55 protein-coding genes and 1 riboswitch (1 of these 56 running past the window's edge) are annotated in these 57,671 nt (G+C 40.5%); of the genes, 40 read left to right on the forward strand and 15 right to left on the reverse strand.

Going from position 1 to position 57,671, the window contains the following annotated elements; all coding sequences use genetic code 11:
* Positions 1-416 precede the first annotated feature (416 nt).
* The 4 genes from JWQ54_RS12350 (at position 417) to JWQ54_RS12365 (ending at position 5,121) form a co-directional block, all read left to right on the forward strand.
* Complete coding sequence (locus JWQ54_RS12350; RefSeq protein WP_299585089.1) at positions 417-782, forward strand: methionine-R-sulfoxide reductase; 366 nt, start codon at positions 417-419, stop codon at positions 780-782.
* A 441-nt stretch (positions 783-1,223) separates the two neighbouring features.
* Positions 1,224-2,195 carry a ribonucleoside-diphosphate reductase small subunit gene (locus JWQ54_RS12355; RefSeq protein WP_299585091.1) on the forward strand — a complete coding sequence of 324 codons (972 nt, stop codon included), beginning with the start codon at positions 1,224-1,226 and terminating at the stop codon, positions 2,193-2,195.
* Between the two features lie 178 nt (positions 2,196-2,373).
* Complete coding sequence (locus JWQ54_RS12360) at positions 2,374-4,746, forward strand: ribonucleoside-diphosphate reductase subunit alpha (RefSeq protein ID WP_299585093.1); 2,373 nt, start codon at positions 2,374-2,376, stop codon at positions 4,744-4,746.
* A gap of 165 nt (positions 4,747-4,911) precedes the next feature.
* Positions 4,912-5,121 carry a cysteine-rich CWC family protein gene (locus tag JWQ54_RS12365; RefSeq protein ID WP_299585094.1) on the forward strand — a complete coding sequence of 70 codons (210 nt, stop codon included), beginning with the start codon at positions 4,912-4,914 and terminating at the stop codon, positions 5,119-5,121.
* Positions 5,122-5,125: 4 nt separating this feature from the next.
* On the opposite strand, the gene JWQ54_RS12370 is transcribed toward JWQ54_RS12365, so the two are convergent.
* The 3 genes from JWQ54_RS12370 to JWQ54_RS12380 form a co-directional block, all read right to left on the reverse strand.
* Positions 5,126-5,512: an acyl-CoA thioesterase gene (locus tag JWQ54_RS12370; protein WP_299585245.1), complete on the reverse strand. Its 387-nt coding sequence runs from the start codon at positions 5,510-5,512 to the stop codon at positions 5,126-5,128.
* A 50-nt stretch (positions 5,513-5,562) separates the two neighbouring features.
* Positions 5,563-7,869, reverse strand: coding sequence for a 5-methyltetrahydropteroyltriglutamate--homocysteine S-methyltransferase (gene metE, locus JWQ54_RS12375; protein WP_367187096.1), 2,307 nt, complete (start codon positions 7,867-7,869; stop codon positions 5,563-5,565).
* Positions 7,870-8,029: 160 nt separating this feature from the next.
* Positions 8,030-8,230: riboswitch (cobalamin riboswitch) on the reverse strand.
* Between the two features lie 289 nt (positions 8,231-8,519).
* A complete protein-coding gene (locus JWQ54_RS12380; protein WP_299585096.1) occupies positions 8,520-8,684 on the reverse strand; it encodes a hypothetical protein in 165 nt (54 codons plus the stop codon).
* Between the two features lie 1,113 nt (positions 8,685-9,797).
* On the opposite strand from JWQ54_RS12380, the gene fabG reads away from it, so the two are divergent.
* The 3 genes from fabG (at position 9,798) to JWQ54_RS12395 (ending at position 13,432) form a co-directional block, all read left to right on the forward strand.
* Positions 9,798-10,541, forward strand: coding sequence for a 3-oxoacyl-[acyl-carrier-protein] reductase (fabG, locus tag JWQ54_RS12385; protein ID WP_299585098.1), 744 nt, complete (start codon positions 9,798-9,800; stop codon positions 10,539-10,541).
* Positions 10,542-10,816: 275 nt separating this feature from the next.
* On the forward strand, positions 10,817-12,910 hold the full coding sequence (locus JWQ54_RS12390) for a hypothetical protein (protein WP_299585100.1): 2,094 nt from the start codon (positions 10,817-10,819) through the stop codon (positions 12,908-12,910).
* 99 nt (positions 12,911-13,009) lie between these two features.
* Complete coding sequence (locus JWQ54_RS12395) at positions 13,010-13,432, forward strand: endonuclease domain-containing protein (RefSeq protein ID WP_299585102.1); 423 nt, start codon at positions 13,010-13,012, stop codon at positions 13,430-13,432.
* Between the two features lie 93 nt (positions 13,433-13,525).
* On the opposite strand, the gene JWQ54_RS12400 is transcribed toward JWQ54_RS12395, so the two are convergent.
* From JWQ54_RS12400 to JWQ54_RS12425, 6 genes are all read right to left on the reverse strand, one after another.
* Positions 13,526-13,831 carry a septum formation initiator family protein gene (locus JWQ54_RS12400; protein ID WP_299585104.1) on the reverse strand — a complete coding sequence of 102 codons (306 nt, stop codon included), beginning with the start codon at positions 13,829-13,831 and terminating at the stop codon, positions 13,526-13,528.
* A 243-nt stretch (positions 13,832-14,074) separates the two neighbouring features.
* Positions 14,075-15,409 (reverse strand): DEAD/DEAH box helicase, encoded by a 1,335-nt coding sequence (locus JWQ54_RS12405; protein ID WP_299585106.1) that lies wholly within the window; start codon positions 15,407-15,409, stop codon positions 14,075-14,077.
* Between the two features lie 250 nt (positions 15,410-15,659).
* Positions 15,660-16,187 (reverse strand): signal peptidase II, encoded by a 528-nt coding sequence (lspA, locus tag JWQ54_RS12410; protein ID WP_299585109.1) that lies wholly within the window; start codon positions 16,185-16,187, stop codon positions 15,660-15,662.
* 305 nt (positions 16,188-16,492) lie between these two features.
* Complete coding sequence (eno, locus tag JWQ54_RS12415; protein WP_299585111.1) at positions 16,493-17,788, reverse strand: phosphopyruvate hydratase; 1,296 nt, start codon at positions 17,786-17,788, stop codon at positions 16,493-16,495.
* A gap of 281 nt (positions 17,789-18,069) precedes the next feature.
* Entirely contained in the window at positions 18,070-18,789 is a 720-nt protein-coding gene (locus JWQ54_RS12420) for a DUF1080 domain-containing protein (protein ID WP_299585113.1), read from the reverse strand.
* 137 nt (positions 18,790-18,926) lie between these two features.
* A complete protein-coding gene (locus tag JWQ54_RS12425; protein WP_299585115.1) occupies positions 18,927-20,294 on the reverse strand; it encodes a Gfo/Idh/MocA family oxidoreductase in 1,368 nt (455 codons plus the stop codon).
* A gap of 569 nt (positions 20,295-20,863) precedes the next feature.
* Here JWQ54_RS12425 and JWQ54_RS12430 point away from each other — a divergent pair.
* From JWQ54_RS12430 to JWQ54_RS12510, 17 genes are all read left to right on the forward strand, one after another.
* A complete protein-coding gene (locus JWQ54_RS12430) occupies positions 20,864-21,925 on the forward strand; it encodes a GNAT family N-acetyltransferase (RefSeq protein WP_299585117.1) in 1,062 nt (353 codons plus the stop codon).
* A gap of 261 nt (positions 21,926-22,186) precedes the next feature.
* The gene (gene ubiE / locus JWQ54_RS12435; RefSeq protein ID WP_299585119.1) at positions 22,187-22,918 is read left to right on the forward strand and encodes a bifunctional demethylmenaquinone methyltransferase/2-methoxy-6-polyprenyl-1,4-benzoquinol methylase UbiE; all 732 of its coding nucleotides are present in this window, start codon (positions 22,187-22,189) and stop codon (positions 22,916-22,918) included.
* Positions 22,915-23,649: an outer membrane beta-barrel protein gene (locus JWQ54_RS12440; RefSeq protein ID WP_299585120.1), complete on the forward strand. Its 735-nt coding sequence runs from the start codon at positions 22,915-22,917 to the stop codon at positions 23,647-23,649. The genes ubiE and JWQ54_RS12440 overlap by 4 nt, the downstream gene beginning before the upstream one ends.
* Before the next feature lie 305 nt (positions 23,650-23,954).
* On the forward strand, positions 23,955-24,713 hold the full coding sequence (locus JWQ54_RS12445; protein ID WP_299585122.1) for an SDR family oxidoreductase: 759 nt from the start codon (positions 23,955-23,957) through the stop codon (positions 24,711-24,713).
* A 151-nt stretch (positions 24,714-24,864) separates the two neighbouring features.
* Positions 24,865-25,314 carry a GatB/YqeY domain-containing protein gene (locus tag JWQ54_RS12450; RefSeq protein ID WP_299585124.1) on the forward strand — a complete coding sequence of 150 codons (450 nt, stop codon included), beginning with the start codon at positions 24,865-24,867 and terminating at the stop codon, positions 25,312-25,314.
* A gap of 220 nt (positions 25,315-25,534) precedes the next feature.
* Complete coding sequence (locus JWQ54_RS12455) at positions 25,535-26,302, forward strand: alpha/beta hydrolase (protein WP_299585126.1); 768 nt, start codon at positions 25,535-25,537, stop codon at positions 26,300-26,302.
* Position 26,303: 1 nt separating this feature from the next.
* Positions 26,304-26,966, forward strand: coding sequence for a CBS domain-containing protein (locus JWQ54_RS12460; RefSeq protein WP_299585129.1), 663 nt, complete (start codon positions 26,304-26,306; stop codon positions 26,964-26,966).
* Between the two features lie 109 nt (positions 26,967-27,075).
* The gene (locus JWQ54_RS12465) at positions 27,076-27,954 is read left to right on the forward strand and encodes an NAD kinase (protein ID WP_299585131.1); all 879 of its coding nucleotides are present in this window, start codon (positions 27,076-27,078) and stop codon (positions 27,952-27,954) included.
* 9 nt (positions 27,955-27,963) lie between these two features.
* Positions 27,964-28,752: a DUF6089 family protein gene (locus tag JWQ54_RS12470; protein WP_299585133.1), complete on the forward strand. Its 789-nt coding sequence runs from the start codon at positions 27,964-27,966 to the stop codon at positions 28,750-28,752.
* 252 nt (positions 28,753-29,004) lie between these two features.
* On the forward strand, positions 29,005-29,217 hold the full coding sequence (locus JWQ54_RS12475) for a biopolymer transporter ExbD (RefSeq protein ID WP_299585135.1): 213 nt from the start codon (positions 29,005-29,007) through the stop codon (positions 29,215-29,217).
* Positions 29,169-29,522 carry a hypothetical protein gene (locus tag JWQ54_RS12480; RefSeq protein WP_299585137.1) on the forward strand — a complete coding sequence of 118 codons (354 nt, stop codon included), beginning with the start codon at positions 29,169-29,171 and terminating at the stop codon, positions 29,520-29,522. Before JWQ54_RS12475 ends, JWQ54_RS12480 begins: the two co-directional genes overlap by 49 nt.
* Positions 29,523-29,876: 354 nt before the next feature.
* Entirely contained in the window at positions 29,877-30,617 is a 741-nt protein-coding gene (locus JWQ54_RS12485) for an isoprenyl transferase (protein WP_299585139.1), read from the forward strand.
* Positions 30,618-30,680: 63 nt separating this feature from the next.
* Positions 30,681-33,239 carry an outer membrane protein assembly factor BamA gene (gene bamA / locus JWQ54_RS12490; RefSeq protein WP_299585141.1) on the forward strand — a complete coding sequence of 853 codons (2,559 nt, stop codon included), beginning with the start codon at positions 30,681-30,683 and terminating at the stop codon, positions 33,237-33,239.
* Between the two features lie 17 nt (positions 33,240-33,256).
* Positions 33,257-33,787 carry an OmpH family outer membrane protein gene (locus JWQ54_RS12495; RefSeq protein WP_299585143.1) on the forward strand — a complete coding sequence of 177 codons (531 nt, stop codon included), beginning with the start codon at positions 33,257-33,259 and terminating at the stop codon, positions 33,785-33,787.
* Between the two features lie 47 nt (positions 33,788-33,834).
* The gene (locus tag JWQ54_RS12500; RefSeq protein WP_299585145.1) at positions 33,835-34,347 is read left to right on the forward strand and encodes an OmpH family outer membrane protein; all 513 of its coding nucleotides are present in this window, start codon (positions 33,835-33,837) and stop codon (positions 34,345-34,347) included.
* A gap of 66 nt (positions 34,348-34,413) precedes the next feature.
* Positions 34,414-35,247: a glutamate racemase gene (gene murI / locus JWQ54_RS12505; RefSeq protein WP_299585147.1), complete on the forward strand. Its 834-nt coding sequence runs from the start codon at positions 34,414-34,416 to the stop codon at positions 35,245-35,247.
* Positions 35,248-35,301: 54 nt separating this feature from the next.
* Positions 35,302-35,460: a hypothetical protein gene (locus JWQ54_RS12510; protein ID WP_299585149.1), complete on the forward strand. Its 159-nt coding sequence runs from the start codon at positions 35,302-35,304 to the stop codon at positions 35,458-35,460.
* A gap of 40 nt (positions 35,461-35,500) precedes the next feature.
* Here the strand turns inward: JWQ54_RS12510 and JWQ54_RS12515 are convergent, their stop codons facing one another.
* Positions 35,501-36,610 carry a hypothetical protein gene (locus tag JWQ54_RS12515; protein ID WP_299585151.1) on the reverse strand — a complete coding sequence of 370 codons (1,110 nt, stop codon included), beginning with the start codon at positions 36,608-36,610 and terminating at the stop codon, positions 35,501-35,503.
* Between the two features lie 336 nt (positions 36,611-36,946).
* Here JWQ54_RS12515 and nuoH point away from each other — a divergent pair, with 336 nt between their 5' ends.
* From nuoH to JWQ54_RS12565, 10 genes are all read left to right on the forward strand, one after another.
* On the forward strand, positions 36,947-38,017 hold the full coding sequence (nuoH, locus tag JWQ54_RS12520) for an NADH-quinone oxidoreductase subunit NuoH (protein ID WP_299585153.1): 1,071 nt from the start codon (positions 36,947-36,949) through the stop codon (positions 38,015-38,017).
* Between the two features lie 75 nt (positions 38,018-38,092).
* The gene (locus tag JWQ54_RS12525) at positions 38,093-38,677 is read left to right on the forward strand and encodes an NADH-quinone oxidoreductase subunit I (RefSeq protein WP_299585155.1); all 585 of its coding nucleotides are present in this window, start codon (positions 38,093-38,095) and stop codon (positions 38,675-38,677) included.
* On the forward strand, positions 38,674-39,222 hold the full coding sequence (locus tag JWQ54_RS12530) for an NADH-quinone oxidoreductase subunit J (RefSeq protein WP_299585157.1): 549 nt from the start codon (positions 38,674-38,676) through the stop codon (positions 39,220-39,222). Before JWQ54_RS12525 ends, JWQ54_RS12530 begins: the two co-directional genes overlap by 4 nt.
* Positions 39,219-39,524, forward strand: a complete 306-nt coding sequence (gene nuoK, locus JWQ54_RS12535) for an NADH-quinone oxidoreductase subunit NuoK (protein WP_299585159.1) — start codon at positions 39,219-39,221, stop codon at positions 39,522-39,524. Before JWQ54_RS12530 ends, nuoK begins: the two co-directional genes overlap by 4 nt.
* Positions 39,525-39,667: 143 nt before the next feature.
* Entirely contained in the window at positions 39,668-41,731 is a 2,064-nt protein-coding gene (gene nuoL, locus JWQ54_RS12540; protein WP_299585161.1) for an NADH-quinone oxidoreductase subunit L, read from the forward strand.
* A 121-nt stretch (positions 41,732-41,852) separates the two neighbouring features.
* Positions 41,853-43,457, forward strand: coding sequence for a NuoM family protein (locus JWQ54_RS12545; RefSeq protein WP_299585163.1), 1,605 nt, complete (start codon positions 41,853-41,855; stop codon positions 43,455-43,457).
* Between the two features lie 13 nt (positions 43,458-43,470).
* The gene (locus JWQ54_RS12550; protein ID WP_299585165.1) at positions 43,471-44,982 is read left to right on the forward strand and encodes an NADH-quinone oxidoreductase subunit N; all 1,512 of its coding nucleotides are present in this window, start codon (positions 43,471-43,473) and stop codon (positions 44,980-44,982) included.
* Between the two features lie 488 nt (positions 44,983-45,470).
* Positions 45,471-46,778, forward strand: coding sequence for an ammonium transporter (locus tag JWQ54_RS12555; RefSeq protein ID WP_299585167.1), 1,308 nt, complete (start codon positions 45,471-45,473; stop codon positions 46,776-46,778).
* 204 nt (positions 46,779-46,982) lie between these two features.
* Entirely contained in the window at positions 46,983-48,314 is a 1,332-nt protein-coding gene (gene lat / locus JWQ54_RS12560; RefSeq protein WP_299585169.1) for an L-lysine 6-transaminase, read from the forward strand.
* 210 nt (positions 48,315-48,524) lie between these two features.
* A complete protein-coding gene (locus JWQ54_RS12565) occupies positions 48,525-48,968 on the forward strand; it encodes a hypothetical protein (RefSeq protein WP_299585171.1) in 444 nt (147 codons plus the stop codon).
* Positions 48,969-49,048: 80 nt separating this feature from the next.
* On the opposite strand, the gene bshB1 is transcribed toward JWQ54_RS12565, so the two are convergent.
* From bshB1 to JWQ54_RS12580, 3 genes are read right to left on the reverse strand one after another with little or no spacing between them, the layout of a single operon-like run.
* A complete protein-coding gene (gene bshB1, locus JWQ54_RS12570; protein ID WP_299585173.1) occupies positions 49,049-49,774 on the reverse strand; it encodes a bacillithiol biosynthesis deacetylase BshB1 in 726 nt (241 codons plus the stop codon).
* A gap of 12 nt (positions 49,775-49,786) precedes the next feature.
* Positions 49,787-50,287 carry a glutathione peroxidase gene (locus JWQ54_RS12575; RefSeq protein WP_299585175.1) on the reverse strand — a complete coding sequence of 167 codons (501 nt, stop codon included), beginning with the start codon at positions 50,285-50,287 and terminating at the stop codon, positions 49,787-49,789.
* 2 nt (positions 50,288-50,289) lie between these two features.
* Positions 50,290-50,904 (reverse strand): DUF4294 domain-containing protein, encoded by a 615-nt coding sequence (locus tag JWQ54_RS12580; RefSeq protein WP_299585177.1) that lies wholly within the window; start codon positions 50,902-50,904, stop codon positions 50,290-50,292.
* A gap of 114 nt (positions 50,905-51,018) precedes the next feature.
* Between JWQ54_RS12580 and JWQ54_RS12585 the strand changes: the two genes are divergently transcribed.
* The 6 genes from JWQ54_RS12585 to JWQ54_RS12610 all read left to right on the forward strand — a co-directional run bounded on the left by JWQ54_RS12585 (position 51,019) and on the right by JWQ54_RS12610 (position 57,242).
* A complete protein-coding gene (locus JWQ54_RS12585; protein ID WP_299585179.1) occupies positions 51,019-53,241 on the forward strand; it encodes a bifunctional (p)ppGpp synthetase/guanosine-3',5'-bis(diphosphate) 3'-pyrophosphohydrolase in 2,223 nt (740 codons plus the stop codon).
* A 118-nt stretch (positions 53,242-53,359) separates the two neighbouring features.
* Positions 53,360-53,830 (forward strand): Fur family transcriptional regulator, encoded by a 471-nt coding sequence (locus JWQ54_RS12590; RefSeq protein WP_299585181.1) that lies wholly within the window; start codon positions 53,360-53,362, stop codon positions 53,828-53,830.
* 109 nt (positions 53,831-53,939) lie between these two features.
* Positions 53,940-55,217 carry an adenylosuccinate synthase gene (locus JWQ54_RS12595; RefSeq protein WP_299585183.1) on the forward strand — a complete coding sequence of 426 codons (1,278 nt, stop codon included), beginning with the start codon at positions 53,940-53,942 and terminating at the stop codon, positions 55,215-55,217.
* 74 nt (positions 55,218-55,291) lie between these two features.
* Positions 55,292-56,566 (forward strand): anthranilate synthase component I family protein, encoded by a 1,275-nt coding sequence (locus tag JWQ54_RS12600; protein WP_299585185.1) that lies wholly within the window; start codon positions 55,292-55,294, stop codon positions 56,564-56,566.
* Between the two features lie 74 nt (positions 56,567-56,640).
* Positions 56,641-56,880: a hypothetical protein gene (locus JWQ54_RS12605; RefSeq protein WP_299585187.1), complete on the forward strand. Its 240-nt coding sequence runs from the start codon at positions 56,641-56,643 to the stop codon at positions 56,878-56,880.
* The gene (locus JWQ54_RS12610) at positions 56,862-57,242 is read left to right on the forward strand and encodes a type II toxin-antitoxin system VapC family toxin (RefSeq protein ID WP_299585189.1); all 381 of its coding nucleotides are present in this window, start codon (positions 56,862-56,864) and stop codon (positions 57,240-57,242) included. The genes JWQ54_RS12605 and JWQ54_RS12610 overlap by 19 nt, the downstream gene beginning before the upstream one ends.
* A gap of 24 nt (positions 57,243-57,266) precedes the next feature.
* On the opposite strand, the gene JWQ54_RS12615 is transcribed toward JWQ54_RS12610, so the two are convergent.
* On the reverse strand, positions 57,267-57,620 hold the full coding sequence (locus JWQ54_RS12615) for a DUF2071 domain-containing protein (RefSeq protein WP_299585191.1): 354 nt from the start codon (positions 57,618-57,620) through the stop codon (positions 57,267-57,269).
* Positions 57,568-57,671 carry the final stretch of a DUF2071 domain-containing protein gene (locus JWQ54_RS12620; protein ID WP_299585193.1) on the reverse strand. The gene runs 325 nt beyond the window's last position, so 104 of the gene's 429 nt are visible here — the last part of the coding sequence; its start codon lies off the right edge, out of view; its stop codon occupies positions 57,568-57,570. The genes JWQ54_RS12615 and JWQ54_RS12620 overlap by 53 nt, the downstream gene beginning before the upstream one ends.

Raw genomic sequence — 57,671 nt, forward strand, 5'->3', positions numbered from 1 at the left:
ATAAACTTGTACAGCGCATTTTCTCCTGCGTGAACCAAAATAGAATGTATGAAAAAAATTATCTTATTTTAGTTGCGTAAATCATAGAAATCGAGGTACGAAGCAATCGCATGCTATACAGAGCGAACAGAAGGGTGTAGAACTTGCACTGGCGGTTGTGTGCGGCGTGCGGTTGACACGCTATCAAAGGCAATGACAAGGGTTTTTAATTGTCCTTCTGCAAGAAATTAATACAGTCAAACCAGTGTCAATTCCACCTTTTAAATCAAATTAACCCAGCAATTTGTCGTATATTTATATAACGAGTCCGAAAGTCAGTAAAGACAGGAAGCCTGAAAAAAGAGGATTGCAATCGGCAAAATCAAACCAAAATCGGTGCAATCAATCCTACAATCAGTGAAATCATAAATAAAAAAATGAACTACAACACATTAACGCCCGATGAAGAAAGGGTAATACTACATAAAGGAACAGAAAGACCGTTTACAGGGGCGTTGCTTGATAATAAAGCACAGGGTTTATATGTATGTAAACGATGCGATACGCCGCTATACACATCCGAATCAAAATTTGAATCGCACTGCGGCTGGCCAAGCTTTGACGATGAAATACCAGGCGCAGTAAAACGCGTACCTGATGCCGACGGACGGCGTGTTGAAATTGAATGTGCCAATTGCGGTGCACACTTGGGGCACGTTTTTGAAGGGGAGTACATGACTCCCAAAAATGTTCGTCACTGCGTAAATTCAGTATCGATGAAATTTGTTCCGAATGCCGGGTGAGCAATTTAAGGGGTGTTAATTTTAGGTGCCGAATTTTTTTTTAACACCCGATTTTAACATCTTTCATGCGGGGCATTTCGTTCATTGTTAATGTTACCTGGTGTTTTGTTTATAACTTACAGGGGATGTTAAAAACTTAAATTATCATCATAAAATCGCATACGCTATATTTGATTATAAGTTATTCAACACTATCTATTATTACCGGAATTTCTAAACGGTAGTAAAAAAAAGAAACCATGTTAAAGCATGGTTTGACGTATAAATGTTAAAGTAGTTTGGCAGCGATTAGCGAGACTGATATTTAAGTAGTTAGGCATGATAAAGATCAATTATCACGTGACAATAAACTAACGCTATGGTATTATTATCTGCTAACAGTTCGTTATATAAAACCTTAAAAAGGGGCAGAAAAAGAGTTGCAATAAAACAAAGGAGTGCATGGAACAGGAAACAGAATTATTACTAAAAGAGAACAAAGACCGCTTTGTTATTCTCCCCATTAAGTATCCCGAAATTTGGGAAATGTATAAGAAATGTGAAGCGAGCTTTTGGACAGCGGAGGAGATAGATCTTAGTGATGATATGAAACACTGGGAGAACATGAATGATGGCGAACGTTTCTTCGTATCACACGTGCTGGCTTTTTTTGCCGCAAGCGATGGGATAGTGAATGAGAACCTTGCCGTTAACTTTATGAGCGAAGTGCAGTTACCGGAAGCACGCTGTTTTTATGGGTTCCAGATAATGATGGAGAATATCCACTCCGAAACTTACGCGCTGCTGATAGATACTTATATTAAAGATCCTGCGGAAAAAGACAGATTGTTTCACGCTATTGACACTATCCCATGCGTGGGTAAAAAAGCAGAGTGGGCTTTACGCTGGATCAACAATGGAACATTTGCTGAACGCTTAATAGCTTTTGCGGCTGTTGAAGGCATCTTCTTCTCAGGCAGCTTTTGCTCAATCTTTTGGTTAAAGAAACGTGGCCTTATGCCGGGTTTAACCTTTAGCAATGAATTGATATCCCGCGATGAAGGCATGCACTGCGAGTTTGCCTGCCTGCTATACAAAATGCTGGATAACAAACTTTCCAAAGAAGCGGCTACCGCAATTATTACCGATGCGGTAGAAATTGAAAAAGAATTTATAACTGATGCATTGCCGGTTAACCTTATTGGCATGAACGCCAAAATGATGAGCCAGTATATTGAATTTGTGGCTGACAGGTGGTTGGGCGAATTAGGATATGATAAAGTTTATGGCGCATCAAATCCATTTGATTTTATGGAAATGATCTCGCTGCAGGGAAAAACAAATTTCTTTGAAAAAAGGGTAGGAGATTACCAAAAAAGCGGGGTGCTAAACTCCCAGGAAAGTAAGTCGTTCTCATTAGATGAGGATTTCTAGGATAGAGATTAGAGATCAGAGGTTGTTGAAAAGTATGCTCAACTCTGCCAATCTTTTAATAATACAGATCACAATAAAAAAAATTAATGGGTCAGCCTAATCCATTAAGCGAATAAATCAGCGGTTAATTAATTAAAACAGTAACTCTGCCACCGGGCAGAGAGTTAAGGGGGTCAACATGTTTGTAATAAAAAGAGACGGAAAAAAAGAATCGGTAAAATTTGACAAGATTACGGCGCGTATTGAAAAGTTGTGTTATGGGTTTCAATTGGTTGACCCGATTGATGTGGCGAAAAAAGTTATTGAGGGCTTATTTGATGGGGTAACCACATCCGAGCTGGATAACCTGGCTGCAGAAACTGCGGCATCATTAACAACCAAGCATCCTGATTATGCTTTGCTTGCTTCACGTATTGCAGTATCGAACCTGCACAAAAACACGATCAAGTCGTTTTCAGAAACCATGCGCCTGCTGCATACCTATATCGACCCCAAAACCGGTAAAGATGCATCCCTGCTGGCTGACGATGTATGGGAAGTAATTGAAAAGAACGCTGAGCTTTTAGATAGCAGCATTATTTACGACCGCGACTTCGGCTTTGATTACTTTGGTTTTAAAACCCTCGAAAAATCATACCTGTTAAAGCTTGATGGTAAAATAGCGGAACGCCCGCAGCACTTGTTTATGCGTGTATCAGTAGGTATCCATAAAGAAGATGTGGAAAGTGCTATCAAAACATACCACTTAATGAGTGAGCGCTGGTTCACTCATGCTACACCAACGCTGTTTAATGCCGGTACACCAAAACCTCAAATGTCATCATGCTTTTTATTAACCATGAAGGACGACAGTATTGATGGTATTTACGATACACTGAAACAAACTGCAAAAATTTCACAAAGTGCAGGTGGAATAGGTTTAAGCATCCACAATGTAAGGGCAACGGGCTCATACATCAGCGGAACTAATGGTACAAGTAACGGTATTATCCCAATGCTGCGTGTGTTTAATGATACTGCCCGTTATGTTGACCAGGGCGGTGGCAAGCGTAAAGGCGCTTTCGCTATTTATCTTGAGCCATGGCATGCTGATATATTCGAATTCTTAGACCTGCGTAAAAATCATGGTAAAGAAGAAATGCGTGCCCGTGATTTATTTTATGCCCTTTGGGTATCAGATCTGTTTATGCAGCGTGTTGAAGCAAATGAGGAATGGAGCTTGTTCTGCCCGCATGAAGCACCAGGATTAGCTGATTGCTGGGGAAAAGACTTTGAGAAACTATACAAAAGATACGAAAAAGAAGGCCGTGCCCGTAAGGTTGTAAAAGCACAGGAACTTTGGTTTGCTGTATTGGATGCCCAGGTAGAAACAGGAACCCCTTACCTGTTATATAAGGATGCCGCCAACGGTAAATCAAACCAGCAAAACCTTGGTACTATAAAAAGTTCAAACCTTTGTACCGAAATTATTGAATATACATCGCCTGATGAAATAGCCGTTTGTAACCTGGCTTCACTTGCGTTGCCGCGCTTTGTAAAGGATGGTATTTTTGACCACGATAAATTATACGAGGTAACTTACCAGGCTACTTTAAATCTTAACAAGATAATTGACGGTAATTACTATCCTGTTAAAGAAGCTGAATACTCAAACTTAAGGCACCGCCCTATTGGTTTAGGTGTACAGGGGTTGGCTGATGCATTTATTATGCTACGTTTGCCATTTGAAAGCGAAGGCGCTAAGAAACTGAACAAAGAGATCTTTGAAACTATCTACTTTGCTTCAATGACCGCGTCAAAAGATCTGGCTATTAAAGATGGTCCTTACGAAACATTTAAAGGCTCGCCGTTATCAAAGGGCAAGTTCCAGTTTGATTTGTGGAATGTAAAACCCGAAAGCGGTCGTTGGGATTGGGAAAACCTTCGTTTGGATGTAATGAACCATGGTGTACGTAACTCATTATTAGTTGCGCCAATGCCTACTGCTTCAACATCACAGATCTTAGGTAATAACGAATGTTTTGAACCATATACTTCAAACATATACACCCGCAGGGTACTGAGCGGAGAGTTTGTTATTGTAAACAAACACTTACTGCGCGATTTAGTTAACCTTGGTTTATGGACTGGTAGCATGAAAGACAAGATCATCACTGCAAACGGATCTATCCAGGATATTGCCGAGATCCCTGCTGAGATCAAGGAACTGTACAAAACAGTTTGGGAAATAAAGATGCGTACCATTATTGATATGGCTGCCGACAGGGGCGCTTATATCTGCCAGTCGCAATCGTTAAACCTGTTCATTAACTCGCCGAATGCATCCAAGCTTACTTCAATGCACTTTTACGCATGGAAGAAAGGATTGAAAACAGGTATGTACTACCTGCGTACACAGGCTGCATCGCAAGCGGTTAAATTTACAGTTGAAAACCAGGGCGGTAAAAACATGGACGCTGTTATACCAGATGTAGTTGCTGATGTAACTAACGATGTACCTGCCGGCCCGTCATGCTCGATGGAAGAAGGCTGTGTTACTTGTTCTGCATAAATAAGAATTAGTCCATAGTCCATGGACGATAGACCATAGTTAAATTTGGAAGAGAAATCTTTTGAATTCAACTATGGTCTTTTTACCATAAGGTGATATTATAATCCTTAAATTCGAATCATAATAATACTATCGTCCATGGTCCATCGACTATGGTCTAAAAACATGATCAAGCACGAGATCATCCCATGCGAACGTTGCGGATGCAGCATTGAATGTAAAGCAAACGCTTACACCAAGTGCCAGTGCAGTGTGGTGCAGCTTAATTTAAACGAGGTACAGTACATCGCCGAAAACTATGAAGGCTGTATGTGTGCGGCTTGTTTACTGGAGTTGCAGGAGGAGTACAGGCTGATGATAGGTGTAAGTAAGTAATTTGTCAATCAATAACCTTTACCGGTTTTTTATCCTTATCAATAGCTACAAAAGTAAATGTTCCGGTAATGGCTTTTTCCCTTTCAAAAGAGTACATTTCTTCCACATAAATTTCTACCAATACTTTCAGGCTGCTGTTGCCGATGTGCTGTATTTTGCCCACCAGCTCAATTATAGTGCCTGCCGGGATGGGCTTGTTAAAATCTATCCTGTCGGATGATACAGTTACCATTGTTTTTCGTGTAAAGCGTGTTGCTGTGATAAAAGCCACTTCGTCCATCAGGTGCATGGCAGTACCGCCAAACAGCGTGTCGTAATGATTGGTGGTATTTGGGAATACCGCTTTGAAAATTCTTGTTTCGGCTGATTTTGTTCTTTGCTCCAGGTCCATTATAATAATATAAAAGCCGTTCAGCATGAACCGAACGGCTTTGTTTGATTTTAATTAACAGGTTGTTTGCTGAATATCTCCCTGGCTGCTTTTGCTGCCTGCACCATATTTTTAAGCGCTGCCTGTGTTTCGGGCCATTTGCGGGTTTTTAGGCCACAATCCGGGTTTACCCAAATGTTTCCAACTGGTAATAAAACAGCCGCCTTTTCAAGCAAGCTAACCATTTCGTCAACAGACGGGATGCGTGGCGAATGGATATCATACACACCCGGGCCTATTTCTGCCGGGTATTTGAAGTCGGAAAATGCTTCAAGCAATTCCATTTGCGAGCGTGAGGTTTCAATGGTGATCACATCCGCATCCATCATGGCAATATGCTCAATAATATCATTAAACTCGCTATAGCACATGTGCGTGTGGATCTGTGTTTCATCCTGCACCCCGCTTGCTGAAATGCGGAAAGCTTTTACAGCCCAATCAAGGTATGCGGCACGGTCGGCCTTGCGTAAAGGCAGACCTTCGCGGATGGCGGGCTCATCTATCTGGATAACTTTAATACCGGCTTTTTCCAGCGCAACCACCTCATCCCGGATAGCTAAAGCGATCTGGAAAGTAGTTTCTGAGCGCGGCTGGTCATCCCGCACAAACGACCATTGCAGGATGGTTACCGGGCCGGTTAACATGCCCTTCATCAGCTTATCTGTATTTGCCTGTGCAAAGCTGCTCCAGCGAACGGTCATGTCCTTTGGCCGGCTTACATCGCCATAAATAACCGGTGGCTTTACACAGCGGCTCCCGTAACTTTGCACCCAGCCGTTTTTGGTGAATAAAAAGCCGTCAAGCTGTTCGCCAAAGTATTCCACCATATCGTTGCGTTCAAACTCTCCGTGCACCAAAACATCTATCCCTATTTCTTCCTGCCAGCGGATGGCATCAATGGTAGCTTTCTCAATTTCGGTATCGTATTGCTCAAGTGTAAGTTCTCCCTTTTTTAGCCTTGCCCTTAACTGGCGGATCTCGTCTGTTTGAGGGAATGAGCCTATAGTAGTAGTAGGAAATAAAGGTAAATGGAAGTTTCCCTGTTGTGTTTTTTGCCGGGAGGGAAATTTGCCGGTCCTGGTCGCATCTGCGTCGGTAATGGCCTCCACACGCTGCTTGATTGCCTGTTTGTGAATTAATTTAGAGATATTGCGGGTAGAGATAGCCTGAATGTTGGCCCTTAGCAGCTCATTACTACCTTCAATAATTTCACTTAATTCATTTACCTCGTTTAATTTTTGTTTGGCAAAGGCCATCCAATTTTTTATTTCGGGGTTGATGCCTGTCTCCAGGTCAAGGTCAAACGGGCTGTGCAATAAGGAGCAGCTTGGCGCTATCATCAGCCTGTGTTTACCAACTACCGCAATTGCCTTTTTGATGTGTGCTAATGACCGGATGTAGTCATTTTTCCAGATATTGCGCCCGTCAACCACGCCAAGCGATAGGCTTAATGTTTCGGGCATTAGGGTTAACACTTCATCCAATTGTTTCGGCGCTCTTACCAGGTCGATGTGTAAAGCAGATACCAGCAGGTTAACAGCAAGAGATGTATTTTCATTAAGGCCTTCAAAATAGGTAGTAAGCAGGGTCTTTAATTCGGGGCATTGTTTTTTGATCTCTTTGTAAGCAAAAACAAATGCATCTTTTTCTTTTTGCGACAGATCCATTGCAAGGAATGGCTCATCCAATTGCACCCAAACGGCGCCCAGGCTTTGTAATCTTTTTAAGATCCAGATATAAACGGGAACAAGCTTTTTTACCAGGTCGATCTTGTCAAAACCAGGCTCTTTTTCCTTACCCAATAATAAGTAGGATACAGGGCCAATTAACACCGGTTTTGGAATGGTGCCGGTAACCTGTTTTGCAAGGTTAAATTCATCAAATACTTTTTCAGAAAACAGCCTGAACTGCTGGTTTGCGGTAAATTCGGGAACGATGTAATGGTAATTGGTGTCAAACCATTTGGTCATTTCCATGGCGGTAATGTCCAGACCATCTTTTTGATAGCCCCTTGCCATTGCAAAATAAAGATCGATCTCTTTATTCTTTGCATTTTCAGTTAAAACGGCATTGTACCGCTGCGGGATAACGCCAAGCATCAGGGAGGTATCCAAAACCTGGTCGTAAAAGCTGAAATCGTTACAAGGGATCAGGTCGATACCCGCATCCTGCTGCAATTTCCAGTTTTGTTCACGGATCTTCCTGGCTACAGCGAAGAGTTCTTCGCAGCCTGTTTTGCCGACCCAGTATTGTTCACTGGCCTTTTTGAGTTCACGATGGGCGCCTACACGCGGGTACCCGGGATTGTTTTTGAGCATACGCATAAAACTTTTTTGGTTAAACATTAATTTAGTTAATGCTCCTTACGGTTTTCGGTATGCTTTCGGAGGAAATGGTAATAAAAGATAAAGACAAGATCCAGGCTACAAATGCCCGTAAAAATGCTTTATTCTCTGACTACTGCTTCAAAACGCGAAAGCATTGTCTTAAACAGAGGGCAAGTATCCTGGCTTGTAACATTGTTGCCGTCCTTCTCGCCCCGTTTTGGCGGGACAATGGACATTGATTAAAGGCAACAACCTTTTGTGTTACTTACAGTTGCGCGACAGCCCGTGATTTACACACGGTTCCTTTTTCATCCCGGATTATAAACCCGGGAACCTCACTGTTGAAATAAAGTAAAGAACTTGAAGCAAATATAGGGAATAAGTCGGGAAGTCCGAAAGTCGGGAAAGTCAGAAAGTAAAAGCGGCATGTTATTCCTCACTTTTTACCTGGCTCCCAATCTCAATCATAATGGTTTGAAAGTGAAAGTAAAAACCAAAGATACTTCTTATTTTTTGAGGTTGCTGCTAAAGGTGTACCCCGCTGGTCTTTAGTTTATGAAACAAGGCAATTACTTTGTCCTGGTTATCAAGAAAAAAACCGATGTGGAAGGCGTCGGGATAAGTGTTATTGCCTTCCTCATTTAGGCGTCGTTCATCAGCACCAAAACAAGACCATTAATGCTGGTTAGCACGGATATTGTATCACTAGGTTTGCTGTCCTCACGTTTAAAATAGAAGTAAGTTTCAAAAAAAATACGTGGAGCAGGAACATCCTGTACGCTAAGGTTAAGATGATTTGAGTTCATAATTGTATAATTTAATTTTTAGCATTGGATACGGACTTTCTAAAATGTTACAAATATAAATGAATATTCATTTATTTATTTATAAAAAATATCTTCCTAGTTGCTGGATACTTTGAATAATGCTATATATCAACTAAATTAAGTTGAATAATTATTTATGGGTGAAAGCAGATGTATTTTTGGTTAGTCATCTTGCTGCCATTGACGGAAATACCATAGTCAATGCTTTAAATAGAAGAAAAAATATAACTATAAAAAGCAAAAGCAGATTTGTTCGTTTTGTTTTTAATTGAAAAGCTATTAAGAACGACAATATAGCCCCAAATATAGTAGTGAATGTCACACCTGATATAAAGTAGCGTAGTTTATCGGAAGTTAATGTAAATGATTGTGTAAACTGAAATAATAACTCCATAATAAAGCAAATAGCGCTTCCGATAAATACTAACCTCGCAATAGTTAAGCTCGGGATTTTCCTCAAAGCTTCCTTGTGCGACAGAATTAAGATAGTAACAGTAAAAGCAGTAAAAGCTAACCCGTAAATCTTGATCGGTGTGTGTGGAATATATTCCGGCACGTCAAATGGAGATAAAAATAGTGCCCACCATAGTAAGAGAACCCATATAAATAATATTGCGCTATATTTTGCGATTATAATGGTTGTAGGTTTCATGAATCCTAAGATAGCGTTTGTGCCTCAAAATCCAAGAATACGAAATAACTTTACCCACAAATATTGACCGGATTCACCTTACCTCAATTGTCTTTTCCGCTTTAATACCGCCTATCGGGCTCTCAATCATCGGCTTCGCAACTGATTAAAATCCGTTGTTACAATATTGGCCGAAGCTTTGCCTCTGATTTCTATGTGAATCAATTGTGATGGAATAAGGAACGGGTACCTGGATACCTTTTGAGAGCCATTGGCTCAGCATATTTTGTAACGATGGGTTTTTTAACCCATCGCAGATGAGTCTGCCGGATAGAGAGCCATAGGCCCGGCCAGCTTAATCTACAAATGCAAATTTTTTTTATCTTCCGGACTTTCCGGACTTTTCCGACTTTCGGACTAAATAAGTATCTTCGCCCCTCGTAAATCATTTTCTATACTTCATGAAACTATTAGAAGGAAAAACCGCACTTATCACGGGAGCATCAAAAGGGATAGGGCGTAAAATTGCCGAAAAGTTTGCAGAGCATGGCGCTAATGTAGCTTTCACTTATTTATCATCTGTTGAAAAAGGACAGGCCCTTGAACAAGAGCTACAAAGCTTTGGTACGCAGGTAAAAGGCTATCGCTCAGATGCGTCAAAGTTTGATGAAGCAGAAAAACTGATCAATGATATTATCGCCGATTTCGGCACATTACATATAGTGGTTAACAATGCAGGTATAACCAAAGATGGTTTGCTGATGCGTATGACCGAAGCGCAGTGGGATGAGGTTTTAGATGTGAACCTGAAATCGATATTTAACGTTACCAAGGCGGCATCAAAAATAATGATGAAGAACCGTAATGGTGTGTTCATTAACATGAGCTCGGTTGTGGGTGTGCAGGGTAATGCCGGTCAGGCTAACTATGCTGCGTCAAAAGCGGGTATCATTGGTTTCTCAAAATCAATTGCAAAAGAACTTGGCTCGCGTAACATCCGTGCCAACGTAGTAGCTCCCGGATTCATAAAAACTGAAATGACCGAAGTGCTTGACCCGAAAGTTGTTGAAGGCTGGGCACAGGCTATCCCGCTTAAACGCGGCGGAGAAACCGAAGATGTGGCAAACTGCTGCGTTTTCCTGGCATCAGATATGGCGTCATACATTACCGGACAGGTAATTCCTGTTGACGGAGGAATGCTATAGTTTGATTTCGGATTTCGGAATTTCGATTTCGGAATTAATTTGTCTGAATCAGAATTTTTCACTCGTTGATTGTTTTTCATAGGCGTTCAAGAGGGCGTTGCCGTTTACAGAATTTTAAGATTTACAAGATGTTTGTTGTCGAGTTAATATTTCCGGGTTTGGAACGATCCATTCTGCAAATTCTATAATTCTGTAAATTCTGATTCAGACAATTTAATTTTCAAATCCTCAAATTAAATTCTTCAAATTAAAAACAGCATATTTGGCTTACAGATATGCTGTTTTTATTTTCAATCACTTGGGGGACGGTTTCGGGATGGTGGGTGCCTGCCTGCCTGATGTTAGGTTTGCTGTATGCATGGGTATTTTACCGGCAGCCGGTAAACCTGTCCAATAAATTCAGGTACGCTCTTTTTGCAATTCGTGCAATAGTGGTAACTATTATAGCTTTGTTATTGGTTTCACCACTAGTTAAATCAGTAAGCTACAATCCTCAAAAACCGCTGGTTTTGGTTTTACAGGATAATTCCCAGTCAATAAATCTGTTTAAATTACCATCGCCCCAAAATGACCCGGCTAAGATTGTTGATGCGCTTTCGGGATTAAAATCGGAATTAGGCGATACTTACGACGTTCAGGAATTTCATTTCGATAACGACTTAAGCAATGGCTTAAGTAAAAGTTTTAATGGCAAACAAACCAATATATCAAACGCGTTGCATCAATTAAATGACAGGTTTGTAAATCAAAATATTGGCGCATTGGTAATTGCTACCGATGGTTTGTATAACCAGGGCAGCGATCCGCAATATGAGGCAAAGAATTTTAAAAACAGTATTTACACCATTGCCCTTGGTGACACTATTGCCAAACGCGACCTGCTGATAGGCAATATCAACTATAATAAAACGGCCTTTTTAGGGAATGATTTTGAGGTAGAGATTTTAGCAGAAGCCTACCAAAGCAAAGGTGAAAATATCCGTTTAAACATTACTGAGGACGGCAAACAGGTTAATTCGCAAAATATTACGGTAACATCAAACAGCTTTCAAAAACAGGTTACTATAAAGCTTAATGCCGATAAAAAAGGTTTACGCAGGTTTAACATAAGTATAGCGCCCGTTAAAAATGAGATCTCCACCCAAAATAACTCTGAAACTATTTATGTAGATGTGCTGGACGCCAAACAAAGGGTATTGCTGCTTTATGAAGCGCCGCACCCGGATATCAGCGTGATCCGCCAGGCTATCGAGAATAATAAAAACTATGAGGTAAAAGCAAGTTTAGTATCTGACCTGGCAACAATTAAGCCTGCTGATTATAACCTGGTGATCCTTTACCAGCTATCAGCCGCCAGTAATGGTGCAATTCAAAATATTCTAAAAAGCAAAGTGCCGCTTTGGTATGTTGTAGGCGCGCAAACAGATCTGAATAACTTTAACAGCAATCAAAAGGTCATCCGGATCAGCTCGGGCAGACTGGAGATGCAGGAGGTATTTGCACAGCCTGCAACAGATTTTACAGCATTTACTTTATCAGATTCGTCACGAAAAAAAATAATCGGGTTCCCGCCTTTGCTGGCGCCTTATGGTAGCTACGGCTCACCACCGGCGGGCGGTACAGTTTTAAAACAGCGCATAGGGGCTGTTGAAACAACATATCCATTATTATCTTTTGGGGATGATGCCGGGAAGCGGATAAGCATATTAAACGGCGAGGGCTTATGGCGCTGGCAGCTGGCAGAATACCAGGCATACGGAAATCACCATGCAGTAGAAGAGCTGTTTAGCCAGGGCGTGCAATACCTTACCGCCAATGCAAACCGTCAGCGGTTTATAGTTTACACGGCAAAACATGTTTTTGATGAAGGAGAAAATGTGATCATCAATGCCGAGCTATACAACGATGCCCTTGAACTGGTAAATACCCCTGATGTACGGATTGAACTGAAAAGCGAAGCCGCGAAGAACTACAGCTTCCTGTTTAGTCGGAATGATAAAAGCTATCAGCTGGACGCGGGTACATTGCCTGTAGGTGAATACAGTTATACGGCCACCACAAAGAATGGCACCAAACAATTTACAGCAACAGGTCAATTAACGGTGAAGCCATTAAATCTTGAATCGCGCCAGAGCGCTGCAAATCACCAGCTGTTAAACACTATAGCCAAACAAAGCGGCGGACAAATGCTGCAGCCTTCCCAAATCAGCCAGCTTGCCAATCTTATCCGTAAAAATGAAAATATAAAAACGGTAGTGTATGAGGATAAACACTACAGCGATATAATTGATGTGAAATGGGTGTTTGTAGTGATATTGATCTTGCTGAGTTTGGAGTGGTTTTTGCGGAAACGGGAAGGGGAGGTATAATATTAAAATACGTCATGCTTGTAAAAAAGTAGTGGCCCTGTGCGATTCCCTCTCCCGGGAGGGTAGGGAGGGGTTTACCAAGCGACAAACTAACCAGATATGGCAAAAATTATTCCTTACAACAAAAACTTAAAAGCGTTAGCACGAAAACTTCGGAAGGACATGACCTTCGGAGAAGTTCTTTTATGGAATGAGTTGAAAGGGGATCAGTTTTATGGATTTGATTTTGACCGCCAACGCTGTATAGATAATTACATAGTTGATTTTTATTGTAAAGATTTAATGCTGGCAATTGAGATTGATGGCATGTCACACAACCACGAAGAAGCCTTTCTTAAGGATGAGATCAGGCAAAACAACCTCGAAAATTCAGGAGTTAAGTTTTTACGTTTTTCAGAAGCTGAAACAAAGTATGATATGCAGAATGTTGTTCGTGCTATTGAGGGAGAGATTATTAAAATTTTGAAGCAGGATAAAACCATTAAGTTACCAAAAGGCTTTGACCTTGCATGGTTGGAATGAATAGTTCAAGAAACCCCTCCCTACCCTCCCAGGGGAGGGAATCGCACGGGGCCACTGCTTTTTTGCATTATTAAGACCACTAACCTCTAGCCCCTATTCCTCTTTCTTCTCTTTCACTATCACAAACACGTCCTCATTATCCTTCTTCATCAAGTATTTTTCGCGGGCGAATTTTTCGAGTTTTTGGGGATTTGAGGTTAGCTCATCAAGATCTTTGGCCACCTTTTCGGTTTCTTTCTGGTAGAAATCGCGTTCCTGCTTTAGCTTGTTTACTTCCTGGTGGTATTGATATTGGGAGAACAGGTCGTTCTTGTCGAAGAATATCATCCATACCAAAAAAGCAAAAGAAATCAAAAAGTATTTGTTTCTAAACAGGTTGATCAGGCGACGAAGTGGCATACTGTTGAATTTTTATTTAAAGCTATTTAAAAAGTCGGGCGAAAGCAAATATCGTTATAAACTTTTCAACAGTGGTTGTAAATGTTGTAGTGGTTGTAATATTATCTTTAATGTCTTCGCAGGGTCTCTCGCAGAGGACCCTGCGCTGTAAATGCTTTCGCAGCGCAGGATCCCTTTCAGGAGATCCTGCGGAGACACAAACCTTTACAACTCTTACAACATCTACAACTATTTCAACTGAAACTAATCCCTTCTTCCACCGCGATCGCGATTACCGCCACGGCTTGCGCCGCTCATGCCGCTGCCGCCTGCTGTTTTACCGGCTGCTCCACGGCCACGATCGGCTCTTCCAAAACTCCGGCCCCTGTTTTGACCTGAACCGCCACCATGGCCTGAACCTTTCTTTTTGCCCTCGGCATGTTTTGCAACTATGCTTTGCGGGCTCATAGGGTAGGGATGTGCTTCCTCAATTGGGATTTCTTTAGAAATAAGCTTATGAATATCCTTTAAGAATTCGATCTCTTCCTGGTCACAAAATGAAAGGGCGATACCACTCGCACCGGCGCGGCCTGTACGGCCTATACGGTGTACGTAAGTTTCGGGGATATTTGGCAGTTCGTAGTTAATAACATGTGTAAGCTCGTCAATATCAATGCCGCGGGCTGCAATATCTGTAGCTATCAAAACACGGGTAGTACGGTTTTTAAAGTTTGTTAAAGCACGTTGACGTGCATTTTGTGACTTATTACCATGAATAGCCTCCGCAGTGATACCTACACGGATCAGATCTTTTACAACCTTGTCAGCGCCATGCTTGGTGCGGGTAAATACCAGGGCCGTTTTAATCTCTTTATCTTTTAATATGTATGTTAGTAATGACCTTTTATCATTCTTTTCTACATAATAAAGCAGCTGTTGTATGGTATCGGCTGTTGATGAAACCGGGGTTACTTCAACTTTTTCGGGTTTGTTCAGTATCGTATCTGCAAGCTGCTGAATTTCTTTTGGCATAGTAGCCGAGAAGAACAGCGTTTGCCTTTTGGCAGGTACTTTGGCTATGATCTTTTTAACATCATGCACAAAGCCCATATCCAGCATGCGGTCAGCTTCATCAAGCACCAGCATTTTAATATGTTCAAGGTTCACATAGCGCTGGTTCATCAGGTCCAATAAACGACCGGGAGTAGCTACCAAAATATCAACCCCTCTTCTTAAAGCATCAGTTTGCGGGTTTTGGTTAACACCGCCAAATATAACGAGGTGTTTTAGACCGGTATGCTTACCATAAGCTGCAAAACTCTCGTCAATCTGAATAGCCAGCTCGCGGGTTGGAGTTAATATAAGGGCCTTTATTGTTTTTTGCTCTTTATGCTGCAGCCTGTCCTGGTACAGCAACTGTAAAATAGGAATAGCAAAGGCAGCGGTTTTACCGGTCCCGGTTTGCGCGCAGCCAAGCAAGTCTTTATGTTGTAATAAAATAGGTATGGCTTGTTCCTGTATGGGGGTGGGGGTTGTATAACCCTCGGTTTTTAAAGCCCGTAAAATAGGCTCAATTAAATTTAAATCTTGAAATAACATGTAATATTTTTAATATATGTGCTAACGCGATTGCATAAGCGGATCTGAAGAGTCGTCTGATAAATCAAAACCGTAAGCTAACGGGTAATTGCTGCAAAGATACGTATTTAAACTAAGATTTGTAGGATTTGAAGATTATAGAAGTTTTGGGTGACGATTTAAGGTTTGGCACCCTTTTAAAATCAGTCAAATATTAGCTAAGCATTTTAATTATATCTTCGCTAAGCCCTGCATTTGATTATTATCTTATTTAATTTATCTGTTCTGGTTGTTCTTCCGTAGTTTCCACCACATCCGGCTTCTTAAAAAAGGCATGTAACAAAAGGATGATCATCCCCACCATTATAGATACATCGGCCACATTAAAAATGCCAGTTTGTAACGAGCCAAATTTGATGTGCATAAAATCGGTTACCGAGCCATACCTCATCCTGTCGTAAATATTGCCAAAGCCACCGCCGACTATCAGGATCACGCTAATTAAAGTAGTGCGGCTAAGCTCCCTGGTTAAAATGAAGCCAAGCCCAACGGCAACGGCCAAAAGCGGTAATAAATTTAGCAGAATAAGCCTTAGCGGACCTGAAAGCGTATTGCCCACACTTAAAAAAGCGCCCGTGTTTTCAACCTTCATTAAAGTGAAATGATTGTTCAAAAGCTTTACCTCGTCGTAATATTCCAGCTTGTGCCGTACGATGGATTTTGAAACCTGGTCGCAGCCAATATTGATGCCGAGAAGCAGCAGGATGAAAATGATTCTTAATATGCCTCTTGTGTTCATGAATGTGTTTCAGCTACTTATTAGTACAACTAATAGATTACAGAATGCAAATTTAATATTTAAAAGAATTAAAGTTGGGAAAAAATAATGGCAGCTCATCGTTGAAATTAAAACAAATTGTGTCTTTGCACAGGGCACTGCGCTGTATGATGCGGAAAGGAGAAATGCACAGTTAAATACTTAGCAGCGGCGCAGGGGGCCTCCTTTTAATACATTTGCCATTGATACCCAACAAAAAAGCCGGCGCTTAGCCGGCTTCTAAAATTCGTGAAATTCGAATAAATTCGAGAGAATTCGTGAATCTATTATTTTTTAAAATACTTAAAGTTCTTGCCGATAAATTTTGCACTATCGCCTAATTCTTCTTCTATACGTAATAACTGGTTGTATTTAGCGATCCTGTCTGAACGCGACAATGAACCGGTTTTTATCTGACCGCAGTTTAATGCTACAGCTAAATCAGCAATGGTTGAATCTTCAGTCTCGCCGGAACGGTGGCTCATTACCGAAGTATAGCCATTGGTTTGCGCTAAAGTTACCGCGTTGATAGTTTCGGTTAAAGTGCCTATCTGGTTAACTTTTACCAGGATAGAGTTTGCAATATCTTCGGTGATGCCTCTTTGTAAACGTTTTACGTTGGTTACAAATAAATCATCACCTACCAACTGTACTTTACTGCCAATTCTGTCGGTCAATAATTTCCAGCCTTCCCAATCATCTTCAGCCATACCGTCTTCAATGGAAATAACCGGGTATTTTTCTGTTAGTTGGGCCAAATATTCTGCCTGCTCGGCGCTGGTACGGATGGCACCTTTTTCGCCTTCAAATTTGGTATAATCATATTTGCCGTTCACGTAAAATTCAGATGCGGCACAGTCAAACGCTAAACAGATCTGCTCACCAGGTTTGAATCCCGCTTTTTCAATAGCTTTCAAAATGGTTTCAACGCCATCTTCAGTGCTGTCGAATGTTGGAGCAAAACCACCTTCATCACCAACGGTGGTTGTAAGGCCTCTGTCATGCAGGATCTTTTTTAAGTTATGGAATACTTCGGTACCCCACTGTAATGCTTCTGAAAAAGAAGAAGCGCCAACCGGCATGATCATAAATTCCTGGAATGCGATAGGTGCATCAGAATGAGAGCCACCGTTAACGATGTTCATCATAGGGATAGGCAGCGTGTTAGCATTTACACCACCAATATAGCGGTATAAAGGCTGACGGCTTTCCTGTGCAGCTGCTTTAGCAACAGCTAAAGAAACACCCAAAATAGCATTAGCACCTAATTTGCCTTTGTTTTCGGTGCCATCAAGCTCAATCATTAAAGCATCGATACCGTTTTGATCGAAAACATCAGCGCCTTGTAATTCTTTTGCAATTATATCATTTACGTTGGCAACGGCTTTAAGAACGCCTTTACCCATATACACTGATTTATCATTATCGCGAAGTTCAACGGCTTCGTGAACACCGGTTGAAGCGCCAGATGGTACAGCAGCACGGCCTAAAGCGCCATTTTCAGTTAAAACATCAACTTCAATAGTAGGGTTGCCGCGCGAATCAAGGATCTGGCGGGCATGGACATCAATTATTAAGCTCATTTGATAGGAATTTGTGAATAAAAACAACTTAGTGTGAAATGTACACTAATATAATATAGTTTTCAAATATACAATTTCAATCAAATAAGTGTCAAGATTGTTTAATGATTTCACTGATTATTGAATGATTTCACCAATTATTAACAGTAATTTAACGTGATGGGAGAGGTTACACTGATTTTAGAAGGATTTCACCGATGAGCCTTGTTGTTATAATTAAAGGATTGCAGGACTCCTATCGCATAAAAAGAGAACCCTGCAATCTTTTAATCCTGTAAATCTTAGTTCAGTTCCTTTATAAAAATATTTTTAAAATAGGCTTTATGTCCGTGATCCTGCAGGGCTATGTGGCCGGTTTTGGCTACGCCATAATCAGGATAATCCTTCCATTTACCTTCGGCTTTTTTCTTGTTCCAGTCTGCATCCCAGGCCTGGAACGATAAGATCTTTTTGCCGTTTAGCCAATGCTCCACATGGCCTTTGTTAAAAACAATTTTGCTGGTGTTCCACTGCCCTACAGGCATAACCTTTTTCAGGTTGTTTGGCAGGTGCATGGCATAGTCGCAGCCGGTTTTTTGCCAGTCTTCCAATTTATCTGGCCAGCCTAAATCATCAATCAGCTGATATTCGGGGCCGGTTTCATAGGTTGCATGGTATTTTGGATCTTCAATTACGTGGTAAATAACACCGCTGTTACTGCCTTTGTCAATCTTCCAGTCCCATGATATCTCAAAGTTGCTGTATTGCTTATCGGTTACAATATCGCCGCCGGTATCACCTTCAGCAGCCCCCAGGCAAACTAAGGCCCCGTTTACGATGGTCCAATTTTTTACTTCGCCTTTTTTATTGAAGCCATGCCAGCCTTTCAGACTCTTGCCATCAAACAGGCTGGTCCATTTTTTTATTTTGGCTGATGATTTTGCAGCCTTATGCGGCGGATTTGCCAGGGCCTGCGAACCGATCAGGCCCGCAGCAATTATTAATATGCTTAGTTTCTTCACGTTGTTTGTTTTAAGTTGTTGTAAGGTTGAAATGTTGTAAGGTTGCAATGTTATTAATGCCTCTTTTCTACTTTCAGACTTCCCGTCTTTACTGACTTTCGGACTAACCTCTGATCTCTGGCCTCTAATCACTAACCTTAACCCTTTTTTACCATCTTCTCCGGATCCCAATGCATGGGCTCATTTTTAAAGTAACTATCATTGCATAGCAAAGCCGGTGCGGCAGCACGGTAGCCAAATGTGGCATCCTCGGTTACTTTTCCATTATTGCGGATAGCAGTAAAGAAATTGTTCATGTGATCATAAGGGCCTCCTAAGTAGCCTTTATCAGCATCGTAACTGATCTCTTCGGGTGGCAGCATCTTTTTTCTTTCCGGGTTCCGGTCTCCGCTTTGCCTTAATTTTTCAAGATAGAAGGGATCGTCAGAAGCAAATACCTTGTTCCGTTTCAGTACTACTTTATCCCAGGTAATATCCATAGCACCTTCGCTGCCTACCAGGCGTAAATAGGTAGTGCCGCTGGTGCCATCAACAAAGTTACAGCGCAGCGATAGGTTAAATGCCGGGTGCATGGCGTTTTTGCCATAATCAAAAGTGCCTAACAACACATCGGGCACTTCGCGGCCATCATTCCAGAAACGTAATCCGCCCGATGCATAAATTTTCTCAGGCCCGTGAGAACCGGTAACAAAATGAAGGCTGCTGAACAGGTGAACAAACAGATCGCCGGCCATGCCAGTACCGTAATCGGTATAATTACGCCATCTAAAGAAACGCTTTTCATCAAACGGGCGTTTATGGGTATTGCTTACATAAGTATCCCAGTCAACCGTTTGCGGCGATGCATCAGCAGGGATGGGGTATTGCCACACTTCAACAGGCCCGCGCCTGGCCCAAAAGCCTTCGGCATAATTAAGCTGACCAATTGCGCCGCTTGCTAACAGCTCTTTCGCTTTCTCGTTTCCTAATGATGATACGCCCTGGCTGCCCACCTGGAAAATTTTACCGGTTTCCTTTTGTGCCTTTATAACTTCAGGGCCTTCGGTAATGGCGTGTACCATCGGTTTTTCGCAATACACATGTTTGCCGGCACGCATAGCATCAACCGAGATCTGCTGGTGCCAATGGTCGGGCGTGCCAATAATCACAGCATCAATGTCCTGGCGGTTTAAGATCTCTTTATAAATTTTGGTAGTATAAATATCGGCTCCCCAACGCTTTTTAGCATCAGCCAGTCGGCCATCATACAAATCGCACACGGCTACTAACTTAATACCGGGAATTTGCAGGGCCACGTTGGTGTCTTCCGATCCTTGTCCGCCTGCCCCTATAAGGGCGATATTGATCTGATCGTTAGCGGTAATACCAGCCTGCCGTTTTAAATAGGCAAATACCTCGTTGCGCTTATCAGCAGCAAATACATTTTGACCTACGGCTACAGCAGCAGTGGCAGTGCCTAATTTTCTAAGGAAATTTCTGCGTGATGGTTCGTTTTTTTCTTTCATAGTGCAAGTAACGGGGTTTTGTTAGTCAGTAAATGATAATTGGTATCGATGCTTTTGAAGGGGATACATCAAAAGTGAAAGGTATAATTTAAATGGGATAATTAAAAATAATTGTAAGAATGAGGGTTGATGATAACAATTAATAAAGTTGATAACACTTGTTATTAAATGTTATTACTGTTAATAGTGGTTACCGGTGTTGCCTGAGATTGATTTTATGTAATTTAAAAAAACATCAGAATTGATAAATAACAAGCGGGAATGTATTTAATCCTGATACATTATATAATACACAGGCAACGTATAATACACAGGCAACCTATAACACATAGGCAACGTAATTCCTTGGAGGGAGTATGTCAAAAAATGATACAATCGAAACAATATGTTAAAATTAAAAACTGTTTGTTAAAATTATTGTTTAATAATTAATAATATCATGTTGGTGATATGGCGAAGCAATGGGTAGTACTAATAATATACTGTATTTATTGGGCCCCGAGTAACCTCCCCCGGTACTGATGTTCATGCCTTAGTATAGTACGATTGCTTATTTAAAAATATAATTCATGCTAAAATTATTAACCATTCATGATAAAACGGAGTGGAATTATTATGTTAAAAATTCTGCTGAATATGATTTCTACCATACCTGGCATTACCATTCGCTGGATACATCAGGCAGCCCAATTTTAGCAGTATATCTTGAGGATGAGAATTACATAGCTTTTCCGCTAATTAAACGGCAGATCCCGGGAACGGTATATTGTGACCTAACCAGCGTATATGGCTATACCGGACCGATCTCAAATAAAAGAATGGAGCAGCTGGAAGAACCATTAATAGAAAATTTTAAAGCTGAATTTCTTGATTTCCTTAAGTCTGAAAACTGTGTATCGGTATTTTCCAGGCTGCATCCCTTTTTTAAACAGCCTTTGCTGCTTGAAAGGTTTGGCGGGATCTATGATAACGGTCTCATTATCGTGTTAGATCTGTCGGTAAGTATAGAAGCTCAGCGGAAAAAATACCGGCGATCAACGATGGATTGCATAAAGCGTTCCTGGAAAAAAGGATTCCTGCTTAAAGAAGAAAAGGGTGAGGAGGCAATTGGTCTTTTTTTTGAGATTTATAAAGAAAATATGGACAGGATAGGTGCTTCCGACTATTATTTATTTAATGAAGAATATTTCAGTAAAATTACCAATACCGATGAATATGATGCCAGGATATTTATGGTATATGATGGCGATAAGGTAATGGCAAGCACTATTGTTATGCTAACTAATGGCATTATCCAGGCTCATTTATTGGGTACACGTACCGAATATATGCATGTTAGCCCTTTTAAATTCCTGGTTGATGAAATAACAGTGATAGGCAGATCGCTTGGAATGCGTTATTATAACCTGGGTGGCGGGATCGGTTATAAACAAGATAGTCTTTTTTTTGGAAAATTAGGGCTTTCTGATTTGCAGATGGATTATAAAAGCTGGCGATTTATAGCTAATCCTGAGGTATATCAGCAATTACTTGATGAAAAAGGTATTGATAAAAATTTGGAGGTGGATTTTTTCCCTTTATACAGGTATACCCCGGTGTTAAGTGTTTCATCGGGCGAAAAAGAAAATTAAAGAGAGATAAATAATTAATACACCATGAAAGCTGCTTTATAGTGGCTTTTTTTATGATTTCATCCTTTACTATCTGGGCAGACTACCTTCAAGTTGCACACTAATAACATTTAATAACATTGATAACAAGTGTTATTAAATGTTACCAGGCGTTAGACACCCATCCCGGCTTAGTCAACTCAATTCAACAAAAGCAAATCCGAATTCGAACATCCCCAATCCGAATTCAATAATCACTATCTTTGCTCCCCACTACTAAAAATGAGCAAAACCATAACTCCGTATACCGATCAGCAAGGCACAAAAAAAGAGCAGGTGGCTGATATGTTTAATAATATCTCAAAAACCTACGATTTTCTGAATCATTTTCTGTCGCTTGGCATTGATATCATCTGGCGCAAAAAAGCCATTAACGAGCTTAAAAAAGATCAACCTAAACTGATCCTGGATGTTGCTACCGGTACCGGCGATTTTGCGTTCGAGGCCCTGACCATATTAAAGCCTGAAAAAATTATCGGGGTTGATATTTCACAGGGGATGCTTGACATTGCGCAGCAAAAAATAAAAAAACGCAACCTCGCGGATAAGTTCGAGGTGAAGCTTGGCGATTCGGAAAAGCTGCCTTTTGATGCCGATGGTTTTGATGCCGTTACTGTGGCCTATGGCGTACGTAACTTCGAGAACCTTGAAACAGGGCTTGCCGATATCCACCGCGTATTAAAACCGGGCGGAAAAGCGGTAGTGCTTGAGTTTTCAAAACCAAAGGTATTCCCCATTAAACAACTGTATAATTTCTATTTTAACTATATTACACCCGGAATTGGTAAATTATTTTCAAAAGATGCAAGGGCCTACACTTATTTGCCTGAGTCGGTAGCTGCTTTTCCGGATGGAAAAACCTTTACTGCACTTATGGATAAAGTAGGCTTTAAACATACCAAACACAGGCCTTTAGCGTTTGGTATTTGTTCAATTTATACGGGTATTAAATGAGTAAAAACTGTTACCTGATTGTAATTTTATTATTATTTAGCAGTAACACTTTACTGGCACAGGTACCTGCGTGGGGTGGCGGAGCAGATTTAACCGACCTTAGTTTTGGGTTCACTTTTTCATACGTTAACAATTACTATAAAATTGATAAGAAGTCAAATTGGCGTGATCCTTTTTTTGACCCGGGCGTAAACCGCAATATTACCGATTCATTAAAAGGTATCGGCTCAAAAAATTCACCGGGTTTCGCAGTTGGTTTTATAACGCGGTACAGGCTTACAGACCATTTGGAAGCCCGTGTAACACCTTCGCTGGTATTTGCCGACAGGTCTGTAAGTTATTCGTACCCAAATCCGGATGACGATGTTACCAAGCAAATTCAGTCTACCACGATAGATTTCCCATTAGAGTTAAAATTAAAATCAGACAGGATAGGCAACATGAGGGCGTATATTTTGGGTGGTGTTAAGTACTCATTAGCTATAGGATCAAAAAAGAATGCCGATGCCGGACTTGATCCGTTGGATAAGCTGGTTAAAAACGTGGGCGGCTTTGGATCATACGAGGCCGGGCTGGGCTGCGATATTTATTTTGAATTTTTTAAACTCTCGCCCGAAATAAAGATCTCCAACTCGTTGGGCAATGTGCTGGTACCCGAAAATCAGCCATACTCAAGCCCTATCAGTAAATTGGGGCTGCATACTATTATGTTTAGCTTGTATTTTGAGTAAGAGTAATCCTGAATTGCATGATGGCGAGGACTCACCCGACAACGCTTCGCTGGTCGACCTCTCTTCGCCTGCGGCGGAAAGAGGCGGGAAAAAATAGAAAGTTTTTTTAAGCCCTCTTTACCGCTTGCGGAAGAGAGGGCAGGTCGGGCGAAGCAATGACCGGGTGAGTAAATTCTGCGCATGCTATTAACGCCAATGCACTGCCGTTAGTGTGTAGCATATATGGTTTAATTACCAATTCATTGCCAATAAATGACAACTTATTGAAGGTAAAAACATAATTTCGCTGCAACAGTTACCTATATATGGCTAAAATTGCATTAATAACAGGAGCAACCTCGGGAATAGGTGAGGCCTGTGCACACTTATTTGCGCGCGAAAAATATAACCTAGTATTAACCGGTCGCCGGCTTGACAGGCTTGAAAAACTGGCAAAAAAGTTAAACACCAAATACAACGTTGAAGTTGCGGTTTCGCAGTTTGATGTTCAGAACAGGGTTGAAGTAACTGACAACCTTGAAGGCTTGCCTGCCAAATGGAAAAAGGTAAACGTGCTGATAAACAACGCTGGCTTAAGCCAGGGGCTTGACCCTATACAAAAAGGCAGCCTGGATGATTGGGATACCATGATTGATACCAATGTTAAGGGGCTGCTGTATGTAAGCAAAATAGTGGCCAACTGGATGATTGATAACAAACAGGGACACATTATTAATATAGGATCGATTGCCGGAAAGGAAGTTTATGCTAATGGTAATGTATATTGCGCAAGTAAACACGCGGTTGATGCCTTAAATAAAGGGATGCGGATTGATTTGCTGCCGCATGGCATAAAGGTTACGGCGATACATCCGGGAGCGGTAGAAACTGAGTTTTCGGAAGTGCGGTTTAAGGGCGATAAAGAAAGGGCGAAGAAAGTTTATGATGGTTTTGAACCCCTGGTGGCCAATGATATAGCCGAAACAATATGGTTTGCAGTATCGCGCCCTAAACATGTTAACATTAACGATATGATTGTAATGCCAACCGCACAGGCAAATGCAGGGACTATTTTTAGATCGTAGATAGAGACTAGAGGCCGGAGGTCAGAGATTAGGAAAAAGAGGTCAGAGGTCAGAAAAAAGGGGGAGCATCTAATAAGTCCGAAATCGAACATCCGATATTCGAAATAAAAAATTCACTAATTCACTAAATCAATAATTCACCAATTATAAAATGTCACTAATAAATCAAGTAGATCAGGATATAAAACAAGCTATGCTGGCTAAACAGGCAGACCGTTTAAGGGGTTTGCGGGCAATAAAGTCTGCCCTGCTTTTGGCACGTACCGAAAAAGGTGCAGCCGAGGAATTAACACAGGAAGCTGAAATTAAAGTGCTGCAAAAGCTGGTTAAACAGCGCAAAGAATCGGCCGAGATCTACAAAACGCAAAACCGGGACGACCTTTACCAGATAGAGATTGAAGAGATGAAGGTGATTGAGCCGTACCTGCCAACACAAATGACCCGTTTTGAAATTGAAGGTTATTTGGAGGAAGTAATAAACCGTATTGGCGCAACATCAGTAAGCGATATGGGGAAAGTAATGGGCATTGCCAATAAAGAACTGGCAGGCCAGGCAGATGGCCGTACAATATCGGAAGTGGTGAAGCAGTTGTTGGGGTAGCGCTGTTGTAAAGTTGAAAGGTTGTAAAGTTATTTTTAGTTTTAATTATTAGAATAAGGTTTGTGTTTTTGATTCCAGGCAAACATTACAACCTTCCAACAAAACAAAATAAAACTTGTATCTAAAAATCAATAAGCTATTTTTATAGCGAAAATAATTGATGTTACTTATTGGCCTTGGTTAGCGGCCTGTTTTAGGAATTTAAACTTTATAAATTTATATGGATTTCGTGCTTAAAGAGGAACACGGTTTTAGTTATATCGATGAGGGCGAAGGCGAGGTGTTGTTATTGTTACATGGCTTAATGGGTGCATTGAGCAACTGGGATAGGGTAATTGAGGATTTTAAGGGACAGTACAGGGTAATTATACCAATACTGCCCATATATGATCTGCCGTTATTAACTACCGGGGTAAAAAGTATGGCTAAATATGTGCATAAGTTTGTTAAATATAAAAGGCTAACTGATATAACTTTACTTGGTAATTCATTAGGCGGCCATGTTGGCCTGATATATGTACTATCTCACCCGGCATTGGTTAAGGCATTGGTGTTAACCGGCAGCTCGGGCTTATATGAAAATGCTTTCGGCGGGTCATTCCCGAGGCGCGAGAATTATGATTTTGTTAAAGAAAAGGTTGAATATACATTTTATGATCCGAAGACGGCAACTAAAGAACTGGTTGATGACGTATACCGTATAATAAATGACAGGCACAGTGTAATACGGATCCTGGCAATGGCAAAATCGGCAATCCGCCATAACATGAACAAGGATTTGCCCAAGATCCATATCCCCGTATCGCTTATTTGGGGTAAGGATGATAAAATTACACCGCCGGAGGTTGCAATTGAGTTTAACCAATTGCTGCCCGATTCGGAACTGCACTGGATAGATAAATGCGGGCATGCGCCTATGATGGAGCAACCCGAAGAGTTTAATAAGTATTTAAGAGGTTTTTTAGAAAAGATAAAAACTAAAGTATAATATGCTGGCAATTGAACTGATAGCTGATGCAATACCACCGGTACACACTTCTGATAGTATCCAGAAGGCGATTGACCGTATGGTAGAGTTTCGCATCCGCCATTTGCCAATTGTTAACGAAGACCAGTTTTTGGGCCTGCTTTCTGAAAATGATATAGCATCAGAAACCGATCTGCAAACCCCGGTAGGTGCTTTGGCCCTTTCGCTGGTTAATCCTTATGTACTGGAAGACCAGCATATTTATGATGTTATCCGCCTTTTTAATGAAAGACAGCTAACCATAGTGCCCGTACTTGATGCTGCTAAAAATTATTCGGGCCTTATCACTATAAATGCCCTTACTGAATATTTTGCCGCGCTTACAGCTGTTGAGCAGCCGGGCGGTATAATTGTGCTCGAAATCAACAATAAAAATAATTCACTGGCGCACATGTCACAAATTGTGGAGTCGGATAATGCACAGATATTAAGCTCATATGTGCGCACTTTTCCTGATTCAACACGGATGGAAGTTACCCTCAAGGTAAATAAGCAGGATATTTCAACCATTATAGCCACCTTTTTACGTTACGAGTACGATATAAAAGCTACTTTTAATCATACCGATGATAACGATAACTCAAGGGACAGGTACAATTCACTAATGAACTATTTAAATTTATAGTCGATGGTCCATAGTCGATAGACCATAGTGATTTTTGATTTCTTATCTTTAAAGGGAATCAAAAAACTATCGACCATCGACCATGGTCCATGGACAACAAACCAACTAAATGAAAATCGCAGTTTACGGCAGGCAATTTAATGATTCGGTAGTAGTTCCTTATATCCAGCAGGTGTTTGACAATTTGGTGCAGCATGGCGTTGAAATTTATGTTCATCCGCAGCTTCATGACTTTGTGCAGGAAAATATAAAGACCGTACAATATACCATACTGGAAAGAACGGAACACATTAAAGGTATCGACCTGTTTTTAACGCTTGGCGGCGACGGTACCCTGTTAGATATGGTTACCGTGATCTGCAACTCAGGCATACCTGTTATAGGAATAAACTTTGGCAGGCTTGGATTTTTGGCAAGTATTAATAAGAACGATATTGACGCCGCAATTTATGCAGTAGTAAACAAGCAATTTTCATTAGATAGCAGGGAACTGCTGCGGATTGATTCGGAAAAGGAAATATTTGGGAAGAATAATTTTGCCCTTAACGATATTACCATTCATAAACGTGATGATGCGGCAATGATAACCACGCATGTTTTTTTAAACCAGGAGTTTTTAAATTCGTACTGGGGCGATGGGATCATCATATCTACCTCAACAGGGTCAACCGCTTACTCATTAAGCTGCGGCGGCCCTATAATCTTTCCTGAATCAAACAGTATTGTTTTAACGCCTAATGCCCCCCACAATTTAAACGTAAGGCCCATAGTGTTGCCTGACACAAGCATACTAGCTTTTGATGTGGAATACCGGAGCAACAATTACCTGGTATCGTGCGATTCGCGAACGGCAATAATTGATAAAACCATGCGTTTCCAAGTAAGTAAGGCCGGTTTCAAGCTAAACCTTATCCGTTTGAATAATGAAAGCTATTTATCAACGTTAAGAAACAAACTGTTATGGGGACTTGATGTACGCAATTACTAAATTTACCGGATGCCAAAATTTGTACTATTTATAATTTTAGTTTTTATATCCTTTAATTTAAAGGCGCAAACCTGGGAATTTGGCGCATCGGCAGGCGGTGCAGGCTATATGGGGGATCTGAACCCCAATAACCCGGTTAAAATTAGCGGTTATGCCATTGGCGGTTTTGTGAAGCGAAACTTTAACGGTTATTTATCAGCAAGGTTAAATGGCGTCATCAGCCGGGTAAGCGCTGCAGATAGCAATTCAGGCAATCAACAATTCAGAAACAGGAATTTAAGCTTCACAACTCCTATCCGGGAAGCAAGCATTATAGGCGAGTTTAATTTTATGAACTATATCCCCGATGCCGGTAAAAATAAATATACACCATATATTTTTCTGGGTGTTGCTGCAGCAAAATATTATCCCCGCGCAACATACCAGGGGCAGCTGTATGATTTAAGAAGTTTAAAAACCGAGGGCCAGCCTGCTGCATACTCTGCAACAACTATTTCCCTTTTATATGGTGCCGGTTTTAAGTATAACATTACAGGTAAATTCACCCTTGGAGCCGAATTAGGCTATCGTAACACTAATACCGATTACCTTGACGATGTAAGTGGCAACTATGCTGATAAAAGTAAGCAAAGCATACTTTCGGCCGCACTGGGCGACAGGTCTGGTGAAAAAACGGGCAGTCATTATATTGGCAGCGCAGGCACGCAAAGGGGCGATATGCGGCCGCACGATACTTATTTCTTTTCTCAAATTACCATCTCCTATACTTTTGTAACGCAGAAGTGTTATTTTCAATAAGTCCGAAGCAGGATTCTTAGGATTTAAAACATTACCGGATGAGTTTTTGCAATGTATCTTAAGTTCGAAATGTGTTAATTTTTTCAGATCCGCATTTTAAACCGCCAGCCATCCTGGAAATCCTCACATCATATAAATCTTAGTTTAAATGCATCAATGTTGCAATGAAAACTAATCAGCGGCGTTATACGGTAAATCAGTTGCATCTGTTTGCTGCTGTTAACCAATTATTTAACCTTAATCTTTAACATCATGGCTGAGCTAGCACAATCCTCCGGAAAATCAGGTGGCAAACGCGCCGTTAAAAGAATGCCTGTTCGTGTAGATCTGACTGCAATGGTTGATCTTGCATTTTTACTGATCACATTTTTTATGCTGACCACTTCGCTGCAAAGCCGCGTAAAATGGAAGTGTTTATGCCTGCTGACGGCCCTCCCGGACCTGTATCTGAAAAAACAACTATGACCATTTGCCTCGGCACAAAAAACCAGGCAATGTATTATTTAGGCATGGCCGGTAAGCCTTTAACAACCCCTAAATTAACAGGCTATGGCGTAGGGATCCGCACTGCAATAGTAGAAATGAGCAAACAGGTGCTTGCCTCAACCGGTAAAAGTATGATGGTGTTAATTAAACCGGCTGAACATTCGGTATACGAAAACCTGGTTGATGCGCTCGATGAAGTAAATATTACCAAAGTACCATCATACGCCATTGCCGTTATCTCGGCAAAAGATATTGATATGCTGAAGGAAAAGGGGATCTATTAATTGGTTGAGTAAGTTGATTGAGTTAGATTAGGTTGATTGAGTTAGAATAATTGCCAACTCATTCAATCATCGGCTCAATCAATTTTTCATGGTTTTCTGCCTAAAAAACCACTCCCTTAATCAACCACTCACCCAATCAACTTCCTCAAAAATTCTTTTCCTTCTTCATAATAAAAAAACTACAATTAAGTTTTTACCTTTGTCCCCTGAAAAAAACAGCACAAGTTGTTGAAAATGGGGCCAAAACCCGGTTAATTTTTATAATTTATTAGCCGTGGGGTTTATATTTGTAAGTCATTTTTTTTAATAAATGATGCTTTATAAGGCAGGTTAGGGCTTTTAATAAACGGTATAATGGGATATAAGGATCAGATTGATTTGTTAAAATTGCCTCAGCACATAGCTATCATTATGGACGGCAATGGCCGTTGGGCAAAAGAAAAAGGCAAATTAAGAATATTCGGCCATCATAACGGGGTGCTTTCAGTTAGGGATGTGGTTGAGGGCGCTACACTGCTTAATTTAAAATATCTTACACTTTATACTTTCTCATCAGAAAACTGGAACCGGCCGAAGCTTGAAGTTATGGCCATTATGGAGCTGATGGTAAGTACCATTCATAAAGAAATAAGAAACTTTATGGAAAAAAACGTGCGTTTAACGGCAATTGGCGATTTAGAAATGCTGCCTGATAAGGCCCGTAGGGAACTGAATAATGCAATTGAGCAAACCAGTGCCAACACTGGCCTTGTGCTCACGCTTGCATTAAGCTACAGCTCGCGCCGTGAAATTGTGCGCGCCGCCAAAAATATTGCTATTAAAGTGCAGAGCGGCGAGTTAAACATTGAGGATATTGATGAGGAGACTTTTGAAAACAACTTATATACCAATGGCATGCCCAACCCCGAATTACTGATCAGAACCAGCGGCGAACATCGCATAAGTAACTACCTGTTGTGGCAAATTGCGTATGCCGAATTGTACTTCACAGCAAAGTTATGGCCTGATTTCCGCAAGGAAGATCTTTATGAAGCTATACTTGATTATCAAAAACGTGAACGCCGTTTTGGGATGACAAGCGAGCAGGTCAACTAAATTTTTACTTTTAACACTTTTTAACAACTGTATAAATTATTTTTAGCCCACTAAAATATTCGAATGAATAAATACTTTTTTGCCCTTCTTTTCACTGTGATAAGTACTGCTGCCCTGGCCCAGATCCCGGGGGCTCAGCCTAAATATGCGCTTCCAAAATCAACATTGCCTGCTGATAGTTTAAGTTATCTTGAACCGAAGGATTTTATTATCGGGGGTATTACCATCACCGGTACAAAATCACTTGATAAAGATGTATTGCTAACCATATCAAAATTAAATAAGGGCGACCATATTAATTTGCCGGGCGAAGCGAATGCCAACGTAATTAAAAACATGTATTCGCAGGGCTTGTTTGAGGATGTACAGTTAAATATCACAAAAATAGTTCAGGATACCATTTACCTTGAAATTGCTGTTACCGAGCTTCCGCGTTTATCGCGCCTGCATTTAACCGGCATCCGCAAGGGCGAGATTGATGACGTTCAGAAAAAACTGTCAGACAAAGCGTATAAAATTGTTAACGCAAACCTTATTAGCACAAGCACGGCTATCATTAAAAAACACTTTAATGAAAAAGGCTTTTTAAATACCACGGTAACTACCAAACAGCGTAAAGATCCGGGAGATGCAAATAGCGTGATACTTGATGTTGCAATTAATAAGCATAAAAAGGTAATGATATCTGACGTTACCTTTGAAGGTAATAAGGACTTTTCGCAGAAAAAATTAAGAAAATACCTGAGCAAAACCCGTAAAAGAAAGTTCTACAATATTTTTGGGTCGCGCAAATTCAAGCAGGATAAATATGATGAGGATAAGCTGAACCTGGTAACAAAAATGCAGGGCAGGGGATACAGGGATGCTGAAATTGTAAGCGATTCGGTTTTTAAAACCGGCCCCAATACAGTAGGCGTTAAAATAAAAGTGTTTGAAGGCCACAAGTATTACTTTGGTAACATCAAATGGTCTGGTAATGCAAAATACCCGGCAGACGTGTTGAACAGGATCCTAAAAATAAGGAAGGGTGACATATTCAGCGAGGAAGAGTTAAATAAAAGGTTAACCGGTCCTACGCCTGCAAATGATGACATCTCGTCGTTTTATTTGAATGATGGTTACCTTACCTACAACGCCGACCCGGTACAAACAAAAATATATAATGATACGGTAGATATGGACCTGCGCGTTTATGAAGGGCCACAGTACACCATAAACAGGGTTATATTAAAAGGTAACGATGTAACCAATGATAAAGTGGTTATGCGTGAGATAAAAACAAAGCCCGGACAGAAATTTAACAAAGAGCTGTTAATACGGAGCACACGCGAAATTGGACAATTAGGTAACTTTGACGAGCAGAAAACCGAACCTAAGCCAACCAACATAAACCCGCAGGATGGTACAGTTGATATTGTATATAACGTGGTTGAAAAACCATCAGATCAGATTGAGCTGTCGGGTGGTTTTGGTGGCGGCCAGTTAGTAGGTACGCTTGGACTTACCTTTAATAATTTTTCGCTACGTAACCTGTTTAACCTTAAGGCTTATAAACCATTGCCAAAAGGCGACGGGCAGAAGCTGAGCTTAAGAGGCCAATCAAGCGGACGTACTTATCAAAACTTTTCGTTTACTTTTTCTGAGCCATGGCTTGGAGGTAAAAAACCAATCTATTTTGCATTATCGGCTTATACCCAGTTAAGTTCAACAGGCCAGTATTATGCAAAAACAAACCCGCTGTATAATAATCTGCGTATAAATGGTATAGGTGTTACCCTTGGTAAACGTTTAAACTGGCCTGATAACTATTTCCAGTTAAACTACTCGTTAAACTTTGACCACTATAATTTGGATAACTACACCGGTTATTTATTTTCAAACGGTACGTCGTTTAATATTAAACTAACCCAGGAGCTAAGCCGTAACTCGGTTGATATGCCAATTTATCCAACATCAGGATCAAACATTAAATTTACAGTACAGGCTACGCCGCCATATTCATTATTTAATAACATCAATTATAAAATAGCCACTCCTGAGCAGCGGTACCATTTCGTTGAGTATTATAAATTTAAATATGATGCCCAATGGTTTACCAAGCTAACAGGCAAGCTGGTATTGATGTCGCAGGTGAGGTTTGGATTTTTGGGTCAGTACAATACAGAAGTTGGCCCGTCGCCTTTCGAAAGGTTTAAATTGGGTGGCGATGGAATGCAGAGCTACCAGTTTTTACAAGGTAGTGAGATCATTGGTTTAAGGGGATATCAAAACTTCTCAATAATACCCGAAGGCACAAATTACACTGCTGATACCAATCCGGGGAGTGCAATATATAATAAATACACCATGGAGCTTCGCCATCCTGTTATACAGGGACAATCGGCAACTATATTTTTGTTAGCTTTTGCTGAAGGTGGAAATGTTTGGAATTCTTTTAATAAATTTGACCCTTTCAACGTAAAACGTTCAGTAGGAGTTGGAGCCAGGATATTTTTACCTATTTTTGGGTTGCTTGGTTTGGATTATGGATATGGATTTGATAAAATACCGGGTATTCCGGGAGCTAACGGAGGCCAGTTCCATTTCTCAATTTCTCAGAGCTTAAACGGCGGATTTAATTAATTTGCAATGTAATTGTAATGAAGAAGACAATTTTAATACTGTTTTTTACGTTCATAACGCTCACCGGTGTGTTCGCACAGCGGTTTGCTTATGTAGACTCGGAGTATATATTAAAACATATGCCTGAATATGCATCGGCACAAAAACAGATAGAAGCGCTTTCTGTACAATGGCAAAAGGATGTTGATGTACGTTTTCAGGAAATTGACCGTTTATACAAGGCGTACCAGGCCGACCAGGTGTTGATGACTGCGGATATGAAAAAACGGCGCGAGGCGGAAATTGCAGATAAAGAAAAAACAGCAAAAGACTTTCAGCGTCAGAAATTTGGACCAGAAGGTGAGCTTGCTCAAAAAAGTAATTCAATAATAAAACCTATCCAGGATAAAATGGCTAAAGCTATACAGGCAGTTGCCGAAAATGATAATCTTGATATGATATTTGACAAAAACAGTGAAGTAATTATGTTATATGCCAGCCCGCGTTATGATAAAAGCGCAGATGTTTTAACAAAACTTGGATTAAAGGCCGGATCTCCCGCAAAATAAATTTTCAATATATTAATCCCATTACATTTAAACACAGAACAAAAAAAATGAAAAAACTACTTAAAGTTGCTTTAGTGGCGGTATGCTTTTTAACGGTAGGCAACTTTGCCAAAGCACAAACAAAAATTGGTTATGTTAATACTCAGCTTATACTTAGCTTAATGCCTGAAGTTAAAACGGTAAAATCACAGTTAGATATTTATCAAAAGCAGTTTATTGATGAGCTAACTTCGATGAATAATGAACTCCAAACCAAAGGAAAGCAATTCCAGGCAGGACAAGCTACTATGACAGATGCTGTTCGTTCTTCTAAACAAGGTGAATTGCAGGATATTCAAAAACGGATCCAGGATTATCAAAACGATGCACAACAGAAATATGAGGCTAAATCTAACGAGCTTATAAAACCTTTGTCAGACAAGATCCATACAGCAGTTGAAGCTGTAGCTAAAGAAAAAGGCTATACATACGTATTGGATTCAGGACAAACTGCACTTGTTGTGGCTCCTGAGGCAGATAACCTTGAAGCTGCTGTTAAAGTTAAATTAGGGATCAAATAATAAGCAATTAGTAAACATTTACAAAGCGCCTCCAATTTATGGGGCGCTTTTTTTATTTTTGTGCAGATGGTAAATAATAAACCAATAGGGATCTTTGACTCAGGCTATGGCGGACTTACCGTTTTCCGCTCAATTTTTAAAGCGCTGCCTGAATATGATTATATTTATATAGGCGATACGGCCCGTGCACCGTATGGTAACCGTTCATTTCAAACCATTCACCAGTATACCTGGGAATGCGTGCAATGGTTGTTTAAACAGGGCTGTCCGCTTGTTATATTGGCTTGTAATACAGCTTCGGCCAAGGCGCTGCGTAACATACAGCAAATCGACCTGAAAAATGAGGATCCCTCAAAGCGTGTATTAGGCGTTATAAGGCCGACTGCCGAAGTGATAGGTGATTACTCTCAAACAAAAGAAATAGGCGTGCTGGGCACAAAAGGAACGGTACAGTCTGGATCGTACCGGATAGAGATAGGTAATTTTTTTCCGGATGTAAAAGTACACCAGCAGGCTTGTCCGCTTTGGGTGCCGTTAATTGAAAATGGCGAGTATGATAAGCCCGGTGCTGACTATTTTGTAAAACAATACCTTGATCAAATTTTGGAGCAATCAGCAAGTATTGATACCCTTTTGCTGGCCTGCACCCATTATCCATTAATTGAGCAAAAAATAAAAGAATACTTGCCTGGTAACATACAAGTAGTATCACAGGGAGATATTGTTGCTCATAGCCTGGTAGATTACCTGCAACGTCATCCGGAAATGGAAAGAAGTATCAGCAGAAATAAAACACAACGTTTTTTTACCACTACAGATGATACGGAAGACTTTGATCATTATGCTGAACTGTTTTTTTCGGCACCGGTAAAGTCGGGGTATGCGGAGATAAAGTGTTAGTGGATTGAGTTGATTAGGTTAGATTGATTTGGTTAAAAGCGAGGTCTTTAAGCAATGAGTAGCAAAAAAATAAAAGAGTTTGACACAGTCAAAACATTCAGAGAGATTAAAGATAATATTTCAAAAGATATTGAAGGTATGACTTTTGAGCAATTGCAGGCATATTTAAATAAAACAAGATTACACCCCCGTAACCGGTTGATTCCAAAATGAATTGTAATCAACTTTGTTTTTTGGCATACTGTTTTATCCTTTAATAAAAATAAAAGCTCAACCGGGCATCAGGATATTTTTTCTCCAGTTTTTTCTGAATTATTTTATAGATCCGCATTTCCGGGTTTGGGATAGCATTGGTTTCGGTTATAGCCCAGGTCTGCAGCTCAATAAACGCTTGCCCATTGCAAATTCTATAACGCCTCCTTTTGTAAAACGCCTGCAGCTGTCTGCATTTGCTGGTATCCTTAATACAAATTATCATTTTAGGGGCTTTGCCCGAGTACATGCTTGATGATAAAAAGCCATCCCAATAGCCAACAAAGTGAAGGGCCGGCAAAATGCCCCAAACAACAAATATCAATTTATTCCAGCCCTGAAAAATAAACTTAGGGGCAATTACGCGTTCTTGTTTCTTTATAAAAATGAGGTATAAATACACTATCATAACCATATTCCATGGCCATACAATTGCGTTGTAGCTTAAGCCTAACGGGCCCAACAATAAAAGGATAAACAGGTGCATTAAAATTAAAGCTATTGCGGCTATTTTTTTTGTTTTTGAAAATACTAAGCCTGCACCTGCAATTAACTCAAGCAAGCCCGCCAGGCAGCCGGCGTAATATAAATAATGCCACCCGGCAATATTTGAAGGAATTTTAAGAAAAGATTTAAGTATAATCTGGAACCAGATGGTTTGCAAAAAGCTTCCATTTAGCTTTCCTAAACCGCTGTAAAAGTAAGTAAATGCCAAAATGAATGTAAAAGAGGCAATAACAAGCTTCGGCTTATTTGCATTTACAAGGAAAATGAAAATGATAAATATGCATTGATATTCGTACGGCTGCCACCTATTTTGATCAAGAAGACAAGAGAAGATCTCGACTGCCAATAAACCAACCATGGTGAATTTGTTTTTAGAGAAAAACAAAAGCACCACGATACATAAAAGTGAGAGTACCAATAAAATGACATGTATTACCGGGGGCACCCGATCAAAACTTTCAAAAACCGGAGCGGTTGGAAATAACCTGTAGGTGGTCCACATCCTCCATCCCATTAATTTAACTATCAGCCAAAATATACAGGCTATTTTAAATAGCAGGGCATTTATTTCTTCATTCTGAAAGTGTGGTTTTGTCCTGGTCATTGTATAAAGAGATAAATTTAACCTGTTTTACGCAATTCGCATCATCAGGATAAAAAGTAAAATAATAACGGCTAAACGAAATTTAATATTGAATAATGGAACTCCGTGTTTCTCTGTGCTTTCTTTGAGTGTTCCGTGGTTGAAAATAAACCACAGAGTTCGCGAAGGAGGCGCGAAGGTCACAGAGACCAACATTATTTTGAGTGTGCTTTAGATTTAAGCCTTTGATACGGCCTTTTTTTAATTATCAACTAACTCTATCAACTTAATCAACTATTCAACTGAATCTACCTCAATCAACTAAAATTTACTAAGTTTGCAGCTAAAGTAAAAAGGTTGAATTTTTATATCACATATTTTATTATTGCGATAGGACTGTTTGGTTTTTCGGCTTTATTTGCGCTGTTTGGTGTTTATGCCGAGCGTAAAGTATCAGCCTTTATCCAGGACAGGCTCGGTCCTACAGAAACGGGCAAATATGGCTCGCTGCAGACCTTTGCCGACATATTGAAAATGCTGCAAAAGGAGCTGATAACCCCGGCAGCGGCTGATAAACTTCTTTTTATTTTAGCACCTGCCATTATTTTTATTGCGGTTTACCTGGGTTTTGCTGCCCTGCCATGGGGGCCTGGTTTAGTGCCGGCTAAGCTGAATTTAGGCTTGTACTATATTTTTGCAATTATATCTATCGAAACCCTGGGCATTTTAATGGCCGGATGGGGATCAAATAATAAATATTCCATACTGGGGGCAATGCGCTCGGCTGCGCAGATCATTTCATATGAGATCCCTGCCGGCTTTGCAATTATATCAGTAGTGATGATCGCGCAAACGTTAAACCTGCAGGATATTTCATCACAGCAAGGCATTCTCTCAACCGAGACCATAAAATTTTCCGGCTTTTGGGATGTGACCGCCACGGGCGGCTTTTTTGCCTGGAACATTTTCCGTGCACCGCATTTGCTCATCGCTTTTGTTATTTATTTTATAGCCTCGCTTGCCGAAAGCAACCGTGCGCCATTTGATATCCCCGAAGCGGAATCTGAACTGGTTGCAGGTTTCCATACCGAGTACACCGGTTTAAGATTTGCCCTGGTTTTTTTGGCAGAATATTCCATGATGTTTTTGGTATCGATGGTGGGGGTGATATTGTTTTTAGGAGCCTGGAACACACCGTTGCCAAATATTGGCCCTGTACACCTGGCTACCTGGACTACCGGCGCTGCCTGGGGTATTTTATGGATAATTATTAAAACGCTAACTTTAGTAGGTATACAGATGTGGATAAGGTGGACATTGCCCCGTTTCAGGGTTGATCAGCTGATGGCATTGTGCTGGAAGGTATTAACGCCGCTTGCTTTTGCCTGTATGCTGATATCGGGAGTGTGGAGATTGTGGCTGATGTGATTTCGGATTTCGGATGTTCGATTTCGAATTTTAAAATCAAAAAATCATGTGCCAAATAAACGGATTAATGAACTAATGAACAATATAATAAAAGGTATTACAACTACATTAAAGGGATTATCCATCACCTTAGGGCATCTTTTTGCTTCTCATAAAAAAAGGGAACTGCTGCCTGCAAGTGATAATAATTACTTTAAGCAGCTGGAGGGTACCAATACCATACAATACCCGCATCAAAAGCTGCCTATTCCCGAAGTTGGGCGTTATCAGCTTGATGTGGAGATGGATGATTGTATTGTGTGCGACCTTTGCGCCAAGGTTTGCCCGGTTGATTGTATCGATATTGAATCTATTAAGGCAACCGAGGCTATCGGCCAAACATCAGATGGTACCACAAAAAGGCTTTATGCTGCCAAATTTGATATTGATATGGCCAAATGCATGTATTGCGGCCTGTGTACAATTGTTTGCCCAACTGAGTGCATTGTAATGACCAATCAATATGATAAAACAGTTTTTCAGCTGAGCGACCTTACCTATCAATTCTCAGACATGTCGCCGGAAATGGCTGCAGAAAAAAGAAAGGAATTTGATTTACAGCAGGCCGAAAGGCAGGCAGCGAAATTAGCAGCTATGCAGAAAAAGGAGGGCGGCGCATGAGCCTGATGCAGGTTTTATTTTATATGATGGCGTTTATAGCAGTTGCTTCGGCGTTGTTTGTGGCGGGTACCAGGAACCTGGTACGCTCTATTTTTATGTTTTTTATAACCCTGTTTGCATTAGCAGGTTTATATGTCCTGGCATTGGCGGATTTTGTTGCGATAACACAGATAGTGATTTATGTAGGCGGCATCCTGGTGCTCATCCTGTTCGCTTTTATGCTCTCGGGCAAAGAAACACTAAACGCAACAGGCAGGCAAAGCGATAAGTTCATCAGCATAAATAAACTGCCCGCACTGTTGTTATCCGGTCTGTTTTTGATCGTGTTGCTGAATATGATCTTTAAAATTGACGCCAATAATTTGGAATGGATAAAGAAATCAGCCATCACAAAAAATATGATCCTGCCCAATTCATCCATGACAGAGAACGTCGGCATAAACCTTATGACAAAGTATTTGCTGCCTTTTGAAGCCATCTCTGTTTTATTGATGATAGCCTTAATAGGCGCGGCACATTTATCAAGAAAGGGGCGGGGAGCATGATCTCACTAACCGATTTTTTGATAGTAAGCGCGGTGCTGTTTTGTGTGGGTTTGTATATGATAGTATCTAAACAAAACGCCATCCAGATCTTGATTGGTATTGAGCTGATGCTTAATGCAGCCATACTAAACCTGGTAGCTTTTGGTAAATACGACCGCTTTAACAACGGCGGACAAATGTTTGCCCTGTTTGCCATAGTGCTTGCAGCCGCAACAACTGCCGTAGCGCTGGCCATTATTTTAAATGTGTACAAGCAGTATAAAACAATTGATCCGGGTAAGATTGATAAATTGGGAGATTGATACACGTAGAGACGCAATACTTTGCGTCTCATGCTTTGCGTCTCATGCAGGATGTTAATTTTGAAAAAATAATAAATCTACAAGGATTTAAAAACACAAATCAGAGACACAAAGTATTGTGTCTCTACGGAAAATAATATAAATTGGATAACTTTCTACAAGCCATAGACACCCTTACCATAAAATTCACCCTCGCGGCAGTGTTGCTGCCACTGCTTGCCTTTATAATTAATTTAGCTATCCCCGGTAAAAACAATAAAATAACCGGCTGGATCTCTACTACGGCAATATTAGCAAGTACTGTTTTATCGGTGTTTGTGTTTTCAAGAATTTGGAACGGTCACCAGGTTCATCAGTTGTTGCCCTGGTTTATTATTGGTGATACCAAAATATATGCGGGCATTTTACTGAATAACCTTTCGGTGTTAATGCTGCTGCTGGTTAACCTGATTGCCCTGCCGGTTCATCTCTACTCTACTGCTTATATGAGGAATGACGAGGGCTATAATCGTTATTTCGCTTACTTAAGCTTGTTTTGTTTCAGTATGCTGGCATTGGTTGTAGCAGATAACCTTGTGCTGTTCTATATTTTTTGGGAGCTGGTTGGCTTTTCATCTTACCTGCTTATCGGTTTTTGGTTTACACGATATAAGGCTGTGCTGGCTAACAAAAAAGCTTTTATTATGAACCGGGTAGGGGATATAGGTTTGCTGACCGCTATTATTATCCTGTTTACGCAGTTCCATACTTTTGATATAGATACGCTTTTTGCAGGAACAAAAGCTATTGCCCAACCAATTATCAAAAGTGGTTTGTGGATGGGCTTATCAGGCAATATGCCTTCCATTTGGCAATACATCGCTTGCGGAGGCATCTTTTTAGCTGTAGCTGCAAAATCCGCACAATTCCCGCTCCATACCTGGCTGCCTGATGCAATGGAAGGGCCAACTTCTATATCAGCATTGATCCATGCGGCTACTATGGTGGCTGCGGGTGTGTTTTTATTGGGCAGGGTTTATCCAATGTTTAACGATACGGAGTTAACCATCCTTGCTGTAATAGGCTGCTTTACCGCTTTTATGGCGGCAACCATCGCGCTTACGCAAAACGATTTGAAACGCATCCTGGCATATTCGACCATATCACAACTGGGTTATATGATAATGGCTATGGGGATAGGCGCTTATTCATCATCGCTGTTTCACCTGGTTACGCATGCTTTTTTTAAATGTTTGTTGTTTTTGGTGGCCGGGATAGTGATCCATCAGATGGCACATATCAGGGATGATAACGAACTCAATATCGACCCGCAAAGTATTTTAAATATGGGCGGACTGCGCAAAAAAATGCCGCTTACTTTTATTACAGCCTTAATTGGCGGGTTGGCGCTTATCGGCTTGCCATTTACATCAGGCTATCTATCAAAAGATGGCATTTTGATCCAGGCATTTCAATGGACGGAGGGGAAAAGTGCCATCTATGTGCTTATCCCGGCATTTGCACTGCTTACTACCTGGCTCACTGCTTTTTATGTAACCCGGCTAATTGTAAAAGTGTTTTTTGGCGATCTAAGATTATTAGAAACCTACCCTGCTGCTAAATTGCATATAAAGGATGGCGGATGGCAATATACGGTACCCCTAATAATATTGGCTGTTGGCAGCTTGTTTCCCTTTTTCTCGTTAAACCCGTTGTCGTATGAGCAATCGTGGTTATTTAAAGCGCTGTCACCAGTTGGTAGCACTGTACAAGGAAGCGTATTTCATGTTATTGTTCCGGTGGGTATAAACATTTTAAGCGTATTGGTTATTTATGGCGCTTATATAATTTATGCCCGGCTAAAGGTAAATCCATTTTCACCAGCCGGGGCATTATGGCGCTTATCATTTAACGAATGGTATTTTGATAGATTTTATAATAAGTACATTGTAAAACCTATAATGGCCCTATGCCGTGGTGTTTTCCGGTTTGACAGAAGGGTTATCGATACCTTTATCCACGCAATTGCATATACGGGCATGGCATTGGCAAAACTTGCTGCCTGGACAGATCAGTATATAATTGATGGCTTTTTATATTTGGTAACAGGTATAGTTAAAGCCATTGGTAACTTTGCACGCAGGTTCCAGGCTGGTAAGGTGCAGTATTATTTATACAGCATGCTGGTTGTTATTTTGGTTATATTCCTTTTAAAAACATTGATATGAGTATAGGTGAAAGGTTAAAGGTGAAAGGCGAAAGGTTAGTGATTTGTACAATTATCGCTGGTTTTAAGGTTTCTGTCTTTTTTCTTGATTCTTGCTTCCTGGCTCTTAATTCTTCTATCTCATGAACATCCTAACCCTCCTCATATTTACGCCTATCCTGTTTGGACTTATAATTGCGCTGCTGCCTTCGGCATGGCGAAGCAGTTTTAAGTTTATAACCCTGCTGGCTACGCTGGTACAACTGGGCATGAGTATCTGGATCTATTGCAACTTTAAAACAGGCGTATCATTTGCAGGGATTAACCACGAGAGCCAGTTTCAGTTTTTGCAAAAGCTGCCCTGGATCAACCTCGACCTGGGCACATTGGGTAAAATGCAGATCGATTATTTTGTGGGGATCGATGGCCTTTCCATAACGCTGCTGGTAATGACCTCCTTTGTGCTGGTTATTGCAGCCCTGGCATCATGGGAGATAAAAAGCAATTTAAAAGGATTTTTTGTGCTGTTCCTGATACTGGATATGGCCGTAATAGGTGTTTTCTGCTCACTTGATTTCTTCCTGTTCTATATTTTTTATGAGCTGATGCTGTTGCCGCTATATTTTCTGATAGGGATGTGGGGCGGCGCAAGGCGCGAGTATGCAGCTATAAAATTCTTCCTTTACACCTTGTTCGGCTCAGTATTTATGCTGCTGGTTATGATAGGCCTTTACCTGTCGGTTACAGACCCTGCAACAGGTAATCATACATTCAACATCATCCAGATGATGAACCCGGCAAATTATCAGGCCGGCTCAGTATTTTCGGTTTTAAGCCATCAAACTGTTTTTGGTATGCCGGCCCGTACCGTAGGTTTTGTAATATTATTTATCGCCTTCGCTATTAAAGTACCCGTTGTGCCCTTGCATACCTGGCTGCCCGATGCCCACGTTGAAGCGCCAACACCTGTTTCAATTATCCTGGCGGGGGTCTTATTAAAAGTAGGCGGATATGGCATCATTAGGATCTGCGTAGGCATCTTCCCTGAGATTGCGCATGCCAATACTTACTGGCTTGGTTTGCTGGGTGTAATATCCATAATATACGGCGCACTAAACGCCCTGGCCCAGCAGGACCTGAAAAGGCTGATCGCATATTCGTCCGTATCGCACATGGGGTTTGTTTTGCTGGGGATAGCCTCGTTAACAACCGAAGGGTTAAGCGGTGCGGTAATGCAAATGGTTAGTCACGGGTTTTTATCAACCATGCTGTTCTTTTTGGCAGGTGTTATTTACAATAGGGTACATGACCGGGGCATTACTCATTTCCGCGGACTTGCCACTATTATGCCAAAATATACTGCCTTTGTAATGGTTGCTTTTTTTGCCTCATTGGGTTTGCCTGGCTTCTCGGCATTTATAGGCGAGGCATTCGCGCTTACCGGGGCATTTAAATCAGCATCGGTAAATGGCGCATTGCCCTACTGGATGGCTATATGCGGTTCGATTGGGATCCTGTTAGGAGCCGCCTATTTTTTATGGACCCTGCAGCGCATGTTCTTCGGTCCGGTAAATTTAAAAGGCGGCTCGGTATGGAAAACAGCCCTGACCGATCTTAACTTTCACGAAAAAATAACATTACTGCCACTGGCGCTTTTGGTATTAGTTTTAGGATTAATGCCATCGCTAGTGTTTGATAAGATCAATGATTCGGTAGTTACATTTATACAGTTCTTACAGCTAAAATAAATATCTGTGTTTTATGCACGATCTGATACCATTTATACCAGGCTCTGTTTCTACTGTTTTAGGCAGCATTCCTTATTTTTTGCCCGAAATTTATTTAACCATATTATTTATACTGGTATTGGTAACAGACCTGCTGTTTGGCCGCAACTCTGAAAAATTATGCAGGATAATTGCCTGTGCCGGAATTTTGCTGGTGATCCATAAGGATTACCAGCAAATTCAGCTGTTATTTGTAAGCGGACGTGTAAACGGCATGTTTTTGTTCGATGAAATGCTGCTGCTTAACCGCATAGCTATCAATTTTAAATTTATTATTGATGCGCTGGCATTTATCCTGTTACTTTATTTTGAGTGGGACAACCGCTTAAAGGCCCATCGCAAAGGGCTGTCTGATCTGTATTCTGTAGTTATAGGGTCGGTATTAGGCTTGCACCTTATGGTTATGGCAGTAAACCTGCTATCTATTTACCTGGCTATTGAGATGGTATCCATTGCTTCCTACCTGATGGTAGCCTACCGCTCTGAAAATGCAACCAGCACCGAGGCTGGATTAAAATACGTATTGTTTGGGGCAGCATCCTCCGCATTGATGCTGTACGGGATCTCGCTGCTATATGGCTTTAGCGGCTCGCTCAACTTATTTACCGGTAACTTACTCCCGGGATTGATTCAGGCTAACCCGCTGGCAGTTTCATTTGCTTTGGTATTGGTGCTGATAGGAATAGGATTCAAATTATCATTTGTACCTGTTCATTTTTGGGTGCCCGATGTATATGAGGGTGCATCAACCCCGGTAACGGCATGGCTGTCAACTTTGCCAAAAATTGCAGCTTTTGCATTGCTCATCAACTTTTTAAGGCCTTTTATCTTTTATACAAAATGGAATGCCTTTGATTTTAGGCTGATTTTAAGCATAGCAGGCGTTATCACCATGATAGCCGGGAATTTTGCCGCCGTACTTCAGCGCAATGTTAAAAGAATGCTGGCTTACTCAAGTATTGGGCATACCGGGTTTGCGTTAATGGCAATTGCAACCTATACGTCCGCAGGTATATCTGCTTTAACGTATTATTTGGCGGTATATGGCATAGCTAATATTGGCGCTCTGGCGCTGGCCACCTATTTTGCCAATGCTTTGGATGCTGATGACCTGGATAGCTATAAGGGCCTTGGTCATAAATATCCGGCAGCCTCCATTTGCTTTGTTATAGTGCTAATATCATTAACCGGGTTGCCGGTAAGCGCAGGGTTCGCCGGGAAGGTGCTGGTGTTTTCAGCAGTATATGGTGTTTACCAGCAGGGTCATAATATTTGGTTGTTAATATTGATGATAACCGGTGCCTTAACAACAGTAGTATCGCTGTTTTACTATATAAAAATCCCTCTGAATTTATTCCTGAAAAGAACTGAATTTGTTAAAAATACACTTGTTAAATCTCGAAATGTTATCATTTTGTGTGTAATTATATCATTTTTGGTGATTTTACTAGGGATATGGCCAGGTTTGCTATTCAGAATCCTTTAAAACTTATTTTTTCATATATTTTTGAATTGAAACTATATTTTTTATTTGTTTTTATTCAAATAATATGCTACTTTCAACAACTTTTTCATGGGTACCTAAAGGCGATATGGAAAGTTAATACCGTTTATATTTTAGACTAAATCCTTTTACAGACCTATATTATGACGAGCCTGGTTTCCAATGACCGGGCTTTCTTTTTTATAAGCTTTTTTATTTTTCCCTAAATGGTAGTGGAATTTTTATAAAAATACACCCAATAAACATTGTCAAAAATTAATTTCCGGCTTTATAATAGTTTCAAATTATCAATCTGTTATTAATTAAAGGTTTTTTTAATATCGATGTATTAAAATTATAATTTTTGACATGTAAATATATAAAAATGTTAAATTTTACCCCACTTCTTTAAATATTTAACTTTTTTGTCATTTTTACAGCCATATAAACCTGCTTTCGACCTTTTATTTTTATTGATATTTAAAAACTGCATGAAAAGATATTTTCCATTCGCGCTTATCCTGTTTATTTTAGTTTTAACATTTATTTTTCCTTCAATAGATTTTAAAAAAGGCCCTGATCCTCATTTTAATACCGGCGATATTGCCTGGATGTTGATGTCAACAGCATTAGTTTTGATCATGACACCCGGCTTAGCCTTCTTTTATGGTGGAATGGTTAATAAAAAGAATGTGATCTCTACCATGCTGCAAAGTATAGTATGTATGGTTATTATAACCGTAATGTGGGGCATATTTGGTTTTAGCCTTGCCTTTGGCGATAGTATTGGCGGATTTATAGGTAACCCGTCTACATTTTTTATGATGAAGGGCATGCTGGGCAATGCAACCTGGAAATTAGCTCCAACTATACCCTTACTGCTGTTTGCAATGTACCAGCTTAAGTTTGCTATTATTACACCTGCGCTTATTACCGGCGCATTTGCCGAGCGCATCCGCTTTAACTCGTATATTATATTCCTGGTACTGTTTACTATTTTTATATTCTCGCCGCTGGCGCATATAACCTGGCACCCCGACGGTATTTTGAGTAAATTAGGCGTGCTTGATTTTGCCGGGGGAACGGTTGTGCACATGTCGGCCGGATGGGCGGCTTTAGCTTCGGCCTTATATTTAAAACGAAGAAATGAGGCAAACCATTCGCCTGCGCGTATAACTTACGTAATGATAGGTACCGGATTGCTGTGGTTCGGCTGGTTTGGTTTTAACGCCGGCTCTGCTTTTGGTGCAAACCATTTAGCGGTTATTGCATTGGCTACCAGTACAACTGCATCTGCCGCAGGCGGCATAACCTGGATCTTTTTTGATATGCTGCGCGGTAAAAAACCATCGGCAATGGGTACTTGTATTGGGGCTGTAGTAGGCCTTGTAGCTATTACACCTGCGGCCGGATACGTAACCGTTCCGCATTCACTGGCCATAGGTATTATATCGGCCGTTATCAGTAACCTGGTTGTTGAGTGGCGCACACGTACAAAAATTGATGATACGCTTGATGTATTCCCTTGTCATGGCGTTGGTGGTATGGTGGGTATGCTGCTTACCGGTGTATTTGCCAATCAAAAAGTAAATGCAGCAAATGCAACAGGCGATGGCTTGTTTTTCGGCCATACACACTTATTTTTTGTACAACTGATTGCCCTGGTGGGTGTGTCGGTTTTTGCCTTTTTTGGCTCCCTGCTGTTACTGAAAATTACAGATATGATCTCACCTTTACGGGTATCTGCAGCTGAAGAGGAGGTTGGCCTTGATATTAGTCAGCATGGTGAAAGGTTGTAAATAGTTTGCAATCTGCACGAAGAAATAAGCAGTTTATAAGACACAATTTTTGCATCCGGGCATTAAGGCTCTACAAACCAAAATCAACTTTGGTACAAAAAGTAACTTTAAATTGTTTAAAGTTACTTTTTGGCGTATCGGTTCAAAAACCGCTTAATTTTTGTTTTTGAGCGGTTTTCAGTAAATTTGTACAAACCAAATTATATGTACAATCTGCTGATTTCTCCCCAAAATGTACAGGCTTCATTACAGAAGCATGTATTAGCCGATGGCTTCGACCTGACTTTTGATATGGAAAAAAGTAAGGGTGTTTATATTTACGATGCTAAGTATGACCGGACATTGCTTGATTTTTTTACCTGCTTTGCATCTGTGCCTTTGGGCTATAATCACCCCAAAATGGTGAACGATGAAACGTTTAAGAAAAACCTGATGCTGGCGGCATTAACCAATCCGTCAAACTCTGATATATATACCACCCAATACGCCCAGTTTGTTGAAACATTTGACCGTGTAGGCATCCCTGAATATCTTCCACACGCATTTTTTATAGCAGGAGGCTCGCTGGCTATTGAGAACGCGCTAAAAACTGCAATGGATTGGAAGGTTCAAAAAAACTTTGCAAAAGGTTATACAAAAGAATTGGGTTTTAAGGTGATCCATTTTGAAAATGCTTTTCATGGTCGTTCAGGATATACACTAAGTCTTACCAATACACAGCCGGTTAAAACCAAATGGTTCGCCAGGTTTGACTGGCCCCGGGTCTCACTCCCCAAAATTAACTTTCCATATAGCGACAGCAATCACGAGGACTTGTTAAGGCGCGAGGAATTATCCTTAGCACAAATAAAGAAAGCTTTTGAAGAAAATAAGGATGATGTATGTGCTATCATCATTGAGCCTATTCAGTCGGAAGGGGGCGATAACCACGTACGGAAAGAGTTTTTAGAAAACCTAAGGCAGTTGGCCGACGAAAATGAGGCAATGCTGATATATGATGAGGTACAAACAGGTGTAGGCCTTACCGGCAAATTTTGGTGCCATGAGCACTTTGGCGAAAATGCCCGCCCGGATATACTGGCCTTTGGTAAAAAGATGCAGGTATGCGGCATATTAGCCGGCAGAAAAGTAGATGAAATTGAAAACAATGTATTTAATGTTTCATCGCGCATAAATTCAACCTGGGGTGGCAGTTTGGTTGATATGGTGCGATCGGCAAAAATTATGGAAATTATTGCGGAGGATAACCTTTGTGAAAACGCTGCAGAAATGGGTGATTATTTGCAAAACAGTTTAAAAAATATTTCTGAAAAGTATCCGATTATTAGCAATGTTCGCGGAAAAGGCTTGTTAACAGCATTTGATTTTCCAGACAAAGCCACAAGAGATGAGTTCATTAGCAAAGGAATGGAGCAAAATGTAATGTTCCTTGGCTGCGGTGAACAAAGCATCCGTTTTAGGCCTGCACTTATTATTGAGAAAAATCATATTGATAATGGCATGGAAATACTTAAAAAAATATGCTCCGGATTGTAACTTTATTGTAAAACAATTGATACAGAAACCTGATTTTAATGAAAATTAGCCATATTTCCTGTAATTACTGCAATAAAATATTTTACCCGCGTTAGTTAAATATTAAAGGGTTAAAATTTACTATTTTTTTACCAATATTGGCAATATTCTATGTTATTATGCTGGTAAAATTTAGATGCGAAGTTAATAAGTAACAGGCTAATAAGTATCATGAGTAAACACATCGAAAAATTAAAAAAGCAACTGGTGGAAATTTCCGAAGTTGTTAATTCGTTCCAGTCAGAGGCTGTACAGGTTAGAGTTGTTGACCGTTTATTAGACGTGATGATTGAGTTTGAGAAAGCGGAGGCTGAGCCAGCCGATATTTTCAGCAAGCGGAACTATAAGCCAAGAGGAGAGAACGGAGAAAGTTATCCTCACCCGAGAGGAGTTAAAAAACCAGGAGCAACCAAGGTTTTAAATCAATTATTGTCGACTGATTTTTTTAGCACTCGGCATTCAATATCATCAATAGCTGATTATTGCAAAGAAAACTTCGATTCAGATTTTAAAACCTCTGAACTATCAGGGATACTTTTAAAGCTTGCTAACGAACATAAGCTTAGAAGAGAGAGAAGCGATGAGAATAACCGGTTTGAGTATGTCAAAGCGTAGCTTTGAGTCCGAAAGTCCGAAAGCTGTATGTTTTATGCAATATCATCTTTCGGACTTTTCCGACTTTACGGACTTTCGGACTACCGCAAATCAAACAAACTATCTACTCCTAAGATCTTTCGCGAGGTAAAGCCTTCGGCATACTTAACATTAATGCTTTTTCCAAACTCACGGGCACGGGCTTCAACAACCTGGATAAAATCAGGCGACGAGATATAGGTTTGTGGTTCATCTGCTGCCCAATCAGGATTAAAGAATTGTGAACCAAATGCTTGAATGCTTTCGACCTTTTTATCCCAAAAATCGGTAACATCAACCAAAATGTCCGGCCTTATATAATTATCCTGTATAAAATGCAATACCTGTTTAGGGCGCCAGGCTGTTTGTAATTCTCCATTAAAATAACTTTCTATTTTCCTTAATCCGGCTAAAAATGCGGAATCTTCCACCAGCTTATTGGCACGCCCGTGGTCCGGGTGCCTGTCGTGGCAGGCATTAGTAATTAAAATTTCAGGCTGATATTTGCGGATAACTTCAATTATTTTTAACTGGTACTCTTTTGTGTTTTCAAAAAAGCCATCAGGGATCCCTATATTTTCTCTTATGGATAAACCAAGGATGCGGCCTGATTCAGCAGCTTCCTTATCCCTTATTTCGGCTGAACCCCTTGTACCCAGTTCGCCGCGGGTAAGATCAACAATGCCGGTTTTTTTGCCTAGCGCATTATGTTTTAATATAGTACCGGCACAGCCGAGTTCGGCATCGTCCGGGTGAACAGATAAAACTAAAATATCTAATTTAAGCATAACAAAATTTGATTATTTACCAGGTGCCAGTAAGCGCGCAATTCGCTTCCTGATCTTCGAAGAGGTTGGTTTGGTAAACGGATAAAAGAAATCGGTAACCAGGCCCGATTTATTGATTAAAAACTTATGAAAATTCCATCTTGGTACAGAGCTAAGTTTACCATTGCCCTTTTTATCGGCAAAAAACTTATATAAAGGATGCGCATATGGCCCTCTCACCCTTATTTTATCGAATACAGGATAGTTAACCCCCTGGGTTTCGCAAAATGCCGAAATGGCCTGGCCTTCAAGGGGTTCCTGACCTCCAAAATCATTCGAAGGAAAAGCAAGGATCTCAAAATCGCTTCCGGAAAAATCTTTTTTTAACGCAGCCAATTCTTTTAACTGGGGGGTAAAACCACATTGAGAAGCGGTATTAACTATTAAAAGAACTTTATCTTTATATTCAGATAAACTTAATTCCTCACCGTTTAATTGCTGGATATTAAACTGGTAAATACTGTTATCAGCCATTATTAATTGTTAGATGAAACGTAGCCCGCCTGATTCAGGATGGCTTCAATATCTTTTTGTTCGTCCGGGTCATAAGTTTCTTTTAAATCATGACCAAAGATCCGTGCTGCAGACTGGAGCAGAAAAGCTTTAAAACCACCTTTCAGCTCTCTTACCATAGCATAGCTTGTATTCCCTGTTTCGCGGTCGATCAGCTTAATTAAAACTTCCCCCTGACTTATTGTCAGGTCTTTGATCTCGCTTTTAAATAAGCCTTTTATTTCAGATTCGCATGTATTAATTAATTCTTTTTGCTTGTGCCTGTCGCCCGTTAAGGCAAGGTCGCGCTGGAGCTGGCGGTATCTTTGGCCCGCAAAGCGTGCGTAAGGCAATACTTTCAATACATTGTAACGTAAACGCCTGTAATTATCCAGGTCGGCCTGGCTTTTAAAAATGCGGGTATCCGTAATCCTTATGTCGGCTAATACTATCCAAGGGATCAATTTACCACTGTCAATAGTGAGGTAAGTTTTGATGGTATCATTTTTGCCAAGAATTATTGGTGCAACCGGTTGTGTTTGGGCTTCAACAGTTCCCATTAGCCAACAAAACAGCAACAATAAGCCAATAAATTTCATAATTTTACGTAGTGCAAAAATAACGCATTTTTTTTGGGTAATTAATATAACCCGCAATTATAATTTTTATTGCAAGTTTATGATATTTAGCGTAATAAACAAGAAAGTGATATAATGAAAGACTTAGTGATAGACCTGGAAGCCGAGAAGAATGAGATCTTAAAAAGATATCGCGCATTGTTGCGTGCCTCAAAATCAACCCTGCAGAAGGGCGATAAGCGGATGATCCGCAAGGCATTTGAAATGGCGCTGGAGAGTCATAAGGATATGCGGCGTAAATCTGGCGAGCCTTATATCTACCATCCTATAGCTGTTGCCCAAATAGCTGCCGAAGAAATTGGCTTGGGTACAACTTCAATAGTATGCGCTTTGCTGCATGATGTTGTGGAGGATACCAACATGACCCTTGATGATATTGAAAGGGAATTTGGTAAAAAGGTAGCCATGATAATTGATGGCTTGACAAAAATATCAGGCGTTTTTGATACCAACAGCTCTTTACAGGCCGAAAACTTCCGTAAAATGCTGCTTACCCTTGCCGATGACGTAAGGGTGATATTAATAAAACTGGCCGACCGTTTGCACAATATGCGGACAATGGAGTTTATGCCGCGCGATAAGCAGCTTAAGCTTTCATCAGAAACTGTTTACCTGTACGCCCCACTGGCGCATCGCCTGGGTTTATATGCCGTAAAATCTGAGTTGGAAGATCTTTCTATGAAATACATGGAAAGGGAAACTTACCAGTTTATTAAAAATAAGCTGAACGAGAAGAAGGCCGAAAGGGAAAAATTTATCAGGGATTTTATTGAACCGGTAAAGAAGGTACTGGAAGGGCAGGATCTGCATGCTGATTTATTCGGCAGGCCAAAGTCTATCCATTCTATCTGGAATAAAATGAAGAAAAAGTCTATTCCCTTTGAGGAGGTTTATGATCTTTTTGCTATCAGGATAATTTTAGATAGCACCCCCGAGAGCGAAAAGGCCGATTGCTGGAAAGCATATTCTATAGTAACTGATCTATATAGGCCGAACCCCGACAGGCTTCGCGACTGGATCTCATCACCCAAAGCAAACGGCTACGAATCATTGCATACTACGGTAATGGGCCCGCGCGGGCAGTGGGTTGAGGTGCAGATAAGAACCAAACGGATGAACGAAATTGCTGAGAAAGGTTTTGCTGCGCATTGGAAATATAAAGAATCATCAACCGATAGCGGGCTTGATCAGTGGGTGCAAAAGGTGAGGGATATGCTTAAAAACCCCGACTCTAACGCGCTTGACTTTTTGGATGATTTTAAAATGAACCTCTTCTCTGACGAGATCTTCATTTTTACGCCTAAAGGTGCATTGATCCAGCTCCCGTTAAATGCGACAGCACTCGATTTTGCTTTTGAGATCCATACTGATGTTGGTGCAAGCTGTATCGGTGCCAAGGTTAATCATAAACTGGTTCCGCTAAGTCATAAGCTGCAAAATGGCGACCAGGTAGAAGTTATTACATCGAGCAAGCAAACCCCCAAGGAGGATTGGCTGAATATTGTTGTTACTGCAAAAGCTAAGGCTAAGATAAAATCGGCTTTAAAAGAAGAAAAACGCAAAATAGCCGAAGACGGTAAAGAGATCCTGGAACGTAAGATGAAATCATTAAAGATCACTTACAATTCAGAGAACATACATAAGCTGAGCTATTTCTTTAAGCTGCCATCAACACAGGACCTTTTTTACAATATAGCCAAAGGCACTATTGATATGAAGGACCTTAAAGAATACCAGGCATCAGAAAAAATAATTGAAAATAAACCTCAGGACAGGATAGAGACAGAGCAGGTGCAAAGCCTGTTACGAAGCATAAAAGCCAAGGACAGCGATATGCTGTTGATTGGCGAGGATATGCAAAAGATAGATTATAAGCTGGCTAACTGCTGTAACCCTATCCCCGGCGATGATGTATTTGGCTTTGTTACTGTTAGCGATGGCATAAAGATCCACCGCACCAATTGCCCTAATGCAGCTAAGCTGATGGCTAATTATGGGTACCGCATTGTAAAAGCAAGGTGGACAAACCAGCAGGAGCTTGCATTTTTAACCGGGCTAAGAATAACAGGTATTGATGAAGTAGGGCTGATAAACCAGTTAACTACTGTAATATCAAAAGATTTTAAGGTAAATATCCGCTCAATTACTGTTGATAGTGACAATGGCATTTTTGAAGGATCAATTATGGTGTATGTAAATGATACAGACCATTTGGAAAACCTTATAAGAAAATTGAAAACCGTAAAAGGCATTACCGGGGTTAACAGGTTTGACTCTGTAATTGAAAAAGCATCTTGATGCTTAGTTGATTAAGTGAGTTGTTGATTGAGTTGATTAGTTTTTAGAACTTAATCAACCTAATAAACTTAATTAACTCCGAAACTAAATTCTTAACTTTGCCCTTTAATAAATAAACATGTCTCAACAGGAAACCATAGCAATGGTTAAAAAGATTTTCGAGGCTTACCTTGAAAATAAAAACCTTAGGAAAACCCCCGAGCGTTTTGCAATACTTGAGGAAATATACTCCAGGAGCGATCACTTTGATGTGGAATCATTATACATCCACATGAAAAATAAAAAGTATCGCGTTAGCCGGGCCACGGTTTATAATACTTTAGAGTTGCTGGTATCATGCGATTTGGTGACCAAACACCAGTTTGGCAAGAATATGGCCCAGTTCGAAAAATCATACGGTTATAAACAGCACGACCATATTATTTGTATTGACTGCGGTAAAGTGGTTGAGTTTTGCGATCCAAGGATCCAGCAGATCCAAAGTATGATGGGCGGCTTGCTGAAGTTTGAAATAAAACACCACTCATTAAACCTGTATGGTGACTGCGAAAAGTTACGTGCAGGTTTTTGTGATAGAAAAGCCCAGTAAAAAAGTTTTTAAATTTTATCATTATAATATACTTATGATGATACCTTTGGGGGGTTTGTTTATTCCGCAGAGCATTTGACGATTATTATAAAAAAGAAGTAAAAAATTAATGGCTGTTGACGTATTATTAGGCCTCCAGTGGGGCGATGAAGGTAAAGGAAAAATTGTTGATGTACTGAGCGCAGGTTATGACCTGATAGCGCGTTTCCAGGGTGGGCCTAATGCAGGCCATACACTTGAGTTTGATGGTAAAAAGTTTGTATTGAACACCATCCCTTCGGGCATATTTTTTGAAAATACTATGAACCTGATAGGTAATGGTGTTGTGATTGACCCTATCACCCTGAAAAAAGAAATTGATAAATTAAAAGACGCAGGTCATGATCTTTTGGCTAAAAAGAACTTGATGATAGCCAAAAAGGCGCACCTGATTTTACCAACCCACCAGTTGCTTGATGCCGCTTCTGAAAAGAAGATGGGTGATGGTAAAATAGGATCGACCTTAAAGGGGATTGGTCCGACTTATATGGATAAAACAGGCCGTAATGGCTTGCGTGTTGGTGATACTGCAATGCCTGATTTTAAAGAGCGCTATCAAAAATTGGTTGATAAGCATGTATCTATGCTGACCTCGTTATATGGCGAGGTGGCTGATTTTTCTGAACGTGAAAAAGCATTTTTTGAAGCTGTTGAGCTGATCAATAAATTTCAGCTGGTTGATTCGGAACATTTGGTGAATGATTATTTAAAGCAGGGCAAAAAGGTTTTGGCAGAAGGTGCACAAGGTACCATGCTTGATATTGATTTTGGCTCATATCCTTTTGTAACCTCATCAAATACAACTACGGCAGGCGCTTGTACCGGTCTTGGCATTGCTCCAAACAAAATAGGCGAGGTTATAGGGATTTTTAAAGCTTACTGCACACGTGTGGGAGGCGGTCCTTTCCCTACGGAGCTGGATAATGAAACAGGCGAAGAATTACGCAGGATAGGCCATGAGTTTGGTGCAACTACCGGCAGGCCGCGCCGCACAGGCTGGATTGACCTGCCCGCATTAAAATATGCCATTATGCTTAACGGCGTTACCCAAATGGTAATGACCAAAGCTGACGTATTGAGCGGTTTTGATAAGATCTATGCCTGCACTCATTATAACTATTTAGGCGAAAAGATAGATTATATGCCTTATGATATTTGCTGTGTAGAAGCATCGCCTGTTTTGAAGGAAATTGATGGCTGGAACGAAGACTTAACCAGCATAACAGAACTGTCGGAAATTCCTGCTAAACTACAATCATACATTGATTATTTAGAGAAAGAATTAGGCGTACCGATTAAATATTTATCAGTAGGGCCGGACAGGAAACAGACTTTGGTTTTGCACTGAACATTAAAATAATTTAATTAAACAGAGGCCCCGTTTAACGGGGCCTTTTGATTTTAGATAACTATTTTTGTACCGTGATTATACAGGTCGCAGATCGGGAGAGTTTTAAAAAGAAGGTCTTGCAATGGGCATCAGCTTTTGATGTTTGCTGTTACCTGGATTCAAATAATTTTACTGATCCTTACTCAAAATTTGATACTTTAATTGCTGCCGGCGTTAAGGCTGATATGGCAGCCAATACCGGTACTGCTTTTGAGCAACTGGAACAATTTCGTAAACAACACACAGGCTGGATGACCGGCTTTTTTACTTATGACCTGAAGAACGAAATTGAAAATTTAACTTCTGAAAACCCCGATCACCTGCGGTTTCCGGATCTGTATTTTTTTGTTCCGCAACATTTGATGATCATAAGGGGTAGTGAGGTTGAAATAATTGCTGATGATGCGCAAGATATTTTAAATGATATTGAGCAGCAGATACTTCATACAAATGGCCAGGCTTCCGTAGTAAATACTCAATCCCGTTTAAGTAAACAGCAATATTTAGATTCAGTTGAAAAAATAAAAGAACATATAAATCGGGGTGATATTTATGTAACCAATTTTTGCCAGGAGTTTTTTGCTGAAAATGCAGTTATCGACCCACTGGCTGTATTCTTAAAACTGAATGAAGTTTCTCCCAATCCCTTTTCTGCTTTTTTTAAGTGGAAAGATAATTATATCATTTGTGCCACACCAGAGCGTTTCCTAGCTAAGCGGGGCGATAAGCTAATATCGCAGCCAATAAAAGGAACAGCCAAAAGAGGGAGTACACTAGCCGAGGATGAACGGAACATCCGGGAATTAAGAACCCATAGCAAGGAGCTGCAGGAAAACGTTATGATAGTGGATCTTGTGCGAAATGATCTGACCCGGTCGGCTAAAGAGGGTTCAGTTAAGGCCGAAGAATTATATAGTATTTCCAGCTTCCGGCATGTACATCAAATGATCTCGACAGTTGTATGTGAGATAGCAGACAACGTAAGCCCCGTACAGGCCATTAAAAACACCTTTCCTATGGGCAGCATGACCGGCGCTCCCAAGATTAGCTCGATGCAGCTGATGGAAGAATATGAACAAAGCAGGAGAGGGGTTTATTCGGGTGCGATAGGTTATTTTAGTGCGGATGATGATTTTGATTTTAATGTGGTGATCCGCACACTGCTGTATAACCAGGATAATAAATACCTGTCATTCCATGCGGGCAGCGCCATTACCTACCATGCTGATGCAGAAAAGGAATATGAAGAGTGCTTACTTAAAGCGCAGGCAATATTGGAGGTGTTAGGGAATCTGACTTTAATCTAAAATTGTCTAATTCATTGGTTTTGTTTAATTTTACAATACCACAGAAACAAATTTGTTTCTGTTTGAAAATTTATATGGTACGAACAAGCATAACTCCTAAGCAAACAGATATTCATCTTTCTGTACCAATGAATTATGTTGGTAGAAAAATAGAAGTGCTAATTTATCCTGTTGATGAATTAACGGATGAATTGACAAATGAACTGCCTAAAAAAAAGCCATCTGATTTTGCAGGTACTCTTAGTAAAGAGGAAGGAGAAAAATTCCAAGAGTATTTGAAGCAAGCCCGAAACGAATGGGAAAGAAATTTCTGATAGATACTAATATCTTAATAGACTTTCAGACTAGAAATATACCTCAAAAAGGGTTTGAATATGTTGTACAAGCTATTGATGATTCTTTCAACGTTTCATTTATAAGCTATATTGAATTTGTTGGTTATAAAAATGTAACACTGGCTATGGAAAGCTTTATTGCATTAGCTGATGTAATTGAAATAAACAAAAACATCATTAACCAAACGGTTTTAATTCGCAAAACCCATCAGATTAAACTTCCTGATGCCATTATTGCTGCCACTGCAATTATATATGACCTTATTTTGGTAAGCCATAATAATAAGGATTTTAAAAATATTAAAAAGCTACATATAGTTGATCCATATAAGTTTGAGTAACTGGTATGGATTTAAGTATTATTCTTAATCACTCTCTTCTCCCCCAATCCTCACACTAATTGCTGACCCGTTTGCAAAGAAAGCTGAGTATGGTTTTTGGCTTAAAAACGAAAACGGCAAAAATTCTTCTCCATATAATTCAGTTATATCGGCATCAAAAACATACTCTTTAACCTTAGCTGTCTGCCATGATATATGCTCAACCTGGTACTCCATGGCTTTTGTATCGGTTAGCCTGTTATACCCCCAATAATGTTCACAAATAAACTCCTCGGGGCTTCCTGGCGGTATATCTTCAAATTGATTGCTTACTGTAGCGCCCAGTTTATTCCAGCGACCCTTTAGCTTCCACGTAGGAGAATTCAGTATGATCAGCACCTACAGGAATCTGTGAGTGCCGCATGGGCAGCACACGGTAATGCTCTTTAT

Origin of the sequence: Mucilaginibacter sp., assembly GCF_028288225.1 — a bacterium.
Classification (GTDB): domain Bacteria; phylum Bacteroidota; class Bacteroidia; order Sphingobacteriales; family Sphingobacteriaceae; genus Mucilaginibacter.

Coding starts and splice junctions, on each gene's coding strand:
- JWQ54_RS12350 (WP_299585089.1), top strand. CDS start 417: ATGAACTACAACACATTAACGCCCGATGAAGAAAGGGTAATACTACAT.
- JWQ54_RS12355 (WP_299585091.1), top strand. CDS start 1,224: ATGGAACAGGAAACAGAATTATTACTAAAAGAGAACAAAGACCGCTTT.
- JWQ54_RS12360 (WP_299585093.1), top strand. CDS start 2,374: ATGTTTGTAATAAAAAGAGACGGAAAAAAAGAATCGGTAAAATTTGAC.
- JWQ54_RS12365 (WP_299585094.1), top strand. CDS start 4,912: ATGATCAAGCACGAGATCATCCCATGCGAACGTTGCGGATGCAGCATT.
- JWQ54_RS12370 (WP_299585245.1), bottom strand. CDS start 5,512: ATGGACCTGGAGCAAAGAACAAAATCAGCCGAAACAAGAATTTTCAAA.
- metE (WP_367187096.1), bottom strand. CDS start 7,869: ATGCTCAAAAACAATCCCGGGTACCCGCGTGTAGGCGCCCATCGTGAA.
- JWQ54_RS12380 (WP_299585096.1), bottom strand. CDS start 8,684: ATGAACTCAAATCATCTTAACCTTAGCGTACAGGATGTTCCTGCTCCA.
- fabG (WP_299585098.1), top strand. CDS start 9,798: ATGAAACTATTAGAAGGAAAAACCGCACTTATCACGGGAGCATCAAAA.
- JWQ54_RS12390 (WP_299585100.1), top strand. CDS start 10,817: ATGCTGTTTTTATTTTCAATCACTTGGGGGACGGTTTCGGGATGGTGG.
- JWQ54_RS12395 (WP_299585102.1), top strand. CDS start 13,010: ATGGCAAAAATTATTCCTTACAACAAAAACTTAAAAGCGTTAGCACGA.
- JWQ54_RS12400 (WP_299585104.1), bottom strand. CDS start 13,831: ATGCCACTTCGTCGCCTGATCAACCTGTTTAGAAACAAATACTTTTTG.
- JWQ54_RS12405 (WP_299585106.1), bottom strand. CDS start 15,409: ATGTTATTTCAAGATTTAAATTTAATTGAGCCTATTTTACGGGCTTTA.
- lspA (WP_299585109.1), bottom strand. CDS start 16,187: ATGAACACAAGAGGCATATTAAGAATCATTTTCATCCTGCTGCTTCTC.
- eno (WP_299585111.1), bottom strand. CDS start 17,788: ATGAGCTTAATAATTGATGTCCATGCCCGCCAGATCCTTGATTCGCGC.
- JWQ54_RS12425 (WP_299585115.1), bottom strand. CDS start 20,294: ATGAAAGAAAAAAACGAACCATCACGCAGAAATTTCCTTAGAAAATTA.
- JWQ54_RS12430 (WP_299585117.1), top strand. CDS start 20,864: ATGCTAAAATTATTAACCATTCATGATAAAACGGAGTGGAATTATTAT.
- ubiE (WP_299585119.1), top strand. CDS start 22,187: ATGAGCAAAACCATAACTCCGTATACCGATCAGCAAGGCACAAAAAAA.
- JWQ54_RS12440 (WP_299585120.1), top strand. CDS start 22,915: ATGAGTAAAAACTGTTACCTGATTGTAATTTTATTATTATTTAGCAGT.
- JWQ54_RS12445 (WP_299585122.1), top strand. CDS start 23,955: ATGGCTAAAATTGCATTAATAACAGGAGCAACCTCGGGAATAGGTGAG.
- JWQ54_RS12450 (WP_299585124.1), top strand. CDS start 24,865: ATGTCACTAATAAATCAAGTAGATCAGGATATAAAACAAGCTATGCTG.
- JWQ54_RS12455 (WP_299585126.1), top strand. CDS start 25,535: ATGGATTTCGTGCTTAAAGAGGAACACGGTTTTAGTTATATCGATGAG.
- JWQ54_RS12460 (WP_299585129.1), top strand. CDS start 26,304: ATGCTGGCAATTGAACTGATAGCTGATGCAATACCACCGGTACACACT.
- JWQ54_RS12465 (WP_299585131.1), top strand. CDS start 27,076: ATGAAAATCGCAGTTTACGGCAGGCAATTTAATGATTCGGTAGTAGTT.
- JWQ54_RS12470 (WP_299585133.1), top strand. CDS start 27,964: ATGCCAAAATTTGTACTATTTATAATTTTAGTTTTTATATCCTTTAAT.
- JWQ54_RS12475 (WP_299585135.1), top strand. CDS start 29,005: ATGGCTGAGCTAGCACAATCCTCCGGAAAATCAGGTGGCAAACGCGCC.
- JWQ54_RS12480 (WP_299585137.1), top strand. CDS start 29,169: ATGCCTGCTGACGGCCCTCCCGGACCTGTATCTGAAAAAACAACTATG.
- JWQ54_RS12485 (WP_299585139.1), top strand. CDS start 29,877: ATGGGATATAAGGATCAGATTGATTTGTTAAAATTGCCTCAGCACATA.
- bamA (WP_299585141.1), top strand. CDS start 30,681: ATGAATAAATACTTTTTTGCCCTTCTTTTCACTGTGATAAGTACTGCT.
- JWQ54_RS12495 (WP_299585143.1), top strand. CDS start 33,257: ATGAAGAAGACAATTTTAATACTGTTTTTTACGTTCATAACGCTCACC.
- JWQ54_RS12500 (WP_299585145.1), top strand. CDS start 33,835: ATGAAAAAACTACTTAAAGTTGCTTTAGTGGCGGTATGCTTTTTAACG.
- murI (WP_299585147.1), top strand. CDS start 34,414: ATGGTAAATAATAAACCAATAGGGATCTTTGACTCAGGCTATGGCGGA.
- JWQ54_RS12510 (WP_299585149.1), top strand. CDS start 35,302: ATGAGTAGCAAAAAAATAAAAGAGTTTGACACAGTCAAAACATTCAGA.
- JWQ54_RS12515 (WP_299585151.1), bottom strand. CDS start 36,610: ATGACCAGGACAAAACCACACTTTCAGAATGAAGAAATAAATGCCCTG.
- JWQ54_RS12525 (WP_299585155.1), top strand. CDS start 38,093: ATGAACAATATAATAAAAGGTATTACAACTACATTAAAGGGATTATCC.
- JWQ54_RS12530 (WP_299585157.1), top strand. CDS start 38,674: ATGAGCCTGATGCAGGTTTTATTTTATATGATGGCGTTTATAGCAGTT.
- nuoK (WP_299585159.1), top strand. CDS start 39,219: ATGATCTCACTAACCGATTTTTTGATAGTAAGCGCGGTGCTGTTTTGT.
- JWQ54_RS12545 (WP_299585163.1), top strand. CDS start 41,853: ATGAACATCCTAACCCTCCTCATATTTACGCCTATCCTGTTTGGACTT.
- JWQ54_RS12550 (WP_299585165.1), top strand. CDS start 43,471: ATGCACGATCTGATACCATTTATACCAGGCTCTGTTTCTACTGTTTTA.
- JWQ54_RS12555 (WP_299585167.1), top strand. CDS start 45,471: ATGAAAAGATATTTTCCATTCGCGCTTATCCTGTTTATTTTAGTTTTA.
- lat (WP_299585169.1), top strand. CDS start 46,983: ATGTACAATCTGCTGATTTCTCCCCAAAATGTACAGGCTTCATTACAG.
- JWQ54_RS12565 (WP_299585171.1), top strand. CDS start 48,525: ATGAGTAAACACATCGAAAAATTAAAAAAGCAACTGGTGGAAATTTCC.
- bshB1 (WP_299585173.1), bottom strand. CDS start 49,774: ATGCTTAAATTAGATATTTTAGTTTTATCTGTTCACCCGGACGATGCC.
- JWQ54_RS12575 (WP_299585175.1), bottom strand. CDS start 50,287: ATGGCTGATAACAGTATTTACCAGTTTAATATCCAGCAATTAAACGGT.
- JWQ54_RS12580 (WP_299585177.1), bottom strand. CDS start 50,904: ATGAAATTTATTGGCTTATTGTTGCTGTTTTGTTGGCTAATGGGAACT.
- JWQ54_RS12585 (WP_299585179.1), top strand. CDS start 51,019: ATGAAAGACTTAGTGATAGACCTGGAAGCCGAGAAGAATGAGATCTTA.
- JWQ54_RS12590 (WP_299585181.1), top strand. CDS start 53,360: ATGTCTCAACAGGAAACCATAGCAATGGTTAAAAAGATTTTCGAGGCT.
- JWQ54_RS12595 (WP_299585183.1), top strand. CDS start 53,940: ATGGCTGTTGACGTATTATTAGGCCTCCAGTGGGGCGATGAAGGTAAA.
- JWQ54_RS12605 (WP_299585187.1), top strand. CDS start 56,641: ATGGTACGAACAAGCATAACTCCTAAGCAAACAGATATTCATCTTTCT.
- JWQ54_RS12610 (WP_299585189.1), top strand. CDS start 56,862: ATGGGAAAGAAATTTCTGATAGATACTAATATCTTAATAGACTTTCAG.